This is a genomic window from Pseudonocardia zijingensis, assembly GCF_042657305.1.
Classification (GTDB): domain Bacteria; phylum Actinomycetota; class Actinomycetes; order Mycobacteriales; family Pseudonocardiaceae; genus Pseudonocardia; species Pseudonocardia zijingensis.
This window is the reverse complement of record NZ_JBHSKO010000012.1, coordinates 167,049-218,164: the sequence shown is the minus strand read 5'-3', so window position 1 is coordinate 218,164 and position 51,116 is coordinate 167,049. Positions and strand designations below refer to the sequence as shown.

Here is a 51,116-nt window from a genome sequence, read left to right as displayed (position 1 = left end):
TGACCAAGGGGCACATGGTCGCTGGTTGATCTCCAGGAGCGACCATCTCCCCTTGATCGCGCAGTCGCGCCACCGGAGGCCTGGGACACCTCGCGACGGCCGGGCCGCGGCATTCCATGACCATCGACCAGGCTCAACCTCGCCACCCGAGAAGCACACCAGCGCGGCCGCCACGACCTCCAGGTGCTGCTGACCTGCGGTGACCCCGCGCAAGACGTACACCACGGTGATCCCACGACCCTGGAGCGCGACTCGCGCGGATCATGCCTCCCGCCGCCGGCGTGCCACACCCATGATCACCGATCATGGGCCCGGCGAGCCGCCGGGCGCTTACAGCACCGCGCGGACCGCGCGCTCGAAACCGACCACGTGCTCCAGGGCCAGCTGCGCGGCCTTCTCCGCCTCGAACGCGACGATGGCGTCGAGGAGTGCGACGTGCTCCCCCACGTGGCCGGCGACGGCCGGGATGCGGTCGAGGAACAGACACCAGATGCGGGTGGCGAGGTTGTCCTGGCGGACGAGGATGTCCTCGAGGTACGGGTTGCCCGCGGCGCGGTAGATCTCGCGGTGGACCTGGACGTCGCGGCGCAGCAGCTCGCGGCGGTCGGCGACGGAGGCCTCGAGCTGCGCAACGTCCCCGGCGAGGGCGGCGAGGCGGGACCGGTCGGCCGCGGAGGCGTTGCGCGCCGCGCCGGACGCGGCGAGCGGCTCCAGCTGGGCGCGGATCTCGGAGATGTGGGCCAGGTCGGTGATGTCGACCGCGGTCGCGAACGTGCCGCGCCGCGGGTAGGCGACGACGAGCCGGTCGCCCTCCAGGCGCTTCAGGGCCTCGCGCACGGGGGTGCGGCCGGTGCCGAGTTCCTGGGCGAGTGCGTCGTCGTTGATCGGCTCGCCGGGCCGGATGTCGAGCATGACGAGGCGGTCGCGGATGCCCTCGTACGCCAGGTCCGCCAGTGACCCTCCCCCGGAGGACGACGGCTGCGCCGCGACACCCATATCCGCCCTCCCGTGCCCTTGACGCCATCCGGCAGCCGACCTACCGTACACCGCCAATTGATATATCAGTTTCGTGGGCATGGTACGACAGATCGGACGCCGCATGCTCGAGACCCCGAACGACCCCGTTCTCGAGGCACTGCCCGAGCACCCGGACTTCCTGTGGCGCAACCCGGAGCCGAAGCGCTCCTACGACGTGGTGGTCGTCGGCGCGGGCGGGCACGGCCTCGCCACGGCGCACTACCTCGCGCGCAACCACGGCATCACGAGCGTCGCGGTGCTGGAGAAGGGCTGGCTCGCGGGCGGGAACATGGCCCGCAACACCACGATCATCCGCTCGAACTACCTGTGGGACGAGAGCGCGGGGATCTACGAGCACGCGCTGAAGCTGTGGGAGGGGCTCGAGGAGGACCTCGGCTACCCGATCCTGTTCAGCCAGCGCGGCGTGCTCAACCTCGCCCACAGCCTGCAGGACGTGCGCGACAGCGTGCGGCGGGTCGAGGCCAACCGGCTCAACGGGGTCGACGCCGAGTGGCTCAGCCCGGACGAGGTCAAGAAGGTCTGCCCGATCGTCAACACCTCGCAGGAGATCCGCTACCCGGTGCTGGGCGCCACGTACCAGCCGCGCGCGGGCATCGCGAAGCACGACTACGTGGCCTGGGGGTTCGCGCGCCGCGCCGACGAGGCCGGGGTCGACCTGATCCAGGACTGCGAGGTCACCGGCTTCACCACCGACGGGGGCCGGGTCACCGGCGTGCGCACCACCCGCGGCGACATCGCCGCCGGGAAGGTCGCGCTGTGCGCCGCGGGGCACACCTCGGTGCTCACCGACATGCTCGGGTTCCGGGTGCCGGTGCAGAGCCACCCGCTGCAGGCGCTCGTGTCGGAGCTGCTCGAACCCGTGCACCCCACCGTCGTCATGTCGAACGCCGTGCACGTCTACGTGTCGCAGGCGCACAAGGGCGAGCTGGTGATGGGCGCCGGGATCGACTCGTACAACGGCTACGGCCAGCGCGGCGCGTTCCACGTCATCGAGCGGCAGATGGCTGCGGCGGTGGAGCTGTTCCCGGTGTTCGCGCGCGCCCACCTGCTGCGGACGTGGGGCGGGATCGTGGACGTCACACCGGACGCCTCCCCGATCGTCGGGCGCACCCCGTACGAGAACGTCTACCTCAACTGCGGGTGGGGCACCGGCGGGTTCAAGGCCACCCCCGGCGTGGGCTGGTGCATGGCGCACACGATCGCCCACGGCGAGCCGCACCCCCTCAACGCCCCGTTCACGCTGGAGCGCTTCGTCACCGGGGCGCTGGTCGACGAGCACGGCGCGGCCGCCGTGGCCCACTGATCGCGAGGAGCACGCATGCAACTCATCGAGTGCCCCTGGTGCGGGCCGCGCGAGGAGACCGAGTTCCACTACGGCGGGCAGGCGCACGTGGCCTACCCGGCCGACCCGGCCGCGCTCAGCGACGAGGAGTGGGCGCGCTACCTGTTCTTCCGGGAGAACCCGAAGGGCCTGTTCGCCGAGCGCTGGAGCCACGCCGCGGGCTGCCGCCGCTGGTTCAACGCGGTGCGCGACACGGTGACCTACCGGTTCCGCGCCGTCTACCGCCCCGGCGAGCCCCGGCCGGTGATCCGATGACCGACCTGCGCGTGGCGGGGCGTGGGCGGATCGACCGCGCCACCACCTACCGTTTCACCTTCGACGGGGTCGCCCACGCCGGCCACCCCGGCGACACCCTGGCCTCGGCGCTGCTCGCGAACGGCGTGCACGCCACCGGCACGAGCGTCGCCCGCGGCCGCCCCCGCGGGATCGGGGCGGCGTGGGCCGAGGACCCGGGCGGTCTGGTGCAGATCGAGGAGCCCTTCCCGGAGCCGATGCAGCTCGCCACCACGGTGGAGCTCGTCGACGGGCTCGCGGTGCGCGGCGTGCCGGGCCGCGGCCGGCTCGCCGACGTGCCCGACTCCGCCCGCTACGACGCGAAGCACGCGCACGCCGACCTGCTGGTGGTCGGGGCGGGCCCCGCGGGGCTCGTCGCTGCGCTCACCGCGGCGCGGGCCGGCGCGCGGGTGGTGCTCGTCGACGAGCAGTCCGAGGCGGGCGGGGCACTGCTCGGCGGCACCGATCGCATCGACGGCGCGGCGGCCCTCGACTGGGTGGCGGCCGCGACGGCCGAGCTGGCGGCCTGCCCCGACGTGCTGCACCTGCAGCGCACCACGGCCTTCGGGCACTACGACGACGGGTTCGTGCTCGCGCTGGAGCGGCGCACCGACCACCTCGGAGCCGCCGCGCCACGCCACCGGTCGCGGCAGCGCGTGTGGCGGATCCGGGCGCGGCACGTGCTCGTGGCCGCCGGCGCGCACGAGCGGCCCGTCGTCTTCGCCGACAACGACCGCCCCGGGATCATGCTGGCCGCATCCGCCCGCACGTTCCTGCACCGCTACGGCGTGCTGGCGGGCCGCGACGCGGTCGTGTTCACCACCGACGACGCCGCGTACGCCGCGGCGGTCGACCTGGCCGACGCGGGCGCGCGGGTGCACGCGGTCGTCGACGCACGCGCAGACGCGCCCGGGCACTGGCGGGCGGAGTGCGAGCGCCGCGGCATCCCGGTGCGCGCCGGGGAGCTCGTCACCGGCACCCGCGGCGGCGAGCGCATCACCCACGCCCTCGTGGGCGACGAGCCGATCGCGTGCGACCTGCTGCTGGTCAGCGGCGGCTGGAACCCCGCGGTGCACCTGTTCAGCCAGGCCGGGGGCCGGCTCGCCTACGACGCGGCGCTGGGTGCGTTCGTGCCGGGAGAGACGCTGCCGGGCACGTCCGTGGCCGGCGCCGCGACCGGTGTGCTGGACCTCGACGGCTGCCTGCGCGACGGCGCCCGCGCGGCCCTCGCTGCGCTCGCCGACCTCGGGATCGACGCCCGCGGGGTGGCAGGACCGCCGGTGGCCGACCGGGCACCGGAGCGCACGCCGCCACTGGTGCTGTGGCGGGTGCCCGGCGACGAGCACGTCCAGTTCGTCGACATCCAGCGCGACGCCACGGTGGCCGACATCGCCCGCGCCGTGGGGGCGGGCATGCGGGGCGTGGAGCACGTCAAGCGGTACACGACGATCGGCACCGCGCACGACCAGGGCAAGACGTCCGGGATCGTCGCGGCGGGGATCACCGCGGAGCTGGTCGGGATGGCGGTGGAACGGCTCGGCACCACCACGTTCCGCGCCCCGTACACGCCGGTGGCCTTCGCCGCGCTCGCCGGGCGCAACCGCGGCGCGCTGTTCGACCCCGAGCGCGTCACGCCCCTGCAGGACCGGCACGTGGCCCGCGGCGCGGTGTTCGAGGACGTCGGGCAGTGGAAGCGGCCCCGCTACTACCCGCAGGCGGGCGAGGACATGGAGGCCGCGGTGCTGCGCGAGTGCGCGGCGGTCCGCGGCGGCGTCGGCATCCTCGACGGCTCGACGCTCGGCAAGATCGACGTGCAGGGCCCGGACGCCGCGGTGCTGCTCGACCGGCTCTACACGAACCTGATGAGCAGCCTGAAGGTCGGCGCGGTGCGCTACGGCGTGCTCTGCGGCGCCGACGGGATGGTGCTCGACGACGGCACCGTGCTGCGCCTCGCCGAGGACCGGTTCCTCGTCTACACCACCACCGGCGGCGCCGCGACGGTGCTCGACTGGATGGAGGAGTGGCTGCAGACCGAGTGGCCCGACCTGCGGGTGCACCTGACGTCGGTCACCGAGCAGTGGGCCACGTTCCCGGTGGTGGGGCCACGCTCGCGCGACGTGATCGCCGCGGTGTTCCCCGAGGTGGACGTCTCGAAGGCGGCCTTCCCGTTCATGACCTGGCGCGACACCCGCTTCGGCGACGTGCCCGTGCGGATCGCGCGGGTGAGCTTCTCCGGCGAACTCGCGTACGAGGTGAACGTCGACGGCTGGCACGCCGGGGCGGTGTGGGACCGGCTGATCGAGGCCGGTGAGCCGTACGGCATCACCCCGTACGGCACCGAGACCATGCACGTGCTGCGCGCGGAGAAGGCCTACCCGATCGTCGGGCAGGACACCGACGGCACCGTGACCCCGCAGGACCTCGGCATGTCGTGGGTGGTGTCGAAGAAGAAGGCGGACTTCGTCGGCAAGCGGTCGTTCTCCCGCGGGGAGAACCGCAACCCGCAGCGAAAGCAACTGGTGGGGCTCCTGCCGGTCGACCGCACCGTGCTGCTGCCGGAGGGGTCCCAGGTGGTCGAGCACGACCGGCTGCCCGATCCCCCGGTGCCGATGCTGGGCCACGTCACGTCCAGCTACCGCAGCGCCGCGCTGGAGCGGACCTTCGCCCTCGCGCTGGTCCGGGCGGGCCGCGAGCGCATCGGCGACACCCTGCACGTCCCGGTCGGGGACGCACTGGTGCCCGTCCAGGTCACCGAGCCCGTGCTGGTCGACCCGGAAGGAGCCCGTCGTGACGGCTGAGCTGTCCCGCACCGGCGCTTTGCACGGCTGGTCGGGGCGTTTCGCCGCCCTGCCCGACGGCGTGCAGATCGTGACGGAGCCGTTCGTCGCGATGGCCGACGTGCGGCTCGACCCCGCAGGCCCGGCGGCCGCCGACGTGGCCGCCCACGTCGGCGTCGCCCTCCCGGGCCGCCCGTCCTGGGTGGACGGCGACACGGCGCGGGCGATCTGGCTGGGCCCCGACGAGTGGCTCGTCACGAGCCCGTTCCAGGCGCCCGGCGACCTGGAGGCGGGGCTGCGGGCGGCGGTCGCCGGGCGGGGCGCGGTGGTCGACGTGTCCGCGCAGCGCACCACGCTGCGGCTGCGCGGCGAGCACGTGCGCGACGTGCTCGCCACCGGCTGCGCGCTCGACCTGCACCCGCGCGCCTTCCCCGCCGGGTCGGCCGCGCAGACCACGCTCGGGCTGGCGGGCGTGGTGCTGCTCGCCCTCGACGACGCCGGCCGGCACTACCAGCTGCTCGTCCGGTCGTCGTTCGCGCGCTACCTCGCCACCTGGCTGCTCGACGCGGCCACCGAGTTCAGGGGGGCATGATGCCTGGTTCGCCACATGTCGTGATCATCGGAGCCGGCATCGTCGGCGCCAACCTCGCCGACGAGCTGGTCGAGCGCGGCGTCGACCGGGTCACGGTGCTCGAGCAGGGGCCGCTGCCGCTCACGGGCGGGTCCAGCTCGCACGCGCCCGGCCTGGTGTTCCAGACGAACCCGTCGCGCACGATGACGCAGTTCGCCCGCTACACGGTGGAGAAGTTCTCCGGCCTGGACCTCGACGGCGACTGGTGCTTCAACCCGGTCGGCGGGCTGGAGGTCGCCACCACCCCCGAGCGGCTCGCCGACCTGTACCGCAAGCAGGGCTGGGCGGCGTCGTGGGGCGTCGAGGCGCGCGTCGTCGACCCGGACGAGTGCGTGCGGCTGCACCCGCTGCTCGACCGCGACCGCGTGCTCGGCGGGTTCCACATCCCGTCCGACGGCCTCGCGAAGGCGCCGCGCGTGGTGGCTGCGCTGGTGCGCCGGGCGCAGGGGCGGGGCGTGCAGTTCCGGGGCTCGACCCGGGTGACCGGCATCGAGCAGACCGGGGGCCGGGTCACCGGCGTCCGCACCCCCGACGGCGTGGTGCCCGCCGACGTCGTGGTGTGCTGCGCCGGGTTCTGGGGACGCCGGGTGGGCGCCATGGCCGGGATGGCGGTGCCGCTGCTGCCGCTGGCCCACCAGTACGTGCGCACCGGGCAGATCGCCGAGCTCGTGGGGCGCTCCGACGAGCGCACCGAGGCGAGCCTGCCGATCCTGCGCCACCAGGACCAGGACCTGTACTTCCGCGAGCACGCCGACCGGCTCGGCATCGGCAGCTACGCCCACCGCCCGATGCCCGTGCGGCTGGAGGACCTCGTCGAGGACCGGGAGGTCACGGCCTCGGCGATGCCGTCGATGCTGCCGTTCACCGAGGAGGACTTCGCGCCGTCCTGGGAGCAGAGCAGGCTGCTGCTGCCCGCGCTGGCGTCGACGAAGGTCGAGGAGGGCTTCAACGGCATCTTCTCCTTCACCCCGGACGGCGGGCCGCTGATCGGCGAGTCACCCGACGTCGCCGGGTTCTGGATCGCCGAGGCGGTGTGGGTCACGCACTCCGCGGGCGTGGCGCGAGCGGTGGCGGAGCTGCTCACCGAGGGGCGGGCGAGCCTCGACCTGCACGGCTGCGACGTGCACCGCTTCGAGGAGGTCCAGCTCCCCGACGACTACGTGGAGGAGACCTCCACGCAGAACTTCGTCGAGGTCTACGACGTGCTGCACCCGCTGCAGCCGCGCCTGTCGCCGCGCCACCTGCGGGTGAGCCCGTTCCACCGCCGCCAGGAGGAGCTGGGCGCGGTGTTCCTCGAGGCGGCGGGCTGGGAGCGGCCGCACTGGTACGAGGCGAACGCCCCGCTGGTGGACCAGCTGCCCGAGGCGTGGGTGCCGCCGGAGCGCGACGCGTGGTCGGCGCAGTTCTGGTCCCCGGTCGCCGCGGCGGAGGCGTGGCGCACCCGCGAGGGCGTGGCGCTGTACGACATGACGCCGCTCAAGCGGCTGGAGGTCACCGGCCCGGGCGCGCTGGCGCTGCTGGACCGGCTCACCACCGGGAAGATGGACAAGTCGGTCGGGTCGGTCACCTACACCCTCGCGCTCGACGAGGCCGGTGGCATCCGCAGCGACCTCACGGTGGCCCGGCTGGGCCCCGACCGGTTCCAGGTGGGCGCCAACGGCAACCTCGACCTCGACCACTTCCGCCGTCACGCACCGGCGGACGTGCAGGTCCGCGACATCACCGGCGGCACCTGCTGCATCGGGGTGTGGGGCCCGCTGGCCCGCGACCTCGTGCAGCCCCTGTCGCGCGAGGACTTCTCGAACGAGGGGCTGCGCTACTTCCGCGCGATGCCGGCCCGCATCGGCGGCGTGCCGGTCACCGCCATGCGGCTGTCCTACGTCGGCGAGCTCGGCTGGGAGATCTACACCAGCGCCGAGTACGGCCTGCGGCTGTGGGACGTGCTCTGGGCGGCGGGCCAGGACCTCGGCGTCGTCGCCGCGGGGCGGGCGGCCTTCAACAGCCTGCGCCTGGAGAAGGGCTACCGCTCGTGGGGCACCGACATGACCACCGAGCACAACCCGTACGAGGCCGGGCTCGGATTCGCGGTGCGGATGCAGAAGGGCGAGTTCGTCGGCCGCGACGCGCTCGCGGGCATCGGCGCCGGCTCGGTGGACCGCAGGCTGACCTGCCTCACGGTGGACGACCGGCGCAGCGTGGTGCTCGGCAGCGAGCCGGTGTACCTCGGGGGCCGGGCGGCGGGCTACGTCACCAGCGCGGCGTTCGGGCACACCGTCGGCGCCCCGATCGCCTACGCGTGGCTGCCCGCCAGCGCCACCCCGGGCACTGCCGTGGAGATCGAGTACTTCGGCCGCCGCATCCCGGCCACCGTGGCGGCCGAGCCGCTGGTGGACCCGGAGATGGCCCGGATCCGGCGCTGACCGCGCGCCGCCGGGTGATCACCGCGACGCCCGGCGGCCGCGGGGCTACGGTGCCAGGGGTACGAGCCGACCCCTGAGCGAAGGAGCCCTCACCCGATGCCCCACGACCCGTACGCCGAGCTGCCGCCGGTCCCCTCCTTCACCGTCACCAGCACCGACATCGCCGACGGGGAGACGCTGCCGGTCCCCCAGCGATCGGGGATCTTCGGTGCGGGCGGCGAGGACCGGTCGCCGCAGCTGTCCTGGAGCGGGTTCCCGGCGGAGACGCAGTCGTTCGTCGTGACCTGCTACGACCCGGACGCCCCCACGGCCTCGGGCTTCTGGCACTGGGCCGTGGTCGACATCCCGGCCTCGGTCACCGAGCTGCCCGCCGGAGCGGGCGACGAGAGTGGCGCGGCGCTGCCCGCCGGGGCCTTCCAGCTGCCCAACGACGCCGGTCTCGCCCGCTACCTGGGCTCGGCCCCGCCGCCCGGGCACGGGCCGCACCGCTACTTCTTCGTGGTGCACGCGGTGGACGTCCCGAGCCTCGAGATCCCGAAGGACGCGCGGCCCGCGTTCCTGGGCTTCAACCTGTTCAGCCACACCCTCGCGCGCGGCGCGATCGTGCCGATCTACGAGAACAAGGGCTGAGGACCGCCGGGGCGCGACCCGGTCACTCGGCGAGGGCCGGGTTGCGCTTCACGGCGATGAGGCTGGCGATCGTGGTGATGGCCAGGACGCCCACGATCACTGACAGCGAGAGGGCGATGCCGATCTCGGGCACCGGGACGTGCTCGCCGCCGTTGATGAACGGCAGCTCGTTCTCGTGCAGGGCGTGCAGCACGAGCTTCACGCCGATGAAGGCGAGGATCACGGCGAGCCCGTAGGAGAGGAAGACGAGCTTCTTGAGCAGGCCGCCGAGCAGGAAGTAGAGCTGGCGCAGCCCCATCAGCGCGAAGGCGTTGGCGGTGAAGACCAGGTACGCCTCCTGGGTGAGGCCGAAGATCGCCGGGATGGAGTCGAGCGCGAACAGCAGGTCGGTGAGCCCGATCGCGACCATCACGATGAGCATCGGGGTGGCCCAGCGCTTGCCGTCGATCCGGACCGAGATGTGCGAGCCGTGGTAGTCGTCGGTGACGGGGAGGACGCGTCGGATCATCCCGACGACGCGGGGCTCCTTCCACTCCTCGTCGTCACCGCCCACGCCCTGGCGCACCATGTTGACCGCGGTGTAGATCAGGAACGCGGCGAACAGGTAGAAGACCCAGCTCAGCGCGTTGATGGCGACCGCGCCGACGGCGATGAAGAGGCCGCGCATGATCAGCGCGATCACGATGCCGACGAGCAGCACGCGGTGCTGGTGGATCGCCGGCACCGCGAACGACGACATGATGATCACGAAGACGAACAGGTTGTCCACCGAGAGCGAGTACTCGGTGATGTAGCCCGCGAAGAACTCACCGGCGTACGTGCCACCGGCGAAGTACCAGATGCCCAGGCCGAACAGCACGGCCAGGCTGATGTAGAAGAGCACCCAGCGGGTGGCTTCCGGGATCGTCACCTCGTGCGGCCTGCGGTTGACCACCAGCAGGTCGGCGATGATGACAGCGGCCAGGCCGCCGATGGTGGCGAACCAGAGCCAGACGGGCACGTTCACGAAGAGCTCTCCAGGGGTCTCGGGCAGCAGTGGGCCGCCCCGAGGTCTCTCCCCTTCGCGGCCCGCGAGCAAACGGAACCGCGAATCGATGGCGCCGGGTTCGGGACCCGCGTGATTGTCGATCCGAGGCCGCGGGGCCTTCTCCGTGCTGACGACGCCACCGTTGCCGGGATACTCCCCTGCGGTGCTGCTCCAGCTTGCCCCATTGATCACAAACTTCGCCATTCGGGGTGACCGAGGCCACTCCCCGCACCCCGCACCGTGGCCGTCCCACCCGGATTTGGCAGGGTGCCCGGTGTGAGCGGACCCCTGGAGAACCTGCACGTGGTCGAGTGCGCGAGCTTCGTGGCCGGACCCACCGGCGGCATGACCCTCGCCCAGCTCGGCGCCTCGGTGATCCGCGTCGACCCCCTCGGTGGCAACTCCGACCACCGGCGCTGGCCGGTCGCGGGCGGCGGCGCGGGGCCGGTCGACGCCGAGAGCTACTACTGGGACTCCCTGAACAAGGGCAAGCGGTCCGTGGAGGTCGACCTGCGCTCCGAGGAGGGGCGCGAGCTCGTCACCGCCCTGATCACCGCGCCGGGCCCGGACCGGGGCGTGCTGATCGACAACGTGGTCGGCCGCCGCTGGATGGCCAACTCCGAGCTGGTGCGCCGCCGCCCCGACCTGATCCACCTGCGCGTGCAGGGGCACCCCGACGGCCGCCCCGCTGTGGACTACACGGTCAACGCCGAGATCGGCATCCCGCAGATCACCGGCCCCGAGGGCGGGGGCGCGCCGGTCAACCACGTCCTCCCGGCCTGGGACCTGGTCACGGGCCTGTCCGTCTCGACGGGGGTCCTCGCCGCGCTGCACGAACGCGCCCGCACCGGCCGCGGCAGCTACATCGAGCTCGCCCTCGCCGACGTCGCGCTCGCCGGTGTGGCGAACCTCGGGTGGCTCTCCGAGGCGGCCGAGCGCGGGCACGACCGCCCCCGCCACGGCAACCACGTCTACGGCTCGTTCGGCGTCGACTTCGCCTGCTCCGACGGCAGCCGGGTGATGGTGGTGGCCCTGACGCCCGGCCAGTGGACCGCCCTGAAGTCCGTCACCGGCACCGACGAGGTGTTCACCGCCCTCGAGCACGCCCTCGGGGCGGACCTCACGCTCGAGGCCGAGCGCTACCGGCTGCGGGACACGATCGCCGCGATCCTCAAGCCGTGGTTCGCCGCCCGCGACTCGGCCACCGTCGAGCACGAGCTCGACGCCGCCCGCGTGCTCTGGGGTCGCTACCAGGGCATGACCGACGTCGTCGCCGCGCACCGCGACGGCAGGCACCCCGTGCTCGCCGACCAGACCCTGCCCGACGGCAGCCCCGCCGTCACCGCCCGGTCCCCGCTGCGGTGGAACGGCGAGCACGGCGAACCCGGCCGGCCGCCGGTGCTGGGCCGCGACACCGAGCCGGTGCTCGCCGAGGTGCTCGGGTTGAGCAGCAATGAGATCGCCGGGCTGCGCGACCGCGGGGTGATCGGCGCGGCCCGCGCCGGCTGACCACAACGTCAGCTGATCGTCAGGTCGCCCGGCGCCGGTGTCCGCGGCCGGTCACCGGCGCCCGCGCCGCCGCGATCCGGCGGATCCGGTGCCGCTCCCCCGCTGGTCACAGCGCCGTGGGCCGGCGGACGGCACCGGGCGGGCCCGATCCGGGAGCTCCCCCGTCCCCGGAACTACCGTGCCGGGCCGGGACACCGACCGAGGGGAGCGAATTCCGGTGAGCAGCGTCCGGCCATTTCTGATCACCGCGGCGGCCGTGCTGGCCTTCGTCGTGACCGGCTGCAGCGCGCCACCGGAGCCGCTGCCCCGCCGCGAGGTCCCGGAGCACGGCGCGGTGGACCCGGCCCGGCCGTGCTCCCGCGAACCCGGCACGGCCCCGGCGACGGGCACCGCGCCGGACGGCGGCGAGCCGCAGGCCCGCTTCGACGCCGCCACGAACACGATCGTGCTGACGGGCGGCGAGGACGTGCCGCTCCCCGCGCTGGGCGAGGAGGTGGCCGACTCCGCCCTGCGCGAGGTCGAGCCGGGGGTGTGGTTCCTCGGCGCGAACATCGCCGTGCAGCCCGGGGCGTCCCTGCGGGTGGCCGCACCCGACGTGCACTGGCTCCGGATGGCCGGCGGCGGCGGGGCGTTCGTGTCGATCACGGCCTACGGCGGGGGCCTCGCCGTCGAGGGCACGTGCATCACGTCCTGGGACCCCGGCACGCAGACGGTGGACGAGGACCACGAGGACCGCCGCAGCTACCTCCTGGCGCGCGACGGCGCCACCATGACGATCGACGACGCCGAGCTGCGCTTCCTCGGCTCGGGCGACGTGGAGTCCTACGGCCTGTCCTGGCGCACCGAGGGCACCACCGGGCACATCCGCGGCAGCGTGATCTCCCACCTCTACTACGGCCTCTACTCCTACGAGGTGGACGGCCTCGAGGTCACCGACAACGAGTTCCACGACAACGTGCTCTACGGCGTCGACCCGCACACCGAGTCGCGCAACCTCGTGATCGAGCGCAACGTGGTGCACCACAACGGGAAGCACGGGATCATCCTCGCGGAGGACTGCGTCGACAGCGTGATCCGCGACAACGTGGTGTACGCCAACAAGCACCACGGGATCGTGATGTACCAGAACTCGGACCGGAACCTGATCGAGGGCAACGAGTCGTTCGGCAACGCGGCGCAGGGGATCAACATCAACGAGTCGCACGAGAACGAGATCCGCGCCAACAAGGTCTACGACAACGCGGAGTCCGGCGTCGGCATCACCCAGACCTCCCGGAGCAACGTGGTGGCGGACAACCAGCTGCGGGGCAACGGCAAGGACGGGATCCGCCTGGTCAGCGAGGCGGCCGAGACCACGGTGCGCGGCAACACGATCGGGCGCAACGAGCGCTACGGCGTCTACGTCGACACGGTGAGCGGGTTCGAGCTGACCGGCAACACGGTGTTCGGCAGCCGGGTCGGCCTGATGATCAAGGGCGGCGACGAGGCCGACGAGGGCGACAACGAGGTGTTCGGCAACGAGGAAGCGGACGCCCTGAGCAGCTGACGTGCCACCCGGCCGTCAGCCCTCCGCCGTTGGCAGCTCCACCACGAACCGGGCACCCCCGCCGGGCCGGTCCTCGATCCGGACGGTGCCGTGGTGGGCGCGCACGTGCTGCGCGACGAGGGCGAGCCCGAGCCCGCTCCCGCCGTCCTGCCCGCGCTGTCCGGCCTGGTCGCCGCGGGCGAAGCGCTCGAACACCCGCTCCCGCAGGTGGGGCGCCACCCCTGGACCGGCGTCGTCCACCTCGAGGCGCGCGCGCCCGTCGCAGTGCAGCACGGCCACTCGCACGGCCCCGCCCGCGTACCGGTCGGCGTTGTCGAGCAGGTTCGCCACGATCCGGTCCAGCCGCCGCCGGTCGCCCTGCACCAGGGGCGCCGGCTGCTCGATCTCGATCACCGCCGGGGTGCAGCGCCGCACGTCGAGCACCATGCGCACGAGCTCACCGAGGTCCACGAGCTCGGTGGTCGTCCCACCGGCGCCCGTCTCGTCGGAGGCCAGGTCGTGCCGCGAGATCTCGAGCAGATCCACGACCATCCGCTCGAACCGGTCCACCTCCGAGAGCAGCAGGTCCAGCGCTTGGCGGGCGGTGCCCGCGAGCTCGCCGCGACGGCGGCGCAGCACCGCGGCCGCGTTCGCCATCGTCGTGAGCGGTGAGCGCAGCTCGTGGCTCACGTCGCCCGCGAAGCGGGCGTCCTGCCGCACGCGCGCCTCCAGCGCCTCCGCGGTGTCGTTGAACGCCGACGCCAGCGCCGCGAGGTCGCGGTCGGCGTAGTCCGGGAGCCGGGCGCGCATGTCCCCGCCCGCCATCCGGGACGCGGCCGTGGTGAGCTCGGTGAGTGGCCGCAGGGCGCGCCTGCCCGTCCACGCCCCGAGCGCGAAGCCGAGCAGGCCGCTCGCCGCCACCCCCGACGCCAGCACGAGGCCGAGGAAGCCCATCGTCCGCTCCAGCTCGACGAGCGGGAACAGCTCGATGTAGACGTCCGGGCGGACCGACGCCGGCAGGGCAACGGCGAGCACGGGGACCCGGTCCACCACGATCCGCTCAGTGTCCGCCACACCGCTGCTCGCCAGCGACACCAGCGGCGGGGGCAGCGCCGCGGGGTCGACCCTGCGCCCGCTGGTGATCCAGCCCTCCGGGCGCGACACCAGCACCGTGGACTCGGAGTCGGAGGTGAGCCCGGACAGCAGGTCGTCGAGCCCGTCGGCCCCCGTCCGCAGGGCCTGGTCGACGAGCCGGACGTTCACCTCTGCCTGGCGCACCGCGCTCATCTCGCGCTGGTCCAGCATGTAGTCGCCCGCCAGGTTCCAGGTGGCGGCGGCGAGCACCCCGGTGACCACGAGCGACGCCAGGCCGAACGCCGCGGCCACCCGCCGCCGCAGCGTGAGCCGCACGATCCGCACCACGGACCACCTCAGCCGGGGGTGCCGGCCTTGTAGCCGCGCCCGCGCACGGTGACCACGCACTCGGGCTCGTCCGGGTCGCGCTCGACCTTGCGGCGCAGCCGCCGGATGTGCACGTCGAGCAGCCGCGTGTCGCCGAAGTAGTCGTAACCCCACACGCGCTTCAGCAGCTCCTCGCGCGTGACGACGCGGCCCTCGGCGGCCGCGAGCTCGACGAGCAGGCGGAACTCGGTGCGGGTGAGGTGGACCTCCCGGCCGGCGCGGCGCACCACGTCCTCGTCGGGGATGATCTCGACGTCGCCGACGCGCAACGAGCGCCGCGGCTCGCCGGTGCCATGGCGCCTGCGCAGCAGCGCACGGATCCGCGCCGCGAGCTCGCTCGCGACCAGCGGCTTGGTGACGTAGTCGTCCGCTCCCGCCTCCAACCCCTCGATCACGTCGGCGGTGTCGGTGCGCGCGGAGACGATGATGATGGGCAGGTCGCCCCGGTCGCGCAGGGTGCGGCACACGTCGAGGCCGTCCATGCCGGGCAGCATGAGGTCCAGCAGCACGACGTCCACCGGGGTCGTCCCGAGCCTGCCGAGCGCCTCCTCCCCGGACGCCGCCTCCACCACGTCGCAGCCCTCGTCCGCGAGCGCGAGCCCGAGGGCCTGCCGAATCCGCTCGTCGTCCTCCACGAGCAGGAGCCGAGCCTGCATGCCGAGTGCCTCCTCGCCGGGTCGGGCACCCGGGATTGTCACCGATCACGGTGACGGCCGCCCGCGCGCCACCTGACGACGACCTGACGATCCGCGCCGGCCGCTCGCCGCCACCGCCTCCACCCGCTAGAACGGTGCCCGGTGGCCGGTTGCCCGGCACGACCGGGTCCTGACGCCACGGCTGCGGAGGGGGTGGCCGAGGGCCCCGGGCGTGTCCCGGCCACCACCCCGGCGGGCGGCGCGGCTGCTCAGGCGAGGAAGCCGCCGCTCTGCCGGTTCCACAGCTGCGCGTAGCGGCCACCCCGCGCCAGCAGCGCCGCGTGCGGGCCCTCCTCCACCACGGCCCCGCGGTCCAGCACCACGAGGCGGTCCATGCCCGCCACCGTGGACAGGCGGTGGGCCACCACGATGGACGTGCGGCCGGCCATGAGGGTCCACACCGCGCGCTGGATGTGGGCCTCGCTCTCGGAGTCCAGGGCGCTGGTGGCCTCGTCGAGCAGCAGGATCGGCGCGTCGCGCAGGATCGCCCGCGCGATCGCCACCCGTTGGCGCTGCCCGCCGGACAGCTTCACCCCGCGCTCGCCGACGAGCGTGTCGAACCCCTCGGGCAGCCCGTCGACGAACTCCAGGACGTGCGCCGCGGCCGCCGCCTCCCGGATCTCCGCCGCGCCGGCCCCCGGGCGGCCGAACGCGATGTTCTCCCGCAGCGTGCGGTGGAACATCACCGGGTCCTGCGGCACGTACGCGATGAGGCTGCGCAGGTCGGCCTGCGAGAGCGCGGCGATGTCCTGCCCGCCCACCAGGATGCGCCCGCCGCCGACGTCCATCATGCGCAGCAGGAGGCGGGTGATCGTGGTCTTGCCGCCGCCGGAGTGGCCGACGAGCCCCACCCGCTCCCCGTCGGCCACGGTGAGGTCGAGGCCGTCGAAGAGCGGCGTGGTGTGCCCGGGGTAGGCGAACCGGACCCCGTCCAGCCGCACGTCGCGCGGCCCGGCCGCGAGCGGCTGCGGGGACGGAGGGTCGAGCACCGTGGGGCCGGTGAGCAGCAACTCGGTGAACTGCGCTGCCTCGGTGAGCGAGCGTTCGAGCTGCCGGTAGGTCTGGTTGAACTGGAAGAGGATCTGCGTGGCCTGGCCGAAGTACGCCACCGTGACGACCACCGCCTCCACCCCGGGCCCCCCGTCGCCGCGGGCGGCGCCGAGCGCGAGCAGCAGGCCCGCCACCGCGGTGGCCACCGACAGCGGCGCGACCAGGGTGTCGATGCGCAGGTTGTGGTAGTCCCACGCGCGCAGGGTGAGCCTGCGCAGCTCGGTGAGGCGGCGCAGGTGCTCGGCCGCCTCCCGCGGCTCGGCCGCGTGGGTGCGGACGGCGTCCATGTTGGCCATCGTGTCGGCGACGTGCCCGGACAGCCGGGCCCACGCGGCCTCGCGCGCGTCGACGAGGGCCTGCCTGCGGCGGATGAGCGGGGTGACCAGCACCGCCGTGGCCGCGATCATGCCGAGCAGCACGACGACCAGCAGCGGGTCGTAGCGCCACAGCACCACCGACGCGAAGCCCAGCGGCAGGAGCTGGCCGACCACCCGGAACATCAGGGCGTCCACGAAGTTCTCGTACTGCTGCGCGAAGCTCAGCACGCGCTTGGTGAGCGAACCCGCGAAGTTCTCGTGGAAGAACGCCGCGTCCTTGGCCAGGAGCGCCTCCATCCCGCGCGTGTGCAGGCGCGAGATGCCGTCGGCCTCGGTGCGGTTCAGGAAGTGGATCCCGGCGCGCCACAGCGCCTCACCGGCGAGCATCGCGGCCAGGAAGCCGAGGACGTACGGCGTGATCAGCGCGGCCGTGCCCGGCTCGCCCGCCGCCAGCAGGCCCACGAGCTGCCCGACGAGCAGCGGCGGCAGGTAGCTCACGCAGATGTTGCCCAGGGCGGGCAGCACGAGCGCCGCGCCGCTGCGGACCTTGGTGCGGCCGAGCTCCCCCGCGTACAGCCGCAGCGCGAGGCGCAGCGCGGCGGCGCGCTGGTTCGAGGTGGTGGCCGGCCCGACCGGGCCGACCCTGGGCGGCGCTTCGAGCGCGCTCGTCATGAACTCCCCCGGTCTCTCGGCCCACCATGGTCGAGAGCCCGTGCCGCCCGGTCCACCGAGTTTCCGGTGGCGGTAGGTTCACCGCGCCGCGGTGCTGCGGCCCGCTCACACCTGGAGGAGCCCGTGAGACGACGGTGCGCAGTGCTCGACGACTACCAGGGCGTGGCGCTCGCCGCCGCGGACTGGTCGCCGGTGCGCGACTCCGTCACCGTCGACGTCTTCCGCGAGCACATGGCCGACGAGGACACCCTCGTCGAGGCGCTGCGCGACCACGAGATCGTGGTGCTCATGCGGGAGCGCACGCCGTTCCCCCGGTCGCTGCTCGAACGGCTGCCGAACCTGCGACTGCTCGTCACCACCGGCATGCGCAACGCCTCGGTGGACGTCGCCGCGGCCACCGAGCGGGGCGTGGTCGTGTGCGGCACGGGCGGGATGGTCAGCCCCACCGTCGAGCTCACGTGGGCTCTCATCACGGGCATGGCCCGCTCGATCGCGGTCGAGAACGCCGGGCTGCGCAGCGGCGAGGGCCCGTGGCAGCGCACGGTCGGCACCGACCTCGCCGGAGCAACGCTCGGGGTGCTCGGCCTCGGGCGGATCGGGAGCGAGGTGGCCCGGATCGGGCGCGTGTTCGGCATGGAGGTCACGGCGTGGAGCCGCAACCTCACCGCGGAGCGGGCCGAGGAGGTGGGGGCCCGGCTCGCCCCCTCGAAGGAGGACCTGCTCGCAGGCTCCGACGTCGTCACGATCCACCTGGTCCTCTCCCAGCGCACCCTCGGCCTGCTCGGCGCCGCGGAGCTGGGCCTGATGCGGCCGGAGGCATTCCTCGTGAACACCTCGCGGGCACCGATCGTCGACCAGGACGCCCTGGTCGAGGCGCTGCGGGGCGGCGACATCGCCGGCGCCGCCCTCGACGTGTTCGACGTCGAGCCGTTGCCCGCCGACCACCCCTTCCGGTCACTGCCCAACGTCCTCGCCACGCCGCACCTCGGCTACGTCACGAAGCGGAACTACGCGCGCTTCCACCGCGAGATCGTCGAGGACCTCTCCGCCTACCTCGCCGGCGCGCCGATCAGGACGATCACGGCGGACTGACCCCGGGCGCCGCGATCTGCTCCAGCAGGGGCGCGACCCGGTGCTCCACCAGCGTGCGCATCACCAGCGATGTGGTGGTGCGCTCGACGCCGTCGGTGGCGAGCAGCTGCCCGGCGATCCGGTAGAGGTCGTCGGCGTCGCGGGCGACCACGCGGACCAGCAGGTCCGACGGCCCGGAGAGCCCCAGCACCTCCAGCACCTCCGGCACCTCCCGCAGCGCGGCGGCGACCTCCGCGAGCATCCGCTGGGTGACCTGCACCATGACGAACGCGGTGAGCGGGAAGCCGAGGGCGGCCGGGTCGACGCGCCGCTCGAACGTGGTGAGCGCCCCGCGCGCCTCCAGTCCGGCGAGCCGGGCCTGAACGGTGTTGCGCGAGAGGCCGGTGCGCTCGGCGAGGGCCAGCACGGTGGCGCGCGGGCTCTCGGCGAGCGCGAGCAGCAGCCGGGCGTCGGTGGCGTCGATGCTCCCGCCACTGCGCACAGTGCCCGCTCCCCCTGTCACCATCACGTCCCCCTCTGAGCAATCTGCACAACCGTTCGCGCTGCGGTTGCGCAGTCCGCCACCGCCTGATGCGATCCGAGGGCATCGTGCCACGAGGAGGACGTCATGACATTCGCGGTCGGGCGACCGGAGGCGGGCGCACCCTCCCTGGAGGCGTTGCGCGCGATCGAGCAGCGGGTGCTCTGGCTCGCCACCTCGATCGTGCACCACGCCAACCGCGTGCGCAGCGACCCGAGCGGGCTGAAGGTGGGCGGGCACCAGGCGTCGAGCGCCTCGATGGTGACGATCATGACCGCGCTCTGGTTCGGCCACCTGCGCAGCGAGGACCGCGTCTCGGTCAAGCCGCACGCCTCGCCGGTGCTGCACGCCGTCAACTACCTGCTGGGTGAGCTGGACGAGCGCTACCTCACCACGCTGCGCGAGTTCGGCGGCCTGCAGGCCTACCCCTCGCGCAGCAAGGACCCGGACCCGGTCGACTACTCGACGGGGTCGGTGGGGATCGGGGCCACCGCGCCACTGTGGGGTGCCCTCGCCCGCCGCTACCTCGGCTCCCGTGGCGCCGACGTGGGCGCCGGGCGGCAGTACTCGCTGGTGGGCGACGCCGAGCTGGACGAGGGCGCCTGCTGGGAGGCGATCCTCGACCCGATGGTCGCCGAGCTCGGCGAGGTCGTCTGGATCGTCGACGTGAACCGGCAGTCGCTCGACCGGGTCGTGCCGAACATCGGGGTGCCGAGGCTGCAGGGCATGTTCGAGGCGGGCGGCTGGCAAGTGCTCACCGTCAAGTACGGGCGGCTGCTCGAGGAGCTGTTCACCCGGCCCGGCGGCACCGCGCTCCGGGCGCGGATCGACGCCATGCCGAACCCGGAGTACCAGCGCCTGCTGCGCTGCACCCCCGCGCAGCTGCGCGAGCGGCTGCCCGGCGACGACCCGGAGCTGGCGGCGCTCGTCGCGGGCCTCGACGACGCCACGCTGCACGCGGCCGTGCGCAACCTGGGCGGCCACGACCTCGCCGCGCTCGACCACGCGCTCGGCGCCATCGACGACAACCGGCCCACGGTGATCTTCGCCTACACGGTGAAGGGCTACGGGCTGCCCACGGAGGGGCACCCGCAGAACCACTCGTCCCTGCTCACCACCGAGCAGGTCACCGGCCTCGCCGAGCGGCTCGGGGCGGCGGCCGACGACCCGTGGGCCCGGTTCCCGGACGGATCGCCCGAGGCGGCGCTGTGCGGCGCGGTCGCCGACCGGCTGCGCCGCGCACCCACCCCGGCCGCGAATCCGGCCGCCGTTCCCACCGACTTCGGCCGCACGCCGTCGGGCACCGCCACCACCCAGGCCGCGCTCGGCCGGGCCCTGCTCGACCTCACCCGGTCTGCGCCCGACGCGGCCCGGCGCGTGGTGACGCTGTGCCCGGACGTCAGCTCGTCGACCAACCTGGCCGGCTGGGTCAACAAGGTCGGCGTGTGGTCGAACCGGGAGCGGGTGGACTGGTTCGCCGACGACCCCGAGACGATCCTGCACTGGCGCGAACGGCCCACCGGCCAGCACCTCGAGCTGGGGATCGCCGAGACCAACCTCGTCGGCCTGCTCGGCGAGCTCGGCGCCACCTGGAGCCGCTGGGGCGAGCCGCTGCTGCCGATCGGGGTGCTCTACGACCCGTTCGTCGAGCGCGCCCTCGAACCCTGGTCGTTCGGGATCTACGCGGGCGGCCAGTCGATCCTGGTGGGCACCCCGTCCGGGGTGTCCCTCGCGCCGGAGGGCGGCGCCCACCAGTCGATCACCACCCCGTCCGTGACGCTGGAGCAGCCCGGCTGCGTCAGCTACGAGCCCGCGTTCGCGATCGACGTCGAGTGGACACTGCTGGCCTCACTCGCGCGGCTGGGCCGGCCCGACGGCACCTCGGCCTACCTGCGCCTGTCCACCCGGCCCGTCGACCAGACCCTCGCGGCCGTGCCCGCCGACCCGGCCGCCCGCGAGCACCGCCGCCGCCAGGTGGTGGCCGGCGCCTACCCGCTGCGCCGCACCGCGGACCGGCCGGCCGTGACGATCGCCGCGATCGGCGCCGTGGTGCCGGAGGCCCTCGCCGCCGCCGAGCGGCTCGAGAGCCTCGGCATCCCGGCCGACGTCGTGTGCGTGACCAGCCCGAGCCTGCTGTTCGACGCGGTGCAGGCCCGCTCCGGGCAGGGCAGCGGCGACACCTGGATCCTCGAGGCGGCCTTCCCCGCCCGCCGGGCGGCACCGCTCGTCACCGTGCACGACGGCCATCCGCACACCCTGGCGTTCCTCGCCGGCATCCACCGGCTGCCCGCCACCCACCTCGGCGTCACGCGCTTCGGCCAGTCGGGCGGCCTGCAGGACGTCCAGCGCCACCACGGGATCGACGCCGACGCGGTGATCCGGGCCGCCATCGACCTGGGTGCGTGAGCGCGGCCCGTGAGGGCGGCGGTCTCAGGGCGAGCCGGCGGGCAGGTGCACGATCGCCAGGTCGTCGCTGCCCAGGTCGAGCGGGATCTCGATGTCCGGCCACCACACCACGATGATCTTCGTGCGGGCGCCATCCGAGGTGCCGTAGTGGTGCACCTCGGACAGGATGCCGCTGAGGCCGTGCCCGCCGCTGCGCTCTATGAAGATCGATTTACCGCGGTGTCCGGAGTGGAGCTCGCCTAGAAAGATCGACCTGGGTTCGTTGTCCACCCGTCCACGACCCGTCCGCTACCGACGTGACCTACACCATTCACCGTAGCGGGTGAAAGACATCTGATATGCATACCACCAGCTCCGGGGCGGCTCAGCTGCCGCGCGCCGCCAGATCACCGTCGACGGCCACCATCGGCGCCAGCTCCGCACCCCGCGTCTCCGGCAGCACGGCCACGGCCACGGCACTCGCGAGCGCGACCACCACCAGGGCCACGGCGAGCAGCCACGGGGCGCCACCGCCGGCCGCCACGAGCCCGACCGCGATGATGGGAGCCGGCCCGGCCAGCAGGGCGCCGGGGATCTCCCGGCCGAGGGCGAACCCGCTGAACCGGTACGCCGCGGGGAACAGCTCGGCGAAGTAGGCCGCCTGCGAGCCGAACATCGCCAGGCACCCGCCGCCGAGGGCGAGCGCGAACGCCAGGAGGATCGCGGTCGGGTTGCCGGTGTCGAGCAGCCAGAAGAACGGGAACGAGATCAGCGCGCAGAACACCGACACGGCCAGGTAGACCGGCTTGCGACCGGTCCGGTCGGAGAGCCGTCCGACGAGCGGGATGACGGCCGCGCCCACGGCGCAGCCGACGAGCAACGCGAACAGCGACGTCGAACCCGGCACGCCGTTGCCCTTGAGGTAGCTCAGGGCGTAGGTCTGCACCACGTAGATGTTGAAGGCCAGCGGGCCGTTGGCGATCATCACGAGCAGGAGCCGGGCCGGCATGGCCTTCACCATCGTGAGCGCGGGCACGCGCGTGCGCTTGCGGGCCTCCCGCAGCTCGGCGAACACGGGCGACTCGGGCACCCGCAGCCGGATCAGCAGCCCGATCCCCACCACGAGCACGCTGAGCAGGAACGGCACCCGCCACCCCCAGCTCATGAGCTGCTCGGTGGGCAGCGTGGCCACCAGCCCGCTCACGGCGGCGGCGAGGCCGATGCCGAGGAACACCCCGCAGGCCGGGAGGGCGGAGTAGTAGCCGCGGCGGTGGACCGGCGCGAACTCGGCGACCATCGTGACGGCGCCGACGTACTCGGCGCCCACCCCGAGACCCTGCAGGAGCCGGCAGAGCACCAGCAGGATCGGGGCGGCCAGCCCGACGCTCGCGTAGGTCGGGAGCAACCCGATGACGACCGTCGCGATCCCCATCAGCAGCAGGGTGCCGACGAGCGCGGTCCGGCGGCCGTACCGGTCGCCGATGTGACCGAAGATCAGGGCGCCCACCGGGCGGGCGAAGTAGCCCACGCCGAACGTCGCGAACGCGGCGACGAGACCGGCGGTCGGTGAGAAGTCCGGGAAGAACAGCGTGCCGAACACGAGCGCGGCAGCCTGGCCGTAGATCGCGATGTCGTACCACTCGATCAGGCTGCCGACGAGCGTCGCCCGGATGAGGCGATGCCGGGATTCCTCCCAGATGGAGTCTGCGGTGGGGGCGGCGTTCATCGGCGCTCCTCGGAAGCGGGCGGCGGCCCTAGTGGCCGGCGCGGACGAGGTTGGTCAGGGGGTGACCGGCCACGAGGCGGTCGATGTTCAGCGCGATGGCGCGGTAGCGCCGCTGTGCCAGTTCTCGCGTCCATGCGCACGAATGCGGCGTGCACCAGGCGTTGGGCAGCTCCCAGAACGGGTGGGACGCCGGAGCCGGCCGGTCCTCGGCCGAGCGCGGGTAGGCGTACCAGACGTCGAGGACGGCGCCGCCGATGCGGTTCTCGCGCAGCGCGTCGAAGAGCGCGGCCTCGTCGACGACGGGGCCGCGGGAGATGTTGACGAGCACGGCGTGGCGCTGCATGCGGCGCAGCGCGTTCCGGCCGATCAGGTCGGTGGTGGCCGGGGTGAGCGGGCAGGCGACCACGACGTGGTCGGCCGTGGCGAGGACCTCGTCGAGCGCCGTCGCCGGGAGGAGCTCCGCGCTGCCGTCGGGGGTGGCCCGGTCGTCCACCGCGCGCACGTGCACGCCGAACGCCGCGGCCCGCGCCCCGATCGCCCGCCCGATCCGGCCGTAGCCGATGATTCCCAACGTCTTGCCGAACAGCTCGCCGTGCGGGATCCGGCCGCGGTAGGCGTCCGGCCAGGTGTCCGCGGCGAAGGCGGCCTGCAGGTCACCGGCCCGGATCTCCCACTCGAGCAGGCGGGCGAGCACGAACTCGGCGATCGGGATCTCGTGCTCGTACACGTTGGCCACCGCGGTGGCGGGGTGCAGGGCGTCCAGGTCGATCCCGTCCAGACCCGCCCCGGGCACGTGCAGGAGCCGGAACGGCGGGGCCGCAGCGGCCGGTCGCGCGAACCGCAGCGAGACGACGACGTCCTCGGGCGCGATCCGCTCGTCGTGACGGGTGTCGTGCGCCGCGTCCGCGGGCAGTGCGGTGAGCTCCGCGGGATGCCGCAGGTGCGCACGCAGGTCGCCCTCGTGCTCGGCAGCCTCGCCGACCAGGTGGATCCTCATCGGCCAGCCCCCGGCCGCCCACCCGCGGCGGCCGCCGACAGGATGGCGCGCACCACCTCCGCGGTGACCGGAGCCGGGTTGTCCAGGCCCGCGTCGAGGGAGGTGTTGACGTCGTAGGACTCGCCGTCGCTCGCGATCCGGACCGCCGTGTCCATGTGCTCGTCCCCGACCCCGACGTCGGACAGGCGGACGGGCAGGCCGGCCGCCACAGCGACGTCCCAGATGTGGCCGGCGAGGTCGGAGGTGCCGACGGCGTCGGCCACGCGGCCCATCGCCTCGGGCGCGCGTTCGACGAGGTGGGCGGTGACGTAGGGCAGGACCACGGCGTGGGCGACACCGTGTTCCACCCCGAAGCTGCCGCCGAGCATGTGGGCCACGGCGTGCTGCAGCGCGAACCCGCCGGTGAGTGCCGCGCCCGCGAGGTAGGCGCCGTAGAGCAGTTCGTTGCGGGCCCCGAGGTCGTCCGGGTCGGCCAGCACGGCGGGCAGCGCGCTCGTGACCACGCGTGCCCCCTCGACCGCGGCCGGTCGCAGCAGCGGGCTGATGCTCGGCAGGTACGCGGCGTCGATGCAGTGCGCCAGCGCGTTCATCGCGCTCGACGCGGTGACAGCCGGCGGGAGCCCGCAGGACAGCTCGGCGTCGTAGATCACGACGGAGGCCAGCATCGCCGGGCTCTCGTGCATGCGCTTGACGCCGTCGATCGTCATGCCGCAGTAGCCGGTCATCTCCGACCCGGAGTAGGTGGTGGGCACGGCGATGATGGGCAGCCCGCTCTCGTAGGCGATGCCCTTGCAGAGCCCGGTGGCGGCGCCACCGCCGACCGCCACCAGGCAGTCGGCACCCATCTCGGCGGCGACCTCGCGGCCGCGGCGGGCGAGCTCGATCGGCACCTGGCTGGCCGCCTCGGGGAGGATGCCTGCGCACCGGTCGCCCAGCCCGGCCGCCACCTCCTTGCCCATCTCGACGCGCCCCGGCGTGGTGACGACGAGCGGCGCGTGGACCCCGAGCCGGTCGACCTCGGCAGGCAGCAGCGAGACGCTGCCCGGGCCGAAGACGACCCGGTCCGGCGTCGCGTTGTAGACGCCCCCGCCGGGGTGGGCGAAGTGGCGCACGTTCACCAGTCCACCACCGTTCCGTCGCCGAGCACGGCCGAGCTGCTGTGCGGCACCTCCGGCTCGTAGGGGTGGCGGGCCGCCGCGGCCTCGTCCACCTCGACGCCGAGGCCCGGCGCGGTGGGGATCTCCCAGTGGCTGCCGACGCGCTTCATCGGCGCGCTGACGACCTCGTCGTACCAGTCGACGGCGCCACTCATCTCCTCCTGGATCACGAAGTTCGGGGTGCTCACCGCGAAGTGCAGCGCGGCCGCGCCCGCGATGGGCCCGTTCGGGTTGTGCGGCGCCACGCCGACGAGCTCGGCGTCGGCGACCGCCGCGATCCGCTTCCCCTCGAGCAGCCCGCCGGTGTGGTTGAGGTCGGGCTGCGCCACGGCCAGCGCCTTGGACGAGAGCACCGGCAGGAACTCCCGGAGGCCGACCAGGCGCTCCCCCGCGGCGAGGGGCACGCTCGTGCGGGCGGCCACGGCGCGCAGGGCCTCGGTGTCGCCGGGCGCGACCGGCTCCTCGCAGAACATCGGGTCGTACCCGCCGAGGATCTCGATGTACTGCAGCGCGGCCGCCGGTGAGGCCGGCCGGGCATGGAAGTCGATCATGATGTCGACGTCGGGCCCGACCGTGGAGCGCAGCACGGACATCATCCGGTCCACGTGCCTGCGGTCGGCAGGCGTCGACAGGTGCCCGCCGTAGGGGATCAGCACGACCTTGAGCGCGTCGTAGCCCTGCTCGACGACCTTGGCGGCGCGCTCGCGCAGCTGCCCCTCGTCCACGGTGTCGTACACCGAGCGCATGTCGCCGAGCCCGAGGTGGGTGTAGACGCGCACCCGGTCGCGCACCTGCCCGCCGAGCAGGCGCCAGACCGGCTGGCCCAGCGACTTGCCCAGGATGTCCCACAGCGCGTGCTCGATCCCGCTGATCGCGGTGACGCCGACGATCCCGAGCCGGTAGTAGCTGTGCTTGGTCATGACCCGCAGCACCTGCTCGATGTCCCGCGGGTCCCGCCCGACGATCATCGTGGCGAGGTCCTCGACGGCGCCGACGACGGCGCGCGTCTTCCAGTTCAGGCTCGCCTCGCCCCACCCGACGAGGCCGTCCTGGTCGGTGCGGACCTTCACGAGGATCCAGTTCCGCATCTCCGCGTTGACGACGACCGTCTCCACGGCCGTGATGCGGATGGCGCCGGGGTCGTTCGGCGTCGGGGGCAACATCGCACGTTCTCCTTCGTCGGGCTGCACGACGCTAAGGAGCGAGCGGTGATCGAGTCCAACTCTTAGTTGGGATCAGGTGATAAGAAGATCTTCTCAGCGGCGCCGTCGGCTGCGAGGATGCCCGCCGTGGACCGCTTCCGACTGGAGTGCTTCGTCGCCCTCGCCGAAGAGCTGCACTTCCACCGCGCCGCCGAACGCTGCCACGTCAGCCAGCCGGCCATGAGCCAGCAGGTCCGCACGCTCGAGCGCGAGCTCGGCGTGCAGCTCGCCCACCGCACGAAGCGCACCGTCGTGCTCACCGCTGCGGGCGAGGTGTTCCTGCGCGAGGCGCGCCGGACGCTGCGCCAGCTCGACCTGGCGGTCTCCCTCGCCCAGCGCACCGACCGGGGCGAGATCGGCCAGCTCACCGTGGGGGTCACGTCACCGGGGCTGTACGTGATGTTCCCCGAGACCGTGCGCCGGTTCCGCGCGGCGCTCCCCCGCGTGGGCGTCATCGTCCGCGAGCTCACCACCGCCGAGCAGGAGAAGGCGCTGCGCGCCGGGGACATCGACGTCGGCCTGGTCCACCCGCCGCTCGACGACGGCGGGCTGAGCGCCGAGGAGGTGGCCCGGGTGCCGTTCCAGCTCGCCCTGCCCGACGATCACCGCCTGGCCGGGCACGGATCGCTGGAGCTGGCCGAGCTCGCGGGCGAGCGCTTCGTGATCTTCCCGCGCCAGATCGCGCCCCAGCTCTACGACGCGATCATCTCGATGAGCCGCGCGGCGGGCTTCACCCTGGAGATCGCCATGGAGGCCTACCCGGCGCAGTCGATCATCGCCCTGGTGAGCTCGGGCGTCGGGCTCGGGTTCATCGCGGGCGAGGTGCAGCGGCTGAACCGGCCCGGTGTCGTCTACCGCCCACTGCGGGGCGGGCCGCAGCTCAGCATGGGCGTGGCCCACCACCCCGACGGCGTGTCACCCGCGGTCGGGGCGTTCGTCGAGGCGGCCCGGGCAGCAGGCCGCGAGGTCCGTTGACGCCGCTCCCGCAGATCAACCGGGGTACGAGGTCAGGTAGCCGCCCATGTGGGGGAACCAGTCCGCCGCGTCGAACTCACGCCCGTCGTCGGTGCGCACGCGCTCGATCAGCACGCCGCGGCTGCGCCCGCGCCGGGCCTCGGCTCCCGCGACGATCACGACGCCGCGCCCGCGGCGGATGACGATCCGCCCCGGTGTGCCACCGATGACGTCGTCGGTGACGCGGGCGCGGAGGATCCGCAGCCGCTCGCCCCGGTAGAAGCAGTAGGCGTTCGGATAGGGGTCCACCTGGGCGCGCACGAGGTTGAACACGTCGCGCGCGGGCCACGTCCAGGCGATGCGGTTGTCCTCCTCCGAGCGGCGGTGGAAGTAGGAGGCCGCGGTGCGGTCCTGGGGTGTCCAGTCGGTGCGGCCCGCCGCCACCCGCTCGAGCGCCTCCACGGTGATCGGCCCGAACATGGCGAGGGTGCGGTCGAACAGGTCGACCACCGTGTCCTCGTCGGTCACCGGGGTGCGCATCTGCAGGATGATGTCGCCCGCGTCGAACTCGGCGTTCATCATGTGCGCGGTGACGCCCACCTCGGGCTCGTCGTTGATCAGCGCCCAGTTCAGCGGGGCGAACCCGGCGTAGGCGGGCAACAGCGCGTCGTGGACGTTGACCGTGCCCAGGCGCGGGAGCGTGAACACCTCGGGCGGGAGCCACGTGCGCCAGTTCGCGACCACCATGACGTCGGCCTGTGCACCGGCGACCACCGCGCGGACCTCGTCGTCCTCGGCCCGGTCGCGCACCAGCAGCGGGATGTCGCGGTCGGCCGCCAACTCGGCCACCGACTCGTTGAAGATCTTCTCGTACGGGTTGTCGCCGTCCGGGTGCGTCACGATCAGCGCCACGTCGTGGCCCGCCGCGAGCACCGCCTCGATCGTGCGCCGACCCCACGTCATGTACCCGAACACCACAACCCGCATCCGCGGTCCCCTCTCCACCGGTTCCGGCTCGTCGTCGGTTACGACCGCTACTGCGCGCCGCGTTCCATCTGTTCCACCAGGCTGCGCGGGCGCATGTCGGCCCAGTTGGCCTCGATGTGCTCGAGCACCTCCGCGCGCGGGCCGGGACCGTGCACGGCCGTCCAGCCGGCCGGGATCTCGGCGAACGTGGGCCACAGCGAGTACTGGCCCTCGTCGTTGATCAGCGCGTAGAACTCGCCGTTCTCGTCGTCGAACGGGTTCGTGGACATGGTTACCGCACCTCCGTGTGGGACAGGACGTGTGCGATCGCCGGGAACCACCGGTCGATCGCGTGGGGGTCGAGGAGCTCCGAGTGCGCGCAGTCGACGGGCACGACGGTGAGCCCGCCCGCGACGTGGTCACGCCACCGCCGCGATGCCGTACCGGCGAACCCCGGTTCGGGCACCGTGGCGTCGACGAAGACGACGTCGCCCGCCACCGGCGCGAGCTCGGCGTCCTCGATCATGTGGTCGCTGGCGAGGTAGGTCTGCACGACGCGCGCGACCTGGTCGTCGTCGAGCACCGCGATCGAGCCGCCGTGGGCGCGCACCACCGCCACCGCGTCCGCCACGGTCATGGCCCCGGCGCGGTCCGCGGGCACCGGGTAGCCGAGTTCGGCGAGCAGGCCCTCGATCGCGGCGGCACCGTCCCAGCGGTCGACGGCGCGCCGCCGGTCGGGCAGGTGGGTGTCGAGCATCGCCAGCAACCCGATCTCCCGCCCGCGCCGGGCCAGCTCGGCCGCCACCTGGTGGGCCACCGCTCCCCCGAACGACCAGCCGATGAGCTGGACCGGGCCCTCCGGGGCGAGGCGGGCCACCTCGTCGGCGTAGCGGCGCACGGTGTCGGCGAGGGTCAGCGGCGCGGTGTCCGGGTGCTGCAGCCGCGGGGACTGCAGGGCGTACAGCGGCACCCCGGCGGGCAGGTGCGCCTTCAGGCCGGCGAACTGCCAACCCAGGCCGCTCGCGGGGTGCACGGCGAACAGCGGGGGCCGCCCCGCGCCCTCGTTCAGCACGAGGACGGGCGCGAGCCCCGCCGCCGGCCCGGCCGGCGCGCCCGCCGCGGTGATCCGCCGGGCCAGCGCGGCCACCGTGGGCGTGGCCATCAGCTCGGCCACCGGCAGCTCGACGTCCAGGTCGCGCCGCAGCGCCGTGGCCAGGCGCACCAGCAGCAGCGAGTGGCCGCCGAGCACGAAGAAGTCGTCGTCGCGGCCGACGCCGTCCAGCCCGAGGACCTCGGCGAAGAGTGCGCAGAGCCGCCGTTCCATTTCCGACTCGACGCCGGACGTGGCGCTCGCCGGGGCGTCGGGCGCCGGGAGGGCCGCGCGGTCGATCTTCCCGTTCGGGGTGAGCGGCAGCGCATCCACGGCCGTGACCACCGACGGCACCATGTAGGCGGGCAGCCGCCGCGCAGCGGCGTCCCGCGCGGCGTGCCCGGCACCGGGCACCCCCTCGACGTGGGCGACGATCCGGTCGCGGTGCACGGCCGCCGCGGCCCGCCGCACGCCGGGAGCGGACTCGAGCGCCGCCTCGATCTCCGCGAGCTCGATGCGGAAGCCGCGCACCTTCACCTGGTGGTCGGTGCGGCCCAGGTACTCCAGGGTGCCGTCGGGGTTGCGGCGCACCAGGTCGCCGGTGCGGTACACCGTGGCCCCGCTCCCGGCCGGGTCGGCGACGAACCGCGCCGCCGTGAGCCCCGGCCGGTTCCGGTAGCCGCGCGCCACCTGCGGTCCCCCGAGGTAGAGCTCGCCGACCACGCCGGGCGGCACCGGCCGCAGCGCCGCGTCCAGCACCTGGGTGGTGGTGCCCGCCATCGGCCGCCCGATCCCGGCCTCCCGGCCCACGTCGGCGCTGGTGGCCCACACGGTGGCCTCGGTGGGCCCGTACATGTTGCGCAGCCCGGCCGCCCGCCGTCCCAGGTCCCGCGCGAGCCGGGGCGGCAGCGCCTCGCCGCCGACGAGCGCGCGGACGGCCGACAGGTCGGGGTCGGCGGCGTCCAGCAACGCCGACCAGAGCGACGGCGTGCCCTGCACCGCGGTGACGCCCTCCGCGCGGAGCACCTCGGCGAGCAGGCGCGGGTCGCGGACCTGGTCGGCCGCGGCGAGCACCACACATGCACCGTGGGCGAGCGGCAGCATCAGCTCGAGCACCGCGATGTCGAACGACAGGGTGGTGACCGCGAGCAGCCGGTCCTCCGGCGTGAGCGGGAGCGCGTCCCGCACGGCCCCGAGGAAGTGGGCCAGGTTGGCGTGCGTCACCACCACGCCCTTGGGGCGGCCGGTCGACCCGGACGTGTAGATCACGTACGCGGCGCCCGCCGGGTCCGGGTCGCGCTCAGGCACCGGGTCGCCACCCAGCTCACCGACGGTCACCAACGCGGCCGCGGAACCGTCGAACAGCCCGCGGGTGCCGTCGTCGACGAGCACCACGGCCGGGTCGGCGTCCTCGACCATGTACCGCAGCCGGTCCGCGGGGAACGCCGGGTCCAGCGGCAGGAACGCGGCCCCGGCCTTCGCGATCCCGAGCAGGGCGACCACCACGTCGGCCGTGCGGGGCAGCGCCAGGCCCACGGTGGTCTCGGGGCCCGCACCGCGTGCGGCGAGGCCCGCGGCCACGGCGTCGGAGGCAGCGTCGAGCCCGGCGTAGGAGAGCGTGGTGGCGCCGAACCGGACCGCCGGGGCGTCCGGGGTGCGCGCGGCCCACTCGGCGAACCGCCGGAACCAGGCGCGGTCCGGGGCGGGGTCAGGCCCGCGCGACCAGCGTGCGATCACCCGCGCGTCGTCGGCGGTGAGCACCTCGAGGGCCGGGTACGGGGCGTCCGGGTGGGCGAGCGCGCTGCGCAGCAGCACCTCGAAGCGGGCGGCCAGCGACCGTGCGGTGGCCGCGTCGCACCGGGACGCGTCGTACTCGACGGACAGCTCCACCGGCCGTCCCTCGCCGGAGTCGACGACGGTGAACGTGAGGTCGACCTTGGGGTCGGCGGTGAACGCCGGGGCGGGCGCCACCGGCAGCCCGAACACCTCGTCGCTGCCCTCGGGGCGGCGGTGGTAGCCCAGCAGCACCTGGAACAGCGGGTTGCGGCCGGGCGCGCGCACCGGGTTGACCGCCTCCACCACCTGCTGGAAGGGCAGGTCGGCGTGGTCGAGCGCGGCCAGCCCGGTCTCCCGCACCCGGTCGAGGACCTGCCGGAACGACGGCGCGCCGGACAGGTCGGTGCGGATGACCACCGTGTTGACGAAGAAGCCGACCAGCTCGTCGAGCGCGGCGTCACCGCGGCCGGAGACCGGGGTGCCCACCGGGATGTCGGTGCCGGCGCCCATCCGCGACAGCAGCACCGCGAGCGCGGCGTGCAGGGCGAGGAACACGCTCGACGACGCCTCGCGCGCCTGCTCCCGCAGCCGGTCGACGAGGTCGGCGTCGAGCTGCACCGTGACGGTGCCCCCTCCGGGGTGGCCGCCGATGTCACCGCCCGTGGGCAGCGCCAGCTCCTGCGGCGCCCCGGCGAGCTGGCGGACCCAGAAGTCGCGCTGGCGCGCGAACCGGCTGGCCGGGTCGTCGGGGGCGCCGAGCAGGTCGCGGTGCCACAGCGCGTAGTCGGCGTACTGCACCGGCAGCGGGGTGAACTCCGGCGCCGCGCCGGCCAGGCGGGCGCGGTAAGCGGCGTCGAGGTCGGCCAAAAGCGGGCGGTCCGACCACTCGTCCACCGCGATGTGGTGCAGCACGAGCACCACCACGGTGTGGCCGGTGTCGGTCTCGCGCACGAGCGCGGCGCGCACCGGGATCTGCGTCGCCAGCGCGAACGGCCGCGCGAGAGCGGCGGCCACCACTGCCTCGGTGTCCCCGCTGGTCACGTCGCGGATCTCGACCTCGGGCACCGCCCGGTCGAGGATCCGCTGCTCCGGGCCGTCGACGATCAGGGTGCGCAGCACCTCGTGCCGGGCGACGACGTCGGCCACGGCCGCGGTGAACGCGTCCGCGTCGAGGGCGCCGCGCACCCGCAGGAGCAGCGGGTAGTGGTAGGCCGCCGAGTCCGGGGCCAGCTCATGCAGCAGCCACAGCCGTTCCTGGGCGGGCGAGAGCGGCAGCCGCGGCGGGCGCGGCACCGGGGTCACCCGGGCGCGCGCCGTGGCCGGGCCGGCGTCCAGGCCGGCGGCGAGCCGTTCCGGGGTGGGGTGGTCGAACAGCTGCCGCAGGGAGACGTCGGCGCCGAGCTCCTCGCGCACGCGCCCGATCAGGCGCGTGGCGAGCAATGAGTGGCCGCCGCGGTCGAAGAAGTCGTCCTCGACGCCGAACTCCTCCTCGCCGAGGGTGGCGGCGAAGAGCGCGCAGAGCGCGCGTTCGGTGCCGGTGGCGGCCTCGCGGCTGCGCACCGCGACGGTGCACGGCGCGGGCAGCGCGGCCACGTCGAGCTTGCCGTTGACGGTGAGCGGCAGCGCGTCGACCACCGCGTACGCGGTGGGCACCTGGTGAGCGGGCATCCGCTCCTTGAGGTGCCGCCGCACGCCGGAGACCAGCCGGTCGGCATCGCCCCGCTCGGCGGGGATCAGGTAGGCGACGAGCCGCTTGCCACCGGCCCCGTCGTCGGCGGCGAGCACCGCGCTGCGGCGCACCCCGGGCGCCGCGGTGACGTGCGCCTCCACCTCCGCAGGCTCCACGCGGTAGCCGCGGATCTTCACCTGGTCGTCGGTGCGGCCGAGGAAGTCGATGTTGCCGTCGGGGCGGACCCGCACCAGGTCGCCGGTGCGGTAGACCCGCTCACCGGAGCCCGTCGGGTCGGCGACGAACCGCTCCGCGGTGAGGCCGGGCCGGTTGAGGTAGCCGCGCGCCATGCCGACACCGGCGATGTAGAGCTCACCCGGCACGCCGGGGGGCACCGGGCGCAGCCACTGGTCCAGCACGAGGGCCCGCGTGTTCCGGATGGGCGTGCCCACGGTGGCGGTGGCGCTGTCGGCGGTGCCGCCGCCGAGCGTGTTGATCGTGTACTCCGTGGGGCCGTACAGGTTGTAGCCGAGCACGCCGTCGGCGTCGCGCAGCGTGGCCCAGAGGCTCTCCGGCACCGCCTCGCCGCCGAGCAGCACGAGCGCGGGCCGGTGCCCGTCGAGCAGGCCCACCTCGACCAGGTGCTGGGCGTAGGTCGGGGTCACGTTCACCACGTCGATCCGGTGGCGTTCGCAGTACTCCACCAGCGCACGTGCGTCGCGGCGCAGGTCCTCGTCGCAGACGTGCACGTGGTGGCCCTCCACCAGCCACAGCAGCTCCTCCCACGACATGTCGAAGGAGAACGACACGGTGTGCGCGATCCGCAGGCCCCGCCCCGCGGCGGCCACCACCGGCCCGAAGATCGCCTCCCGGTGGTTGAGCAGCATGTTCGTGAGCCCGCGGTACGGGGTGACCACGCCCTTCGGGCGGCCGGTCGAGCCGGACGTGTAGATGACGTATGCCGGGTGGTCGAGCCGCCCCGCCCCCACCCGTGAGTGGATACGAGTGCCGGAGCCCTCGTTCCCACTCACGACCTGGCGGGAGTCGTCGATGCGGAGCACCGGGACGTCGCACGTGGAGAAGCGCGGCGCCACGGCCGCGGTGGTGAGCAGCAGCGCCGGGGCGGCGTCGTCGACGATCGTGTGCAGCCGCTCGTCGGGGTGGTCGAGCTCCAGCGGCAGGTAGGCGGCGCCGGTGCGCAGCACCGCGAACAGCGCCACCACCATCTCGGCCGACCGGGGCAGCGCGAGCCCGACGATCGTCTCCGGCCGCGCGCCGTGGGCGATCAGCAGCCGGGCCGTGCGGGAGACCGCGTCGTCCAGCTCCCGGTAGGTCAGCGTGGTGTCGCCGGCCGTGAGCGCGGGCGCGTCGGGCGTCGCGCGGGCCTGCTGTTCGAGGAGCTCGGCGATCGTGAGGTCACCGATCGGGCGCTCGCGGGCGGCGTCGGCCGCCTCCTGCTCCGCCACCTCCGCGGGCGTGCGCACCGGCAGGGCCGCGATCGGCCCGTCGACGTCGCCCGCGAGGTGGTGCAGCAGCCCTTCCAGCCGCCCGAGCAGCGCCGCGGCCGCCGCCTCGTCGACGACGTCGGGCCGGTACTCGAGCTTCACCCACAGCCGCCTGCCCGGCATCACCACCCAGGTCAGCGGGTAGTGCGTGGCGTCGACGCTGCGCACGCCGACGATGCCGTTGCGGGCCTCGAACTCGGAGAAGGTCTCGTCGTCGAGGAAGTTCTGCAGGACGTAGAGGCTGTCGAAGAGCGCGCCCCGGCCGGTGGCGCGCTGGATGTCGCCGAGGCCGAGGTACTCGTGCGGCATCGCGTCGAGGCGGTGCTCCTGCACCTGCCGCATCGTCTGCGCGGGCGTCGCGGCCGGGTCGAGCCGCACGCGGGCGGGCACCGTGTTGAGGAAGACGCCGACGACGTCGTCGATGTCGTCCAGCTCCGTGGGCCGCCCGGCCACCGTGGTGCCGATGACGACGTCGGGGCTGCCCGCCGCGTGCCCCAGCACCACCGCGAGCGCGGTGCTGATCAGGGCGTTCAGCGTGACGCCCGCCGCGCGCACCTGCGCGGTGAGGCGCTCGGTGACCTCCTCGGGGATCTCCACGGAGAGCCGCCGGGCGGGCACCGGCTCGGTACCGAGGGCCTGCGGGTACAGCAGGGTGGGCGCGGGGAGGTCGGCGAACGCCTCCCGCCAGAACGCCGTGGACGCCTCGACGTCCTGGCGGCGCAGCCAGTCGAGGTAGTCGGTGAAGCTGCCCCGCGACGACCGCACCGGCTCGCCGCGGTAGGCGTCGAAGAGCTGGGTGAGCACCAGCTCCCGCGACCAGCCGTCCCACAGCAGCAGGTGGTAGGTGAACAGCAGGTGGTCGCGCCCGTCGCGGCGGTGGATCACCGTGAACCGGGCCAGCGGGGGTTCCCGCAGGTCGAACGGGGTGTGCCGGTCGGCGTCGGTCAGCTCGGCGATGCGCTGCTCGGCCTCGTCGGGATCGAGGTGCGACAGGTCGACCTCGGTCATCCGGCAGCGCAGTCCGCTGCCGACGAACGCCACCGCGCGCCCGTCGGTGAGGGTGCGGAAGCCCAGCCGCGTGGCGGTGTGGGCGGCGAGCACCTGCTCCCAGGCGGCGGCGAGCCGAGCGGCGTCGAGCGGGCGGTCGAAGTCGAACGCGTTCTGCGCCACGTAGACGTCGGCGTCGGCCGCCAGCTCCGACTGGAACCAGATCCCCTCCTGCAGCGGGGACAGCGGCCAGACCTCCTCCGCCGGGTCACCGGTGCCGGCCCCGGCGAGATCGCGCAGTGCCGCGGCGAAGGCGTCGCGCAGGTCGTCGAGGCCGTCCTGCCAGCCGTCGGCGTGGGTGAGCACCACCTCCAGCTCCGGGCCGTCCGGCGTGTCCTCGCAGTATGCGTTGACCTCCAGCAGGTAGGGCGTGCCCATGTCCGGCGAGGGCCCGACGCGCAGAGCGGCGGTTTCCGGCGCGGGGTCCCAGTCCGCCGAGCCGGGTGCGCCGAAGCGCCCGAGGTAGTTGAAGAGCACCTGCGGCTGGCCCAGCCGCGCGAGCGCCGCCGCCGTGCGGGCGTTGCAGTAGCGCAGGAGCCCGTACCCGATCCCGCCGTCGGGGGCGGCGCGCAGCCGGTCGCGCACGGCGCCGACCCGGTCGAGCAGGCCACCGCTGCCGACCGGGAGCCGGACGGGGGCGATGGAGGTGAACCAGCCGACGGTGCGGGACAGGTCGACGTCGCGGGACAGGTCCTCGCGGCCGTGGCGTTCCAGGTCGATCGCGAGGTCGCCGTCGGCGTGCCCGCGGGCCGCCCGCCAGCGGGAGACGGCCTCCCGCAGGCCGGTCACCAGCGTCTCGGTGACGTCGGCCCGCGCGGCGGCCGGCACCGTGGTGAGCAGCGGCAGCGTCTCCTGCACGGTGAGCCGGAACCGGTGCTCGCGGGTGTCACCGACCGTGCGGCCCACCACGACCTCGGCCGGGTCCAGCTCCGCGCCCGGGGCGAGCACGTCGCTCCAGTGCGGGAACTCGGCCAGCCGGGCGTCCTGCGCGGAGGCCTCGTTGAGCACCCGGGCGTAGGTCCGCAGCGACGTCGCGACCGGTTCGAGCGCGGCGCCGTCCCAGGCCGCGCGCACGTCGTCGAGCAGGATCCGCCACGAGACGCCGTCGACGGCGAGGTGGTGCACCACCAGCAGGAGCCGGCCCGGCTCCGCCCCGCGGTCGAAGAACACGGCGGCGACCATCCGGCCCTCGTCGGGGCGCAGCCGGTCGGCCGCGGCGTCGGACTCGACACCCAGCAGCTCGGCGAACGCCTCCTCGTCGAGCGCGCGGGCGTCGACGGCGGTGAACACGCCCTCGGGCAGCTCCCGCACGGTCTCCAGTGCCCAGAGCATCGGCGCGGGCCGCGACAGCCGCAGCCGCAGCGCGTCGTGCCGGCGCAGGAGCGCGGTGACCACGCCACCGACCTGCTCCGCCGTGGCCCCCGGCGGGGTGCGCAGCAGCTCGGACTGGTTGAAGCGGTCGATGCTGCCGCCCAGCTCGGCGAGCCGGTGCACGATCGGTGTGAGCATCACCGAGCCGATCGCGTCCGGGTCCTCCTCGGGGGCCGCGGCGGGCTCCTGCGGGGTACCGAGCGCGGCGAGCGCGGCCGGGGTGCGGTGGGTGAACACGTCGCGCGGGGTGACCCGCAGGCCGAGCCGCTTGATCCGGTTCACCAGCTGCAGCGCGATGATGCTGTCGCCGCCGAGGGTGAAGAAGTCGTCGTCGACGGCGGGGGTGTCCACCCCGAGGACCTCGCCGAACAGCGCCGCCAGCGCCGGGGCCGTGACGCCCTCCGGCGCGGGCGCGGCCGGAGTCTCGGGAGTCGGCGCGACGGGCTCGGCGAGCGCCAGCGCGTCGCGGTCGAGCTTCCCGTTGATGGTCAGCGGCAGGCTCTCGACCACCGTGAACACCGCCGGGACCTCGTGCTCGGGCAGCACGCCCGCCGCGTGCCTGCGCACGGCGTCGAGGTCCAAGTCGATGCCCAGGTCGCCGTCCCGGCCGGCGCGCGCCACCAGGTGCGCCACCAGCCGGGGGCGGCCCTGGGCGTCGTGCTGGACGCTCACCGCGGCACCGTCGACCTCGTCGTGCTGCAGCAGCGCCGCCTCCACCTCGCCGGGCTCGATGCGGAACCCGCGCAGCTTCAGCTGGTGGTCCGAGCGGCCCAGGTAGACCAGCTCCCCGTCCTCGGTCCACCGGGCGAGGTCGCCGCTGCGGTAGAGCCGCTCCCCCGCCGCGAACGGGCTCGCGACGAACCGGGCGGCGGTGAGCCCGGGACGGTCGAGGTAGCCGCGCGCCAGCTGCGCGCCCGCCACGTAGATCTCCCCCGTGACGCCGGGGGGCACCGGCTGCAGGTACCGGTCGAGCAGGTGCACGGTGAGCCCCGCCAACGGCACGCCGACCACGCTGTCGGCCCGCGCCGCGTCCGCGCGGTGCAGCACCCGCACCGTGACGTGCACGCAGGTCTCGGTGATCCCGTACATGTTCACCAGTTGCGGCGCTCTGTCGCCGTGGCGGTCGAACCACGGCGCGAGCCTGCGCAGGTCCAGCGCCTCGCCGCCGAACACGACGTAGCGCAGCGCGAGCGGTGCCGTGTCCTGCTGGTCTGCGCTGTCCCGGTCGGCGGCGATCAGGGAGGAGAACGCCGACGGCGTCTGGTTGAGCACGGTGACGCCCTCGCGCGCCAGCAGGGCGCGGAACCGCTCCGGGTCGCGCGCCACGTCGTGGTCGACGACGACGAGCCGCCCGCCGTGCAACAGCGGGCCCCAGATCTCCCACACCGAGAAGTCGAAGGCGTAGGAGTGGAACAGCGTCCACACGTCGCCGGGCCCGAACCGCAGATCGGCCGCGGCGCCCGCGAACAGCGCGTTGACCCCGCGGTGCGGCACGGCGACGCCCTTGGGGCGGCCGGTGGAGCCCGAGGTGTAGATGACGTACGCGTCGGCCTCCGCGGGCGTCGCGACGTCCACCGGACCGGCGGCCGGGAGGTCGGCGTCGAGGCGGAGCACGGGCGGGCCGTCGGCGGGCAGCACCGGCACCGTGTCGGCCACGGCCAGCACGCAGCCGGGCGCAGCGTCGCCGAGGATGTAGGCGATGCGGGCGAGCGGGGAACCCGGGTCGATCGGCACGTAGCAGCCGCCCGCCTTGAGCACGCCGAGGATCGCGACGATCAGGTCGGCCGAGCGCGGCAGCACCACCGCCACCCGCGACCCGGGCGCCACCCCCTGCGCGGCGAGCCGGTGGGCGAGCGCGTCGGAGCGGGCATCGAGCTCGGCGTAGCGCAGCTCGGTGCCCCGGTGGCGCACGGCCACCGCGTCGGGGTGGGTGCGGGCGACCTCGCGGAAGCGCTCGTGCAGCGGCCGGTCGTCGACGGGTTCCGCCGCGCGCGCGACGGCGGGCGCGGCACCCGTGCGCAGCCCGGCCACCGGGAGGGCGGGGTCGTCGGCGAACTGCTCGAGCAGCGACGCCATCGCCGCGACGAGCCCCCGGGCGAACCCGGCGTCGACCAGCCCCGTGTCATAGGTGATCTTGAGGCGGAGCCGCTCCTCCGGGTGCACCACGAGCGCCACCGGGTAGTGCGCGGCGTCGGTGCCGTCGATCCACTCCGCGGTCGGGAGTCCGTCGGCGGGGGCCTGCGGCTCGGGGACGGCGAAGTTCTCGACCACCACGATCGTGTCGAACAGCTCGCCCACACCGGCGACCCGCGCCAGCTCCACGAGGCCGACGTGCTGGTGGTCGAGCACCGCGAGCTGCTGGTCCTGCAGCCGGGCGAGGACGTCCCGGAACGGCTCGCCCGCCGTCCACGCCATCGGCACCGGCAGCGTGTTGATCATCGGGCCGACGATCTCCTCGACGCCGGGCGTGGTGCCCGCGCGCCCCGACACCGTGGACCCGAACACCACGCGGTCCCGGCCGAGCGCGCGGCCCAGCAGCAGGCCCCACGCGCCGTGGGCCACGGTGGACAGCGTGACCCCGGCCGCCCGGGCCCGCTCGGCGAGCCGGGCCGTGGCCTGCGCCGACAGCTCGTGCTGCACGTCGGCGTGCCGGGTGACCCCGGCGCCCCGGGGCGCGTCCACCAGCTTCGTGGGGCCGTCAACGCCGGCGAGCACCCCGGCCCAGACCTCCCGCGACGCGGCCGCGTCCCGGGAGGCGAGCTGCGCGACGTGGTCGGCGAAGGTGACCGCGGGCGAGGGGAGGTCGGCGCGGCCGGTCTGCGCGAGCTGCCGGTAGGCGGTCATGAGGTCGTCGAACATCAGCGGGTAGGACCAGCCGTCGGCCAGCAGGTGGTGCATGGTCTGCACCAGGTGGTGCCGGTCGTCGTCGAGCGTCACCAGCGTGTAGCGCAGCAGCGGCGGCGCCGTGAGGTCGAAGACCGTGCCGAACCGCTCGGCCGCCACCGCGGCGGCGTCGGCGGGCCGGTCGACCACCTCCCAGTCCGGGGTCGCCTCGCCGGCGATCACCTGCACCACCCGGCCGTCCGCGAGCTCCCGGAAGCAGGCGCGCAGCACCGGGTGCCGCGCCACCACCGCCTCCACCGCACGGCGCAGGAGGGCCGGATCGACCGGGCCGCGCAGCTCGAGGACGTGCTGGATCACGTACGGGTCGCGGCCGGTGCTCTGCACCGTGTCGACGGAGGTGCTCTGCACCGCGTCGACGGAGGTGCTCTGCACCGCGTCGACGGAGGTGCTCTGCACCGAGTGGAAGTACATCCCCTGCTGCAGCGGCAGCAGCGGGAGCACGTCGACGGGCCCGCCGGGCACCGCGGCCTCCAGTTCGGCGACGTCGTCGACCGACAGCCGCACGAGCGGGAAGTCCGACGGGGTGTGCCCGGCCAGCTCGGCCGCACCGGCGACGGCGCGCAGCGCCTGCTCCCAGAACGCGGCGAGCTGCTCGATCTCGACCCGCGTCATGATGCCGGTGGGCCAGGTCAGCATCGCGGAGAACTCGGGGCCGGCCGCGGTGTCGTGCGAGATCGCGTTGACCGACAGGGCCCGCACCTCGGAGCTCGGGTCCACGCCCTCGCCGAGCGCGTCGTAGTCGGCGACCGGCTCCCAGTCGGCCCCGGCCCCGGTGCCGAACCGGCCGAGGTAGTTGAACAGGATCTGCGGCTCGGCGTCGGGCAGCTCGACCTCGGCGTCGAGGTCGTTCAGCACGCCGTGGCCGATGCCGCGGTCGGGCACCCGCAGCTGGTCCTTCACCGCCTTGACGGCGCGGACCAGGCCCGGGCCGCCCGCGACGACGTCGCCCCAGTCCGGCGTGCCCGGGTCGAGGCGCACCGGGTGCAGCGAGGTGAACCACCCGACCGTCCGGGACAGGTCGAGCGGGCCCTCGGTCTCGAACGGCTCGGGCTCGCGGCCGTGGCCCTCCAGGCTGAGCAGCACCGCGGACGTGCGGGCCCGGCCCCGCACGCGACGCCAGTGCGCCAGGGCGAGCCCGAACGCGCCCAGCAGCACGTCGTTGACCCCGCCGAAGATCGCGGCCGGCACCGACGACAGGAGCGGGCCGGTGACGTCGGCGGGCAGGCGCAGCGTGACCGTGTCGGTGGTGGCGGCCACGTCGACCGCCGGGTCGAGCGGCCGGGAACCGAGGTCCGGGTCGGGGGTGCTCGCGATCTCGCGCCAGTACCCGGCCTGGTCGCGGAAGTCGCCGCGGTCGGCGGCCGCGCGCATCCGATGCGCCCAGGTGCGGAACGACGTGGGCACGTCGTCGAGCTGCGGTCGGCGGCCCTCCCGCACGGCGGCCCAGGCCTGGGCGAGGTCGGCGGTGAGGATGCGCCAGGACACGCCGTCGACCACCAGGTGGTGCACCACGAGCAGCAGGCACCCCGCGCCGGAACCGGGGTCGCGGAACCAGTGGGCGCGCACCATCGTGCCGCCGCGGGCGTCCAGTGCCGCGGCCGCGGCGCGGGTGGCCGCCGCCATCTCCTCCGGGCTCGGGCGGCCGGCGCGCTCGGTGACCTCCAGCAGGCGGGCGACGTCCGTGCCGCCCGGTTCGGGCACCCACAGCTGCCAGGCGCCGCCGGTACCGACCGCATCGACGCGGGCCCGTAGCAGGTCGTGGCGCTCCAGGAGCGCGCCGAGCACCTCCAGCAGCTGGTGGCGGGTCATCCCGGCCGGGGTGCGGACCACCGTGGACTGGAAGAAGTTCTCCAGCGGCATCCGCTCGAACGCCGCCAGGATCGGGGTGTTGGGCACCGCGCCCACGCCGGGGTCGCGCACCTCGCGCGGCCGGTCGGCGGACACGGCCAACCCGGCCGCCATCGCCTGCACCGTGCGCTTGCGGAACACGTCGCGCGGCGCGAGGTCGAGGCCCGCCTTGCGGGCGCGGCCGCACAGGGTGATCGAGGAGATGCTGTCGCCACCGAGGGCGAAGAAGTCCTCGTCGACCCCCACCTCGCCCGCCTCGAGCCCGATCACCGACGCGACGATCCCGGCGAGCACCCGCTCGGCCTCGGTGCCCGGCGCCCGCCCGCCGGCGCGCGCCACCGGCCGCGGCTCGGGCAGCGCCGCAGCGTCGAGCTTGCCGTTGACGGTGAGCGGCAGGTCGTCCACGACGCCGTAGAGGGTGGGCACCATGTAGTCGGGCAGCACCCTGGCCAGCGCGTCCTGCATCGCCGTCGGCAGCGCGTCCCGGTCGGCCCCCGTGTCGGGCACCACGTACGCCGCGAGCCGCTTGACCTCGCCGTCCGTGCGGACGACCACCGCCACCCTGCGCACCCCGGGCTGCGCGGCGACCACGGACTCGACCTCGCCGAGCTCCACGCGGTAGCCGCGGATCTTGACCTGGTCGTCGGTACGGCCGAGGAAGTCGAGGTTGCCGTCGGGGCGGCGGCGCACGAGGTCGCCGGTGCGGTACATGCGCCCGCCCGGCGTCCACGGGTCGGCGACGAACCGCTCCGCCGTGAGCGCGGGCCGGTCCAGGTAGCCGCGGGCCAGGCCGGCACCCGCGATGTACAGCTCCCCCACCACGCCGGCGTCCACCGGCCGCAGCCAGCCATCGAGCACGTGGGCGCGGGTGTTGGCGATCGGGCGCCCCACCGTGGACGTGGTGCTCTCCCGGGTGCCCGCGCCGAGGGTGTTGATCGTGTACTCGGTGGGGCCGTACAGGTTGTAGCCCAGCGAGTCGCTCTCGCGCAGCGTGGTCCACAGGCTGTCGGGCACCGCCTCCCCGCCGAGCAGCATCAGCGCCAGGGGGTGGCGGGTGACCAGCCCCTCCTCGACGAGGACCTGGGCGTAGGTCGGCGTCACGTTCACGACGTCGATGCCGTGGCGCTCGCAGTAGGCCACGAGCGCCCGCGCGTCGCGGCGCAGCTCCTCGTCGCAGACGTGGATCTCGTGCCCCTCGACGAGCCAGAGCAGCTCCTCCCACGACATGTCGAAGGAGAACGACACGGTGTGCGCGATGCGCAGACGCCGGCCGCCCGCCGCGACCACCGTCGGGTCGAAGATCTCCCGGCGGTGGTTGAGCTGCATGTTCGTGAGGCCGCGGTACGGGGTGACCACGCCCTTGGGGCGGCCGGTGGAGCCGGAGGTGTAGATGACGTAGGCGGGGTGGTCGAGGCGGGCCAGGTCGCCGCCGCCGAACGGGGCGGGCGCGGTGGCCGGGTACCCGTCGAGGTCGAGCGCGTCCAGCTCGGTGACCGGGGCGGGCGCGCCGGGGAACCGCGACGCCACGGCTGAGGTCGACAGCAGCAGCATCGGCCGGGCGTCGGCGATCATGCCCGCCAGCCGCTCGTCCGGGTGCTCCAGGTCCAGCGGCAGGTAGGCGGCGCCGGTGCGCAGCACCGCGAACAGGGCCACCACCATGTCGGTGGACCGCGGCAGGGCCAGCCCGACGATGCGTTCGGGGCCCGCGCCCGCCGCCAGCAGGTGGTGGGCGAGCCGGTTGACGCGCGCGTCGAGCTCCGCGTAGGTGAGCCGGGTGTCGCCGCACACCAGCGCGGTCTCCGCCGGCACGGCCGCGGCGCGCTGGGCGAGCAGGTCGGCGATCGTCTCCGACCCGATCGGCCGGACGGTCCGGTCGAACTCCGCGTGCAGTGCTGTGCGGTCCGCGGGCGTCTGCAGATCCAGCTCACCGGTGCGCGGCCCGAGGTCCTCGGCCAGCTCCAGCAACACCTGCTCGAGCCGCGCGAGCAAGGTGGCCGCGGTCTCCCGCGGCACCACGTCGCCGCGGTACTCCAGCTTGATCCACAGCCGTTCGCCCGGGTACACCACCCACGTGAGCGGGTAGTGGGTGGAGTCGACGCCCGCAGCCGAGACGATGCCGTGCTCGTGCTCAAGGTCGGTGAACGTCTCGTCGTCGACGAAGTTCTGCAGGACGTACAGGTTGTCGAACAGCTGTCCACGGCCCACCGCACGCTGCACGTCGCCGAGCCCGAGGTACTCGTGGGGCATCATCGCGGCGCGCTGCTCGTGCATGGCGCGCACGGCGTCGGCCATGGTGGCGCGCGGGTCGAGCCGCACGCGGGCCGGGATGGTGTTGAGGAAGACGCCCACCACCGACTCGATGCCCTCGACCTCGGTGGGCCGCCCCGCCACCGTCATGCCGAACACCACGTCGTCGGTGCCCGCGGCGTGGCCGAGCACCAGCCCGAGCGCCGTGCCGACCACCGAGTTCAAGGTGACGCCGATCGCGCGGGCCTGCGCGGACAGCCGGGCCGTGGTCTCCGGGGTGAGCTCCACCGACAGCCGGGTGGCGATCACCGGGTCGGTGCCGATCGCCTCCGGGAAGAGGATGGTCGGCTCGCCGAGGTCGGCGAACGCCTGCGCCCACGCGGCCGCCGCCGCCTCGTCGTCCTGCTCGGCCAGCCAGGCCAGGTAGTCGGGGAACCGACCGGCGGGCGGCGCGAGCGGGGTGGCGCCGCGGCGCACGGCCGCGTAGGCGCCGAAGAGCCTGCGCAGCACGAGCTCGCGCGACCAGCCGTCCCACAGGATGAGGTGGCGGGTGAGCAGCAGCCGGTCGCGGTCGGCGCCGCGCAGCACGGTGAGGCGCAGCAGCGGCGGGCGCACGAGGTCGAACGGCGTGCGCCGGTCGGCCGCCATGATCGCCTCGGTGCGCGCGGCGCGCTCCTCGGCCGTGAGTCCAGACAGGTCGATCTCGGTCACGGCGGGTTCGAGCCGCCCGGCGAGGACGGCCACCGGGCGGTCCAGCCCGGCGTCGGTGAACCCGAGCCGCAGCGCCGGGTTCTGCTCCAGCAGCAGCGCGCACGCCGCGGTGAGCGCGTCGACATCGAGCCGGGTGTCGAAGTCGAAGGCGTCCTGCGCGAGGTAGACGTCGCCCTCGCCGGCGATGCGGGACTGGAAGAACAGACCCTCCTGCAGGGGCGACAGCGGCCAGACGTCCGCCACCGGCACCGGGTTCGACGCCTCGATCGCCTCCACGTCGTCCTGGGAGAGGTCGACGAGCGGGAAGTCCGACGGCGTGTGCCCGCGCAGCTGCGCGCTCCCGGCGAGCGCGCGCAGCGCCTCCGCCCAGAGCGCCGCCAGCCCGCCCACCTCGTCGGGGCCGAGGATGCCGGTGGGCCAGGTCAGCGTGGCCCGCCCGTCCCCCATGACGTTGATCTCGAGGGCGTCCACCGGGGAGCGGGGGTCCAGCCCCGACCCGACGGTGGTGAAGCCCCAGTCCTCATCGGGGCCGCCACCGCTGCGGCCGCGGTAGTTGACCACGATCTGCGGGGTGACCGCGGGCAGGCCGGCCTCCTCGTCGAGGAAGCGCAGCACGCCGTAGCCGATGCCGGCCGAGGGCACCCGAAGCTGTTCCTTCACGCGCTTCGCCGCCCGGGCCAGCTGCGCGCCGTCGGCCCAGGAGACATCGCCCGGGTCGAGGCGCACCGGGTGGATGCTGGTGAACGACCCCACGGTGCGCGACAGGTCGGCGTGCCCGTCGAACAGGTCGCCCTCCCGGCCGTGGCCCTTCACCCGCAGCAGCACCGCCGAGCCCGCGTCGATCCCGCGGTCGCGCCGCCACCGCTGCAGCGCGAGGGCGAACCCGGCGAGCAGGAGGTCGTCCACACCGCCGTGGATCGCCCGGGACAGGGTGCCGAACACCGCACCGGGCAGCTCGACGTCGAGCGAGGCAGTGGTGGCGTCGACGTCCACCGCGGGGTCGAGCGGGCGGTGGCCCAGGAGCGGGTCGGGGGTGCTCACCACGTGGCGCCAGTGGTCGAGCTCGGCGCGGAAGCGCCCGTCGGCGGCGGCCTGCCGCAGGGTCTGCGCCCACGTCCGGTACGAGGTGCCGACCGGCTCGAGGTCGGGCTCGCGCCCCTCGGTGAGCGCCTGCCAGGCGACCGCGAGGTCGGCGGTGAGGATGCGCCAGGACACCCCGTCGACGACGAGGTGGTGCGCCACCAGCAGCAGCCGGCCCGCCTCCCGGAACCAGTGCGCCCGCAGCATGATCCCGCGCTCCGGGTCGAGCTGGGCGGCCGCGTCCCGGGTGGCCCGCTCGACGGTCTCCACCGTCGGGACGTCCGCCGACTCGCCCACCACCCCCGTGAGTGGATACGGGTGCTCCGGCACTCGTATCCACTCACGACCGGTGACCTGCGCGCGCAGCATCGGGTGCCGTTCGACGACGGCGGCCAGGATGCGCTCCAGATCGGCGCGGGTGAGCGCCGCGGGCGTGCGCACCAGCATCGACTGGAAGAAGTTCTCGAGCGGGATGCCGTCGGCGGCGACCTCCGCCATCACGGGCGTGAGCGGCACCTCCCCCACGCCGTCGTCGGTCTCCGGCACAGGCGCCGGTTCCGCCCCGAGGCCGGCGGCGAGCGCCTCGACGGTGCGCAGCCGGAAGATGTCGCGCGGGGTGACCCGCAGCCCGGCGCGCCGCGCGCGCCCGGACACCGCGATCGAGGTGATGCTGTCGCCGCCGAGGGCGAAGAAGTCGTCGTCGATGCCGACCCGGTCGAGCCCGAGCGCGTCGGCGAACAGGCCACAGAGCCGGGCCTCCCGCTCGGTGCGCGGCCCGCGGTCGGACACGAGCCCGGAGAAGTCCGGGTCGGGCAGCGCGGCCCGGTCGAGCTTGCCGTTCGGGGTGAGCGGGAACGCGTCCAGCGCCACGACGATCGCGGGCACCATGTGCTCGGGCAGCTCCCGCGCCACCCGCTCCCGCAGCTCCTGCGGGTCGGCGGTGCCGCCCACGTAGGCGACGAGCCGGCCGTCGCGCACCACCACGACCGCGCGGGACACGCCGCCTGCGGCCACGAGGGCGGCCTCGATCTCCCCCGGTTCGATGCGGAAACCGCGCACCTGCACCTGGTGGTCGCTGCGGCCGAGGACCTCCAGCACGCCGGTGGCGTCCCAGCGGGCGAGGTCGCCGCTGCGGTACATCCGCTGCCCAGGGACGAACGGGTCGGCGACGAACCGCTCGGCGGTGAGGCCGGGCCGGTTCAGGTAGCCGTGCGCCAGCTGCACGCCCGCGAGGTACAGCTCGCCCGCCACCCCGGGCGGCACCGGGCGCAGCGCGGCGTCGAGCACGTACAGCCGGGTGTTGGCCACGGGGCGCCCGACCGGCACCGACCGGCCGGGCGGCCGCTCCGCGGTGTCCCAGGCCGTGACGTCGATGGCGGCCTCGGTGGGGCCGTAGACGTTGTGCAGCTCGGTGCCGGCCAGTTCGGTGATGCCGCGGAACCGGGCGACGACGTCGGCGGGTAGCGCCTCGCCACCGCAGATCACGCGCCGCAGCGAGGTGCACCGGCGCACGGCGGGCTCCTCGAGGAACACCGCGAACATCGACGGCACGAACTGGGCGGTGGTGACACCATGGGCCCGGATCAGCTCGGCGAGGTAGGCGGCGTCCTTGTGCCCCTCGGGCCGCGCGATCACCACGGTGGCGCCCGACATCAGCGGCCAGAACAGCTCGCGCAGCGACGCGTCGAAGCTCGACGGGGTCTTCAGCAGGGTCGGTTCGCCCGGCTCGAGCCGGTAGCGCTCCTGCATCCAGGTGAGGAAGTTGGCGGCGGCACCGTGGGGCACCACCACGCCCTTCGGGCGGCCGGTGGAGCCGGAGGTGTAGATGACGTACGCCGGGTCGGCGGGCGTGACCGGCACGTCGGGGTCGGACGCGTCCCCGTCGACGGGGAAGGCCGCCGGGTCGTCGATCACGTGGGCCGGGCGCGCGTCGTCGAGCATGAACGCGATCCGCTCGGCCGGGTAGCCGGGGTCGACGGGCAGGTACGCCGCGCCCGCCTTGTGCACCGCGTACAGGGCCACGAGGAGCTCGATCGAGCGCTCCAGCACCACGGCGACCACCGAGCCACGGGTGACGCCCCGGGCGATGAGGCTGCGGGCCAGCCGGTTGGCCCGCGCGTTCAGCTCGCCGTAGGTCACCGACTCGCCCTCGAACACCAGCGCGGTGGTGTCCGGGGTGCGGGCCGCCCAGTGCTCGAAGGCGCTGCGCAGGGTGGATGCGCCCAGGTCGTGGCCGGTGTCGGTGAACGTGCCGAGCACCAGCGCCCGCTCGTCCGGATCGGTGAGCTCCAGCCGGCCGACGGCCACGGTGGGGTCGGCCACCAGCTGCTGCAGGACCTGCCCGACCTGCCGCAGCAGCCGCGCCGCCGTGCCCACCTCGACGAGCCCGACGTCGTACTTCAGCTCCAGGCGCAGCCGGTCGCCGGGGAAGGCCACCAGCGACACCGGGTAGTGCGAGAACGTGGTGGAGGTGAACCCGCGCACCGACAGGCCCTCGTCGGCCGGGCCGTAGACCTCGGGGAAGTTCTCGACGATCACGAGCGTGTCGAACAGGGTGCGCAGGCCGCGCGACCGGGTGAGCTCCGCCAGCCCGGCGTGCTGGTGGTCGAGCACGGCGGCCTGCTCGTCCTGCAGGCGGCGCACCACGGCGCCGACGGGCTCGTGCTTCGCCCACGACATCGGCACCGGCACGGTGTTGATCAGCAGGCCGACCACGGAGTCGACGCCCGGCACGGACTGCCCGGCCCGTCCGGACACCGTGGAGCCGAAGACCACCGAGTCGTCGCCGAGGGTGCGCCCCAGCAGCACGCCCCAGGCGGCGTGCAGCACGGTGCTGACGGTGACCCCGAGGTCGCGGGCGGTGCGGGCGAGAGCGGTCGTCTGCTCGGCCGGAAGCACGTCGGCGACGATGCGGTGCGCGCCCACCGCCGCGCCCGGGTCGGCGTCGACGAGCAGGGTGGGCTCGTCCACACCGGCCAGCGCCTGCGCCCACACCGCGCTCGTCTCCCGCGCGTCGGTGGCGGCGAGGGCGGCGATGTGCCGGCCCAGCGCCACGGCGGGCACGCCGCGCGGCGTGCCGCGGTAGGCGTCGACGACGTCGTTGAACATCAGCGGGTACGACCAGCCGTCGGCGATGATGTGGTGCATCGTCTGCACCAGCCGGTGGTCGGTGGGGGTCAGCGACACCACGCTGTAGCGCAGCAGCGGCGGTTGGGCCAGGTTGAACGGCCGGGCCCGGTCGGCGGCGGCCACCCGCTCCAGCTCGGCCAGGGCCTCGGCGTACGGGCGGTCGCCGAGGTCGACCACCCTCCAGTCGAGCTCGACGCGCCCGCTGATCACCTGGACGATCCGCCCGTCGGCGAGGTCGCGGAACCCGGCGCGCAGGGCGGGGTGGCGCTCGACCATCACGGCCACCGCGTCGCGCAGCGCGTGCGGGTCGAGCGGGCCGGAGAGCTCGGCGATCTGCTGGATGCGGTAGGTGTCGACCGAGTCGTCCCCGTAGCGCGCGTGGAAGTACATGCCCTGCTGCAGGGGAAGCAGCGGCAGCACGTCCTGCAGGCCGGGCACCGCGCGTTCCAGCTCGGCCACGTCGGCGGCGTCGAGCGCGACGTGCGGGAAGTCCGACGGCGTGTGCCCCGCGACGGTCTCGTCGCCTGCGATGGCGCCGAGCAGCTCCACCCAGCGCCGGGCCAACGCCGCCACCTCGTGCTCGTCGAGCACGGCGGCGGGCCAGCTGAACCGCGCCGACAGCTGCGGCCCGTCGGCGGTGTCGACGGTGACGGCGTTGACCTCGAGGGCGCGCGGCAGCGGCATCCGCGGGTCGCGGTCCTCGCCGACCTCCGCTCCGGCGGCGAAGCGGCCCAGGTAGTTGAACAGCACGGACGGTGCCGCCGCGAGGTCCGGCGCACCCGCGAGGTAGCGCAGCGCGCCGTAGCTCAGGCCGGCGCGGGGCACCGCCCGCAGCTGCTCCTTGATCCCCTTCACCACCGCGGCCGGCCCGCCCGCCGGGACATCGAGGGCGACCGGGTAGAGCGTGGTGAACCAGCCGACGGTGCGGGAGAGGTCGATGTCGCCCCGCAGCAGCTCGGCCTCCCGGCCGTGCCCCTCCATCTCCAGCAGCAGCCGTGAGCCGCCGCCGCGCCACTCGACCACCGCCTGGGCGAGCGCCGCCACCAGCGCGTCGTTCACGCCGCCGTGGATCGCGGCGGGCACCCTGCCCAGCAGCGGGGCGGTGAGCGCGGCCGGCAGGGTGACGGTGAGCTCCCGCTCGGTGGCCACGGTGTCGACGGCCGGGTCGAGCGGGCGCCGCCCGAGCGGCGGGTTCGGCGCGGCGGCCGCCTCGCGCCAGAACGGGAGGTCGTCGTCGAACGCCCCCGCCCGGGTGGCGTCGGCGAGCGCGTGCGCCCATTCGCGGAAGGAGGCCGACCGGTCCGGGGTGCGCCCCCCGTGCAGCGCCTCCAGGTCCTCGGCGAGGATCCGCAGCGAGACGCCGTCGACCACCACGTGGTGGACCACCACCACGATCCGGCCCGGCCGTTCCCCGGCGCCGTGCAGCCACACGAACTCGGCCATCCGGCCCGCGGCGGCGTCGAGCCGCGCCGCCGCGGCGGCGGTCTCACGGCGGACGAGCACGTCGAGCGGGTCGCCCGCGCCCGGCCGGACGTGCGTGATCGACGGTGGCGGCACCTCGGCGGGCACGGTGACGGCGGGCCGCCCGTCGGCGCCGGTGGTGACGACGGCCCGCAGCACGTCGTGGTGGCGCAGCAGCGCCGCGGCCACCGCCGTGAGCCCGTCGGGGGTGAGCCCGGCCGGCTCGGGCACGACGATGGACTGGTAGAAGCCCTGCGAGGGCCCGGTCTCCCACAGCCACTCGATCACCGGGGTGGCCGGCAGCGCGCCCACCGCCTCGACGGCCGCGGCCGGCTCGGCGGCCCCGGCCTCGGCTTCAGCCGCCGCGAGCGCGAGCGCCTCCGGGGTGCGCAGCGCGAAGACGTCGCGCGGCCGCAGCGCGAGCCCGGCGCGCCGCGCCCGGCTGACCACGCCGATCGCCACGATGCTGTCGCCGCCGAGCGCGAAGAAGTCCTCGTCGGCGCCCACCTCTGGCAGCCCGAGCACCTCGGCGAAGATCGCGCACAGCGCGTGCTCGCGCGGGGTGCGCGCGGGCCGTCCGGCGGTGCGCTCCGCCCGCTGCCGCGGTTCCGGCAGCGCCCTCCGGTCGACCTTGCCGTTCGGGGTGAGCGGGAAGGAGTCGAGCACGGTGACGGTGGTGGGCACCATGTACTCGGGCAGGCGGTCGGAGCACCAGGCGCGCAGGTCGTCCTCGGTGGCCGACTCCGGCGCGAGGGCGTAGCCGGCGAGGTAGGTCGCGCCTGCCGCGTTCTCCCGCGCCACCACCACGGCCTGCCGCACCGCCGGGTGCGTGGCCAGCGCCGCCTCGACCTCCTCGAGCTCGAGGCGCATGCCGCGGATCTTCACCTGGTTGTCGGCGCGGCCCAGGAACTC

At 74.4% G+C, this 51,116-nt stretch carries 25 protein-coding genes (1 of these 25 only partly in view); 11 read left to right on the top strand and 14 right to left on the bottom strand.

Annotated elements, in window-relative coordinates; all coding sequences use genetic code 11:
• Positions 1–330: 330 nt before the first annotated feature.
• Positions 331–996 carry a GntR family transcriptional regulator gene (locus ACFPL3_RS23525; RefSeq protein ID WP_343943854.1) on the bottom strand — a complete coding sequence of 222 codons (666 nt, stop codon included), beginning with the start codon at positions 994–996 and terminating at the stop codon, positions 331–333.
• Positions 997–1,099: 103 nt separating this feature from the next.
• On the opposite strand from ACFPL3_RS23525, the gene ACFPL3_RS23520 reads away from it, so the two are divergent.
• The 6 genes from ACFPL3_RS23520 (at position 1,100) to ACFPL3_RS23495 (ending at position 9,111) form a co-directional block, all read left to right on the top strand.
• On the top strand, positions 1,100–2,341 hold the full coding sequence (locus ACFPL3_RS23520) for a sarcosine oxidase subunit beta family protein (protein WP_343943855.1): 1,242 nt from the start codon (positions 1,100–1,102) through the stop codon (positions 2,339–2,341).
• A gap of 15 nt (positions 2,342–2,356) precedes the next feature.
• Positions 2,357–2,635 (top strand): sarcosine oxidase subunit delta, encoded by a 279-nt coding sequence (locus ACFPL3_RS23515; RefSeq protein WP_343943856.1) that lies wholly within the window; start codon positions 2,357–2,359, stop codon positions 2,633–2,635.
• A complete protein-coding gene (locus tag ACFPL3_RS23510) occupies positions 2,632–5,451 on the top strand; it encodes a 2Fe-2S iron-sulfur cluster-binding protein (RefSeq protein WP_343943857.1) in 2,820 nt (939 codons plus the stop codon). Before ACFPL3_RS23515 ends, ACFPL3_RS23510 begins: the two co-directional genes overlap by 4 nt.
• Positions 5,441–6,022, top strand: a complete 582-nt coding sequence (locus ACFPL3_RS23505; protein WP_379589646.1) for a sarcosine oxidase subunit gamma — start codon at positions 5,441–5,443, stop codon at positions 6,020–6,022. Before ACFPL3_RS23510 ends, ACFPL3_RS23505 begins: the two co-directional genes overlap by 11 nt.
• Positions 6,022–8,481 (top strand): GcvT family protein, encoded by a 2,460-nt coding sequence (locus ACFPL3_RS23500; RefSeq protein WP_343943878.1) that lies wholly within the window; start codon positions 6,022–6,024, stop codon positions 8,479–8,481. The genes ACFPL3_RS23505 and ACFPL3_RS23500 overlap by 1 nt, the downstream gene beginning before the upstream one ends.
• A 96-nt stretch (positions 8,482–8,577) precedes the next feature.
• Complete coding sequence (locus tag ACFPL3_RS23495; protein WP_343943859.1) at positions 8,578–9,111, top strand: YbhB/YbcL family Raf kinase inhibitor-like protein; 534 nt, start codon at positions 8,578–8,580, stop codon at positions 9,109–9,111.
• Positions 9,112–9,133: 22 nt separating this feature from the next.
• Here the strand turns inward: ACFPL3_RS23495 and ACFPL3_RS23490 are convergent, their stop codons facing one another.
• Positions 9,134–10,117 carry a TerC family protein gene (locus ACFPL3_RS23490; protein WP_343943860.1) on the bottom strand — a complete coding sequence of 328 codons (984 nt, stop codon included), beginning with the start codon at positions 10,115–10,117 and terminating at the stop codon, positions 9,134–9,136.
• A 297-nt stretch (positions 10,118–10,414) separates the two neighbouring features.
• Between ACFPL3_RS23490 and ACFPL3_RS23485 the strand changes: the two genes are divergently transcribed.
• The gene (locus tag ACFPL3_RS23485) at positions 10,415–11,647 is read left to right on the top strand and encodes a CoA transferase (protein ID WP_343943861.1); all 1,233 of its coding nucleotides are present in this window, start codon (positions 10,415–10,417) and stop codon (positions 11,645–11,647) included.
• A 217-nt stretch (positions 11,648–11,864) separates the two neighbouring features.
• Complete coding sequence (locus ACFPL3_RS23480) at positions 11,865–13,193, top strand: right-handed parallel beta-helix repeat-containing protein (RefSeq protein ID WP_343943862.1); 1,329 nt, start codon at positions 11,865–11,867, stop codon at positions 13,191–13,193.
• 15 nt (positions 13,194–13,208) lie between these two features.
• Here the strand turns inward: ACFPL3_RS23480 and ACFPL3_RS23475 are convergent, their stop codons facing one another.
• The 3 genes from ACFPL3_RS23475 to ACFPL3_RS23465 all read right to left on the bottom strand — a co-directional run bounded on the left by ACFPL3_RS23475 (position 13,209) and on the right by ACFPL3_RS23465 (position 17,367).
• The gene (locus ACFPL3_RS23475; protein WP_343943863.1) at positions 13,209–14,591 is read right to left on the bottom strand and encodes a HAMP domain-containing sensor histidine kinase; all 1,383 of its coding nucleotides are present in this window, start codon (positions 14,589–14,591) and stop codon (positions 13,209–13,211) included.
• An 11-nt stretch (positions 14,592–14,602) separates the two neighbouring features.
• Positions 14,603–15,289, bottom strand: coding sequence for a response regulator transcription factor (locus ACFPL3_RS23470; RefSeq protein WP_343943864.1), 687 nt, complete (start codon positions 15,287–15,289; stop codon positions 14,603–14,605).
• A gap of 248 nt (positions 15,290–15,537) precedes the next feature.
• Complete coding sequence (locus ACFPL3_RS23465; protein WP_343943865.1) at positions 15,538–17,367, bottom strand: ABC transporter ATP-binding protein; 1,830 nt, start codon at positions 17,365–17,367, stop codon at positions 15,538–15,540.
• A gap of 123 nt (positions 17,368–17,490) precedes the next feature.
• On the opposite strand from ACFPL3_RS23465, the gene ACFPL3_RS23460 reads away from it, so the two are divergent.
• The gene (locus tag ACFPL3_RS23460) at positions 17,491–18,459 is read left to right on the top strand and encodes a D-2-hydroxyacid dehydrogenase family protein (protein WP_343943866.1); all 969 of its coding nucleotides are present in this window, start codon (positions 17,491–17,493) and stop codon (positions 18,457–18,459) included.
• Here the strand turns inward: ACFPL3_RS23460 and ACFPL3_RS23455 are convergent.
• Positions 18,446–18,964 (bottom strand): Lrp/AsnC family transcriptional regulator, encoded by a 519-nt coding sequence (locus tag ACFPL3_RS23455; protein WP_343943867.1) that lies wholly within the window; start codon positions 18,962–18,964, stop codon positions 18,446–18,448. The two genes, ACFPL3_RS23460 and ACFPL3_RS23455, sit on opposite strands and share 14 nt — an antisense overlap.
• 102 nt (positions 18,965–19,066) lie before the next feature.
• On the opposite strand from ACFPL3_RS23455, the gene ACFPL3_RS23450 reads away from it, so the two are divergent.
• Positions 19,067–21,385: a transketolase-like TK C-terminal-containing protein gene (locus ACFPL3_RS23450; RefSeq protein WP_343943868.1), complete on the top strand. Its 2,319-nt coding sequence runs from the start codon at positions 19,067–19,069 to the stop codon at positions 21,383–21,385.
• Positions 21,386–21,409: 24 nt separating this feature from the next.
• On the opposite strand, the gene ACFPL3_RS23445 is transcribed toward ACFPL3_RS23450, so the two are convergent.
• The 5 genes from ACFPL3_RS23445 to ACFPL3_RS23425 form a co-directional block, all read right to left on the bottom strand.
• Entirely contained in the window at positions 21,410–21,655 is a 246-nt protein-coding gene (locus ACFPL3_RS23445) for a hypothetical protein (protein WP_343943869.1), read from the bottom strand.
• Positions 21,656–21,749: 94 nt separating this feature from the next.
• On the bottom strand, positions 21,750–23,090 hold the full coding sequence (locus tag ACFPL3_RS23440; RefSeq protein WP_343943870.1) for an MFS transporter: 1,341 nt from the start codon (positions 23,088–23,090) through the stop codon (positions 21,750–21,752).
• Between the two features lie 28 nt (positions 23,091–23,118).
• Positions 23,119–24,087, bottom strand: coding sequence for an NAD(P)-dependent oxidoreductase (locus ACFPL3_RS23435; RefSeq protein WP_343943871.1), 969 nt, complete (start codon positions 24,085–24,087; stop codon positions 23,119–23,121).
• Positions 24,084–25,205, bottom strand: a complete 1,122-nt coding sequence (locus ACFPL3_RS23430) for a maleylacetate reductase (RefSeq protein WP_343943872.1) — start codon at positions 25,203–25,205, stop codon at positions 24,084–24,086. The genes ACFPL3_RS23435 and ACFPL3_RS23430 overlap by 4 nt, the downstream gene beginning before the upstream one ends.
• A complete protein-coding gene (locus ACFPL3_RS23425; protein WP_343943873.1) occupies positions 25,202–26,407 on the bottom strand; it encodes an enolase C-terminal domain-like protein in 1,206 nt (401 codons plus the stop codon). The genes ACFPL3_RS23430 and ACFPL3_RS23425 overlap by 4 nt, the downstream gene beginning before the upstream one ends.
• 126 nt (positions 26,408–26,533) lie before the next feature.
• Here ACFPL3_RS23425 and ACFPL3_RS23420 point away from each other — a divergent pair, with 126 nt between their 5' ends.
• On the top strand, positions 26,534–27,421 hold the full coding sequence (locus ACFPL3_RS23420; protein WP_343943874.1) for a LysR family transcriptional regulator: 888 nt from the start codon (positions 26,534–26,536) through the stop codon (positions 27,419–27,421).
• A 15-nt stretch (positions 27,422–27,436) separates the two neighbouring features.
• On the opposite strand, the gene ACFPL3_RS23415 is transcribed toward ACFPL3_RS23420, so the two are convergent.
• The 3 genes in view from ACFPL3_RS23415 to ACFPL3_RS23405 are tightly spaced (at most 47 nt apart) and all read right to left on the bottom strand, a layout consistent with a single transcriptional unit that may run on beyond the window.
• Entirely contained in the window at positions 27,437–28,387 is a 951-nt protein-coding gene (locus ACFPL3_RS23415; RefSeq protein WP_343943875.1) for a methionyl-tRNA formyltransferase, read from the bottom strand.
• A 47-nt stretch (positions 28,388–28,434) separates the two neighbouring features.
• Positions 28,435–28,656 (bottom strand): MbtH family protein, encoded by a 222-nt coding sequence (locus ACFPL3_RS23410; protein ID WP_343943876.1) that lies wholly within the window; start codon positions 28,654–28,656, stop codon positions 28,435–28,437.
• Between the two features lie 2 nt (positions 28,657–28,658).
• A protein-coding gene (locus tag ACFPL3_RS23405) for a non-ribosomal peptide synthase/polyketide synthase (RefSeq protein WP_379589645.1) crosses the window boundary here: on the bottom strand, positions 28,659–51,116 show its 3' portion. The gene runs 1,251 nt beyond the window's last position; 22,458 of the gene's 23,709 nt are visible here — the last part of the coding sequence; its start codon lies off the right edge, out of view — the gene reads right to left on this strand; it ends in the stop codon at positions 28,659–28,661.

Excerpts from the sequence above, each read along its gene's own strand:
- ACFPL3_RS23525 (WP_343943854.1), bottom strand. The coding sequence starts at position 996 with ATGGGTGTCGCGGCGCAGCCGTCGTCCTCCGGGGGAGGGTCACTGGCG.
- ACFPL3_RS23520 (WP_343943855.1), top strand. The coding sequence starts at position 1,100 with ATGCTCGAGACCCCGAACGACCCCGTTCTCGAGGCACTGCCCGAGCAC.
- ACFPL3_RS23515 (WP_343943856.1), top strand. The coding sequence starts at position 2,357 with ATGCAACTCATCGAGTGCCCCTGGTGCGGGCCGCGCGAGGAGACCGAG.
- ACFPL3_RS23510 (WP_343943857.1), top strand. The coding sequence starts at position 2,632 with ATGACCGACCTGCGCGTGGCGGGGCGTGGGCGGATCGACCGCGCCACC.
- ACFPL3_RS23500 (WP_343943878.1), top strand. The coding sequence starts at position 6,022 with ATGCCTGGTTCGCCACATGTCGTGATCATCGGAGCCGGCATCGTCGGC.
- ACFPL3_RS23495 (WP_343943859.1), top strand. The coding sequence starts at position 8,578 with ATGCCCCACGACCCGTACGCCGAGCTGCCGCCGGTCCCCTCCTTCACC.
- ACFPL3_RS23470 (WP_343943864.1), bottom strand. The coding sequence starts at position 15,289 with ATGCAGGCTCGGCTCCTGCTCGTGGAGGACGACGAGCGGATTCGGCAG.
- ACFPL3_RS23465 (WP_343943865.1), bottom strand. The coding sequence starts at position 17,367 with ATGACGAGCGCGCTCGAAGCGCCGCCCAGGGTCGGCCCGGTCGGGCCG.
- ACFPL3_RS23455 (WP_343943867.1), bottom strand. The coding sequence starts at position 18,964 with ATGGTGACAGGGGGAGCGGGCACTGTGCGCAGTGGCGGGAGCATCGAC.
- ACFPL3_RS23450 (WP_343943868.1), top strand. The coding sequence starts at position 19,067 with ATGACATTCGCGGTCGGGCGACCGGAGGCGGGCGCACCCTCCCTGGAG.
- ACFPL3_RS23440 (WP_343943870.1), bottom strand. The coding sequence starts at position 23,090 with ATGAACGCCGCCCCCACCGCAGACTCCATCTGGGAGGAATCCCGGCAT.
- ACFPL3_RS23435 (WP_343943871.1), bottom strand. The coding sequence starts at position 24,087 with ATGAGGATCCACCTGGTCGGCGAGGCTGCCGAGCACGAGGGCGACCTG.
- ACFPL3_RS23425 (WP_343943873.1), bottom strand. The coding sequence starts at position 26,407 with ATGTTGCCCCCGACGCCGAACGACCCCGGCGCCATCCGCATCACGGCC.
- ACFPL3_RS23415 (WP_343943875.1), bottom strand. The coding sequence starts at position 28,387 with ATGCGGGTTGTGGTGTTCGGGTACATGACGTGGGGTCGGCGCACGATC.
- ACFPL3_RS23410 (WP_343943876.1), bottom strand. The coding sequence starts at position 28,656 with ATGTCCACGAACCCGTTCGACGACGAGAACGGCGAGTTCTACGCGCTG.